General features: G+C 54.9%; 53 protein-coding genes and 2 tRNA genes (1 of these 55 only partly in view). 20 read left to right on the plus strand and 35 right to left on the minus strand.

Annotation, left to right across the window (positions count from 1 at the left end; translation table 11 throughout):
* Nucleotides 1-408 precede the first annotated feature (408 nt).
* A complete protein-coding gene (locus tag FBY02_RS14900; protein WP_256662523.1) occupies nt 409-2,103 on the minus strand; it encodes a DUF262 domain-containing protein in 1,695 nt (564 codons plus the stop codon).
* 669 nt (nt 2,104-2,772) lie between these two features.
* On the opposite strand from FBY02_RS14900, the gene FBY02_RS14910 reads away from it, so the two are divergent.
* Nucleotides 2,773-3,111: a hypothetical protein gene (locus FBY02_RS14910; protein WP_102059940.1), complete on the plus strand. Its 339-nt coding sequence runs from the start codon at nt 2,773-2,775 to the stop codon at nt 3,109-3,111.
* A gap of 675 nt (nt 3,112-3,786) precedes the next feature.
* A complete protein-coding gene (locus tag FBY02_RS14915; RefSeq protein WP_178115367.1) occupies nt 3,787-5,541 on the plus strand; it encodes an anti-phage dCTP deaminase in 1,755 nt (584 codons plus the stop codon).
* A gap of 510 nt (nt 5,542-6,051) precedes the next feature.
* On the opposite strand, the gene FBY02_RS14920 is transcribed toward FBY02_RS14915, so the two are convergent.
* Together FBY02_RS14920 and FBY02_RS14925 are read right to left on the minus strand one after the other, a co-directional pair.
* Nucleotides 6,052-7,161 carry an ImmA/IrrE family metallo-endopeptidase gene (locus FBY02_RS14920; RefSeq protein WP_123361094.1) on the minus strand — a complete coding sequence of 370 codons (1,110 nt, stop codon included), beginning with the start codon at nt 7,159-7,161 and terminating at the stop codon, nt 6,052-6,054.
* Nucleotides 7,158-7,814 (minus strand): hypothetical protein, encoded by a 657-nt coding sequence (locus FBY02_RS14925; protein ID WP_123361095.1) that lies wholly within the window; start codon nt 7,812-7,814, stop codon nt 7,158-7,160. Before FBY02_RS14925 ends, FBY02_RS14920 begins: the two co-directional genes overlap by 4 nt.
* A gap of 276 nt (nt 7,815-8,090) precedes the next feature.
* Between FBY02_RS14925 and FBY02_RS14930 the strand changes: the two genes are divergently transcribed.
* Together FBY02_RS14930 and FBY02_RS14935 are read left to right on the plus strand one after the other, a co-directional pair.
* Nucleotides 8,091-8,333, plus strand: coding sequence for a CopG family ribbon-helix-helix protein (locus FBY02_RS14930; protein WP_010453436.1), 243 nt, complete (start codon nt 8,091-8,093; stop codon nt 8,331-8,333).
* On the plus strand, nt 8,323-8,607 hold the full coding sequence (locus tag FBY02_RS14935; RefSeq protein WP_102059943.1) for a type II toxin-antitoxin system RelE/ParE family toxin: 285 nt from the start codon (nt 8,323-8,325) through the stop codon (nt 8,605-8,607). The genes FBY02_RS14930 and FBY02_RS14935 overlap by 11 nt, the downstream gene beginning before the upstream one ends.
* A gap of 55 nt (nt 8,608-8,662) precedes the next feature.
* On the opposite strand, the gene FBY02_RS14940 is transcribed toward FBY02_RS14935, so the two are convergent.
* The 9 genes from FBY02_RS14940 to FBY02_RS14985 all read right to left on the minus strand — a co-directional run bounded on the left by FBY02_RS14940 (nt 8,663) and on the right by FBY02_RS14985 (nt 17,042).
* Nucleotides 8,663-8,938, minus strand: a complete 276-nt coding sequence (locus FBY02_RS14940) for a hypothetical protein (RefSeq protein ID WP_102059944.1) — start codon at nt 8,936-8,938, stop codon at nt 8,663-8,665.
* Nucleotides 8,935-9,915 (minus strand): integrase domain-containing protein, encoded by a 981-nt coding sequence (locus FBY02_RS14945; RefSeq protein WP_144928781.1) that lies wholly within the window; start codon nt 9,913-9,915, stop codon nt 8,935-8,937. The genes FBY02_RS14940 and FBY02_RS14945 overlap by 4 nt, the downstream gene beginning before the upstream one ends.
* Before the next feature lie 904 nt (nt 9,916-10,819).
* Nucleotides 10,820-12,148, minus strand: a complete 1,329-nt coding sequence (locus FBY02_RS14955) for an integrase arm-type DNA-binding domain-containing protein (protein ID WP_144928785.1) — start codon at nt 12,146-12,148, stop codon at nt 10,820-10,822.
* 164 nt (nt 12,149-12,312) lie between these two features.
* Nucleotides 12,313-12,388: transfer RNA gene (locus FBY02_RS14960), tRNA-Thr, on the minus strand.
* Between the two features lie 417 nt (nt 12,389-12,805).
* Nucleotides 12,806-14,059, minus strand: a complete 1,254-nt coding sequence (locus FBY02_RS14965) for a methyltransferase (RefSeq protein WP_144928787.1) — start codon at nt 14,057-14,059, stop codon at nt 12,806-12,808.
* Nucleotides 14,040-14,729, minus strand: coding sequence for an ABC transporter permease (locus FBY02_RS14970; RefSeq protein WP_144928789.1), 690 nt, complete (start codon nt 14,727-14,729; stop codon nt 14,040-14,042). The genes FBY02_RS14965 and FBY02_RS14970 overlap by 20 nt, the downstream gene beginning before the upstream one ends.
* Complete coding sequence (locus FBY02_RS14975; RefSeq protein ID WP_144928791.1) at nt 14,726-15,421, minus strand: ABC transporter permease; 696 nt, start codon at nt 15,419-15,421, stop codon at nt 14,726-14,728. Before FBY02_RS14975 ends, FBY02_RS14970 begins: the two co-directional genes overlap by 4 nt.
* 78 nt (nt 15,422-15,499) lie before the next feature.
* Entirely contained in the window at nt 15,500-16,255 is a 756-nt protein-coding gene (locus FBY02_RS14980) for an ABC transporter substrate-binding protein (RefSeq protein ID WP_144928793.1), read from the minus strand.
* Nucleotides 16,256-16,268: 13 nt separating this feature from the next.
* Nucleotides 16,269-17,042 carry an ABC transporter ATP-binding protein gene (locus FBY02_RS14985; RefSeq protein WP_024778039.1) on the minus strand — a complete coding sequence of 258 codons (774 nt, stop codon included), beginning with the start codon at nt 17,040-17,042 and terminating at the stop codon, nt 16,269-16,271.
* 377 nt (nt 17,043-17,419) lie between these two features.
* On the opposite strand from FBY02_RS14985, the gene FBY02_RS14990 reads away from it, so the two are divergent.
* Entirely contained in the window at nt 17,420-17,857 is a 438-nt protein-coding gene (locus tag FBY02_RS14990; protein WP_144928795.1) for a carboxypeptidase regulatory-like domain-containing protein, read from the plus strand.
* Between the two features lie 9 nt (nt 17,858-17,866).
* Here FBY02_RS14990 and FBY02_RS14995 read toward each other — a convergent pair whose 3' ends face one another.
* From FBY02_RS14995 to FBY02_RS15010, 4 genes are all read right to left on the minus strand, one after another.
* Entirely contained in the window at nt 17,867-18,313 is a 447-nt protein-coding gene (locus FBY02_RS14995; protein WP_144928796.1) for a hypothetical protein, read from the minus strand.
* Between the two features lie 127 nt (nt 18,314-18,440).
* Entirely contained in the window at nt 18,441-19,499 is a 1,059-nt protein-coding gene (locus tag FBY02_RS15000) for a YhcG family protein (protein ID WP_144928798.1), read from the minus strand.
* Nucleotides 19,500-19,738: 239 nt separating this feature from the next.
* Nucleotides 19,739-20,146 carry a hypothetical protein gene (locus FBY02_RS15005; protein WP_144928800.1) on the minus strand — a complete coding sequence of 136 codons (408 nt, stop codon included), beginning with the start codon at nt 20,144-20,146 and terminating at the stop codon, nt 19,739-19,741.
* A 65-nt stretch (nt 20,147-20,211) separates the two neighbouring features.
* Nucleotides 20,212-20,541: a DHCW motif cupin fold protein gene (locus tag FBY02_RS15010; RefSeq protein WP_047699844.1), complete on the minus strand. Its 330-nt coding sequence runs from the start codon at nt 20,539-20,541 to the stop codon at nt 20,212-20,214.
* A gap of 191 nt (nt 20,542-20,732) precedes the next feature.
* On the opposite strand from FBY02_RS15010, the gene FBY02_RS15015 reads away from it, so the two are divergent.
* Entirely contained in the window at nt 20,733-21,713 is a 981-nt protein-coding gene (locus tag FBY02_RS15015; RefSeq protein ID WP_144928802.1) for an arsenic resistance protein, read from the plus strand.
* 516 nt (nt 21,714-22,229) lie between these two features.
* Here the strand turns inward: FBY02_RS15015 and FBY02_RS15020 are convergent.
* From FBY02_RS15020 to pilV, 5 genes are all read right to left on the minus strand, one after another.
* The gene (locus FBY02_RS15020; protein WP_144928804.1) at nt 22,230-23,249 is read right to left on the minus strand and encodes a hypothetical protein; all 1,020 of its coding nucleotides are present in this window, start codon (nt 23,247-23,249) and stop codon (nt 22,230-22,232) included.
* Nucleotides 23,246-24,970: a zinc ribbon domain-containing protein gene (locus FBY02_RS15025; protein WP_144928806.1), complete on the minus strand. Its 1,725-nt coding sequence runs from the start codon at nt 24,968-24,970 to the stop codon at nt 23,246-23,248. Before FBY02_RS15025 ends, FBY02_RS15020 begins: the two co-directional genes overlap by 4 nt.
* A 7-nt stretch (nt 24,971-24,977) precedes the next feature.
* The gene (locus FBY02_RS15030; RefSeq protein ID WP_144928808.1) at nt 24,978-26,192 is read right to left on the minus strand and encodes an N-6 DNA methylase; all 1,215 of its coding nucleotides are present in this window, start codon (nt 26,190-26,192) and stop codon (nt 24,978-24,980) included.
* A 226-nt stretch (nt 26,193-26,418) separates the two neighbouring features.
* On the minus strand, nt 26,419-27,465 hold the full coding sequence (locus tag FBY02_RS15035) for a hypothetical protein (RefSeq protein ID WP_144928810.1): 1,047 nt from the start codon (nt 27,463-27,465) through the stop codon (nt 26,419-26,421).
* 219 nt (nt 27,466-27,684) lie between these two features.
* Nucleotides 27,685-28,947, minus strand: a complete 1,263-nt coding sequence (pilV, locus tag FBY02_RS15040) for a shufflon system plasmid conjugative transfer pilus tip adhesin PilV (protein ID WP_144928812.1) — start codon at nt 28,945-28,947, stop codon at nt 27,685-27,687.
* A 41-nt stretch (nt 28,948-28,988) separates the two neighbouring features.
* Here pilV and FBY02_RS15045 point away from each other — a divergent pair, with 41 nt between their 5' ends.
* Complete coding sequence (locus FBY02_RS15045; RefSeq protein WP_144928814.1) at nt 28,989-29,327, plus strand: hypothetical protein; 339 nt, start codon at nt 28,989-28,991, stop codon at nt 29,325-29,327.
* Between the two features lie 26 nt (nt 29,328-29,353).
* Here FBY02_RS15045 and FBY02_RS15050 read toward each other — a convergent pair whose 3' ends face one another.
* Nucleotides 29,354-31,618 (minus strand): DotA/TraY family protein, encoded by a 2,265-nt coding sequence (locus FBY02_RS15050; RefSeq protein ID WP_144928816.1) that lies wholly within the window; start codon nt 31,616-31,618, stop codon nt 29,354-29,356.
* 1,111 nt (nt 31,619-32,729) lie between these two features.
* On the opposite strand from FBY02_RS15050, the gene FBY02_RS15055 reads away from it, so the two are divergent.
* Together FBY02_RS15055 and FBY02_RS15060 are read left to right on the plus strand one after the other, a co-directional pair.
* Nucleotides 32,730-32,960, plus strand: a complete 231-nt coding sequence (locus tag FBY02_RS15055; RefSeq protein WP_144928818.1) for a hypothetical protein — start codon at nt 32,730-32,732, stop codon at nt 32,958-32,960.
* A gap of 3 nt (nt 32,961-32,963) precedes the next feature.
* Entirely contained in the window at nt 32,964-33,389 is a 426-nt protein-coding gene (locus FBY02_RS15060) for a hypothetical protein (protein ID WP_144928820.1), read from the plus strand.
* Nucleotides 33,390-33,409: 20 nt separating this feature from the next.
* On the opposite strand, the gene FBY02_RS15065 is transcribed toward FBY02_RS15060, so the two are convergent.
* The 7 genes from FBY02_RS15065 to panM form a co-directional block, all read right to left on the minus strand.
* Entirely contained in the window at nt 33,410-34,681 is a 1,272-nt protein-coding gene (locus FBY02_RS15065) for a hypothetical protein (RefSeq protein WP_144928822.1), read from the minus strand.
* A gap of 56 nt (nt 34,682-34,737) precedes the next feature.
* The gene (locus tag FBY02_RS15070) at nt 34,738-35,910 is read right to left on the minus strand and encodes a site-specific integrase (protein ID WP_256667344.1); all 1,173 of its coding nucleotides are present in this window, start codon (nt 35,908-35,910) and stop codon (nt 34,738-34,740) included.
* Nucleotides 35,911-36,006: 96 nt separating this feature from the next.
* Nucleotides 36,007-36,082: transfer RNA gene (locus tag FBY02_RS15075), tRNA-Phe, on the minus strand.
* 102 nt (nt 36,083-36,184) lie between these two features.
* Nucleotides 36,185-36,457 (minus strand): oxidative damage protection protein, encoded by a 273-nt coding sequence (locus FBY02_RS15080; RefSeq protein WP_144928824.1) that lies wholly within the window; start codon nt 36,455-36,457, stop codon nt 36,185-36,187.
* Nucleotides 36,454-37,521, minus strand: coding sequence for an A/G-specific adenine glycosylase (gene mutY / locus FBY02_RS15085; protein WP_144928826.1), 1,068 nt, complete (start codon nt 37,519-37,521; stop codon nt 36,454-36,456). Before mutY ends, FBY02_RS15080 begins: the two co-directional genes overlap by 4 nt.
* Complete coding sequence (locus FBY02_RS15090; protein WP_144928828.1) at nt 37,518-39,743, minus strand: AsmA family protein; 2,226 nt, start codon at nt 39,741-39,743, stop codon at nt 37,518-37,520. The genes mutY and FBY02_RS15090 overlap by 4 nt, the downstream gene beginning before the upstream one ends.
* A gap of 92 nt (nt 39,744-39,835) precedes the next feature.
* On the minus strand, nt 39,836-40,234 hold the full coding sequence (gene panM / locus FBY02_RS15095; protein ID WP_144928830.1) for an aspartate 1-decarboxylase autocleavage activator PanM: 399 nt from the start codon (nt 40,232-40,234) through the stop codon (nt 39,836-39,838).
* A 261-nt stretch (nt 40,235-40,495) separates the two neighbouring features.
* Between panM and FBY02_RS15100 the strand changes: the two genes are divergently transcribed.
* The 6 genes from FBY02_RS15100 to hisF all read left to right on the plus strand — a co-directional run bounded on the left by FBY02_RS15100 (nt 40,496) and on the right by hisF (nt 45,613).
* Nucleotides 40,496-42,157, plus strand: a complete 1,662-nt coding sequence (locus FBY02_RS15100; protein WP_047699834.1) for an OFA family MFS transporter — start codon at nt 40,496-40,498, stop codon at nt 42,155-42,157.
* A 269-nt stretch (nt 42,158-42,426) separates the two neighbouring features.
* A complete protein-coding gene (hisB, locus tag FBY02_RS15105) occupies nt 42,427-43,020 on the plus strand; it encodes an imidazoleglycerol-phosphate dehydratase HisB (RefSeq protein WP_003186751.1) in 594 nt (197 codons plus the stop codon).
* A complete protein-coding gene (hisH, locus tag FBY02_RS15110; RefSeq protein ID WP_144928833.1) occupies nt 43,020-43,658 on the plus strand; it encodes an imidazole glycerol phosphate synthase subunit HisH in 639 nt (212 codons plus the stop codon). The genes hisB and hisH overlap by 1 nt, the downstream gene beginning before the upstream one ends.
* Nucleotides 43,658-43,915: a DUF2164 domain-containing protein gene (locus FBY02_RS15115; protein WP_047699830.1), complete on the plus strand. Its 258-nt coding sequence runs from the start codon at nt 43,658-43,660 to the stop codon at nt 43,913-43,915. Before hisH ends, FBY02_RS15115 begins: the two co-directional genes overlap by 1 nt.
* A gap of 93 nt (nt 43,916-44,008) precedes the next feature.
* The gene (gene hisA, locus FBY02_RS15120) at nt 44,009-44,758 is read left to right on the plus strand and encodes a 1-(5-phosphoribosyl)-5-[(5-phosphoribosylamino)methylideneamino]imidazole-4-carboxamide isomerase (RefSeq protein ID WP_144928835.1); all 750 of its coding nucleotides are present in this window, start codon (nt 44,009-44,011) and stop codon (nt 44,756-44,758) included.
* An 84-nt stretch (nt 44,759-44,842) separates the two neighbouring features.
* Complete coding sequence (hisF, locus tag FBY02_RS15125) at nt 44,843-45,613, plus strand: imidazole glycerol phosphate synthase subunit HisF (RefSeq protein ID WP_144928837.1); 771 nt, start codon at nt 44,843-44,845, stop codon at nt 45,611-45,613.
* Nucleotides 45,614-45,642: 29 nt separating this feature from the next.
* Here the strand turns inward: hisF and FBY02_RS15130 are convergent, their stop codons facing one another.
* On the minus strand, nt 45,643-47,154 hold the full coding sequence (locus FBY02_RS15130; RefSeq protein WP_144928839.1) for a serine protease: 1,512 nt from the start codon (nt 47,152-47,154) through the stop codon (nt 45,643-45,645).
* A gap of 216 nt (nt 47,155-47,370) precedes the next feature.
* On the opposite strand from FBY02_RS15130, the gene FBY02_RS15135 reads away from it, so the two are divergent.
* Nucleotides 47,371-48,117 carry an ABC transporter substrate-binding protein gene (locus FBY02_RS15135; protein ID WP_144928841.1) on the plus strand — a complete coding sequence of 249 codons (747 nt, stop codon included), beginning with the start codon at nt 47,371-47,373 and terminating at the stop codon, nt 48,115-48,117.
* A gap of 210 nt (nt 48,118-48,327) precedes the next feature.
* On the opposite strand, the gene FBY02_RS15140 is transcribed toward FBY02_RS15135, so the two are convergent.
* The 4 genes from FBY02_RS15140 to gpmI all read right to left on the minus strand — a co-directional run bounded on the left by FBY02_RS15140 (nt 48,328) and on the right by gpmI (nt 53,509).
* Nucleotides 48,328-49,110, minus strand: coding sequence for a divergent polysaccharide deacetylase family protein (locus FBY02_RS15140; protein ID WP_144928843.1), 783 nt, complete (start codon nt 49,108-49,110; stop codon nt 48,328-48,330).
* A 1-nt stretch (nt 49,111) separates the two neighbouring features.
* Nucleotides 49,112-50,428 (minus strand): S41 family peptidase, encoded by a 1,317-nt coding sequence (locus FBY02_RS15145; RefSeq protein WP_144928845.1) that lies wholly within the window; start codon nt 50,426-50,428, stop codon nt 49,112-49,114.
* 32 nt (nt 50,429-50,460) lie between these two features.
* Complete coding sequence (locus tag FBY02_RS15150) at nt 50,461-51,753, minus strand: murein hydrolase activator EnvC (protein WP_144928847.1); 1,293 nt, start codon at nt 51,751-51,753, stop codon at nt 50,461-50,463.
* Nucleotides 51,754-51,979: 226 nt separating this feature from the next.
* Entirely contained in the window at nt 51,980-53,509 is a 1,530-nt protein-coding gene (gpmI, locus tag FBY02_RS15155) for a 2,3-bisphosphoglycerate-independent phosphoglycerate mutase (RefSeq protein ID WP_144928849.1), read from the minus strand.
* Nucleotides 53,510-53,661: 152 nt separating this feature from the next.
* Here gpmI and FBY02_RS15160 point away from each other — a divergent pair, with 152 nt between their 5' ends.
* The 3 genes from FBY02_RS15160 to secB are packed head-to-tail and all read left to right on the plus strand — an operon-like array spanning nt 53,662 to nt 54,850.
* Nucleotides 53,662-54,075 (plus strand): rhodanese-like domain-containing protein, encoded by a 414-nt coding sequence (locus FBY02_RS15160; RefSeq protein WP_041024715.1) that lies wholly within the window; start codon nt 53,662-53,664, stop codon nt 54,073-54,075.
* Nucleotide 54,076: 1 nt separating this feature from the next.
* A complete protein-coding gene (gene grxC / locus FBY02_RS15165) occupies nt 54,077-54,331 on the plus strand; it encodes a glutaredoxin 3 (RefSeq protein WP_144928851.1) in 255 nt (84 codons plus the stop codon).
* A gap of 36 nt (nt 54,332-54,367) precedes the next feature.
* The gene (secB, locus tag FBY02_RS15170) at nt 54,368-54,850 is read left to right on the plus strand and encodes a protein-export chaperone SecB (RefSeq protein ID WP_047699815.1); all 483 of its coding nucleotides are present in this window, start codon (nt 54,368-54,370) and stop codon (nt 54,848-54,850) included.
* A 132-nt stretch (nt 54,851-54,982) separates the two neighbouring features.
* Here secB and trmL read toward each other — a convergent pair whose 3' ends face one another.
* Entirely contained in the window at nt 54,983-55,438 is a 456-nt protein-coding gene (gene trmL, locus FBY02_RS15175) for a tRNA (uridine(34)/cytosine(34)/5-carboxymethylaminomethyluridine(34)-2'-O)-methyltransferase TrmL (RefSeq protein ID WP_046064092.1), read from the minus strand.
* Here trmL and FBY02_RS15180 point away from each other — a divergent pair.
* Nucleotides 55,437-55,695, plus strand: partial view of a hypothetical protein gene (locus FBY02_RS15180; protein ID WP_144928853.1) — the 5' portion only. Its footprint extends 182 nt past the window's final position; only the first 259 of its 441 coding nucleotides appear in the window; the start codon lies at nt 55,437-55,439; the stop codon falls past the right edge of the window. The genes trmL and FBY02_RS15180 overlap by 2 nt on opposite strands.

The raw sequence follows: 55,695 nt of genomic DNA on the forward strand, positions 1-55,695 counted from the left end.
CTCCACAGCCATAACAACTACCTGCCGCCAATAGCCATGGAGCAGCAGGCAGCTTGATCACCGTAATCGGTGTCCGGAAAAACTTGACCAGAACAGGCTCGCTCCCACAGGTTTTTTCAGGGTGTGGAGGAAAAGTGAACACCCAGAAACAACAAAGCCCCCGCATTTCTGCGAGGGCTTCGTCTTGTATGGTGCCGGCACCAGACGAACGGTATGTTTCTGCGGGGCTAGGTTTTTCGGGCGTCTGGAGTTCGCTGGAAAATTCGGCGTACCCCAACTAGTAACTATAAATAAATCAGCTAGTTATGGCGCTTAGTGGAATCGAACTGGGGCTTCACTGGCGAGTACCAAATATTCACATTCAGCCTGACCTAGGGCCTGCTAGCGCATCCTAGGGTGAGCACCGCCTCATAGCTCAGTCATCAACGCTTCAATTATTTTGTCGTGTCTTAACTGAATCGCGTCCTTCCCCCAAATCTGCATGTTGGTGACGAACGTGGCTATTTCTCGCTGCTGTGCGTTGTGTGTGTAGGTAGCCAGCTTTCTGGAAAATACGATATTGCCCACGGCACAGTTATGGGATTTGGAAAGCAGTAGGTAATTGCCGAGGCAGTTCAGATATTCAGAGGTGAACGTTTCATCGTATTCATCGTATCCGTGGGGCATGCCTGTGGGTTCACTCCTAGGTGCAATGTGCTCGAGTTCTGGGCTCTGGATTGTGTCAAAACGCTTTGGCATGTAGCCCCGCTGGCCGCGACGCTCTAGGTGAATCTCATATTTCCAGAGCAGGTGCTTGGCTGTTGCATGGTTGATTTCCCCCTGCAGCGCCTCTTCCAATTTCTCGGTATTCCAATAGGCCCACCAGGATTGATCCGTGTTTTTCAACCAATCGATGTGCTCAAGTATCGGGGTGATACTACTGTCTTTAGTGGTGAAGGCTTCATAAACTCCGTTGATTCGAGCGGTAATGTCGGCACGCGTACCAATCAGTCGATGGCGCACGATCAAACCTTCAAAAGCGCTGCACAGTGCACCAATGTCAGTGATCGGCAAAGCGTAGCGATAGGCCTTGATGATAAACGGCAGAGTGATCGCAATCCCACTGAGCGTCACCAACGAATGGATCTGGAAATGTTCCTTCTCGTGCTTGCCAAAAAAATCGGACAGGTGGAGGAAACTAGCAGACAACGATCGGGTGAAAGACTGAATGAACTCGATGGGTTCCTTGCCAGCGAGCATTTTCCCTATTTTTTCTAGAGTATTGCTTTCCCATAGAGAATTGAAGTCAACACGAAGGGTGTATAGCAATACATCATCCTCGTTGATTCGGTATTCAATGGAGGAGATGGATTTGTAGATGTTCTCGAACCGCCCTTTGATTTCGGCGATTAACAGCGCCTTATGATCGTCGTCATGACCATGCAAGTGCACGGTATACATAAACTGCGCCTTGACGACTTCAAGGTTTGAGGGGCGTTTACCGCGGTTGTTCTGAAAGATGAACATCTGAATCGCTTCTGATTCATCTCGCACCGGGTGTGTGGTGCAAACCGCCTGGCAGACGATTGCTAACATTTCGGTCAAATAATCTTCCGATTTATCTCGAAGTTGCACCTTGAAGTAGTCGAATGCCCGAACGATTCGCTGGGCGGATGCGGTTTCAAGGCCATGGTGATCGGTTTTGGATTGGTCAATTACGTAGTCGACGAACAATTGATTGTCATAGTCGACTGTGTTGAAGCGGATTTCGCTGCGCCGCCTTATCATGTCTTCGAAACAAATATGCTCGGGGTCGGTCAATTCGCGAAGGGATTTGAGTCGGGTGAACAGCGCTGCTAGAAACAAGGTCAGGGTAGTCAGACGCTGCTGGCCGTCGATCACCCGAAAGAGTTGTCCGGCTTCCTCAAACAGAAAATGCCCGAAGTAGTACGGGCTTCGGGTATTGCTGGCTCGGTACTCTTCCAAGTCCGAAAGGAAGACGTCAGTCTGGGTGCTGCGGCTACTAGTATCGGTGGGTGTCTCCCAGGAATAGGCACGCTGGTATGCGGGAACCACGATGCGGTTGTTGGCCATCATTTTTTGGATGGTTGTTGAAGGTTCCACGGGTAATGTCCTTATAGGCTGCCAAAAATGATGGCCATGGGCCTCATGATCCCTGAATCCCTACTTTTCCACACCGTTTTTTGGCTGCGTGGCTCGCTAAGTTCTAAGAAAGGGGAATACCCATTTTTTGTTCGTGGAGGGAGATTTATACCCCCTCAAATTGAGGAAGTCTCCGCCTACCTTTGGTGGAGGGGGTAGCGTTTCACTACCCCCCGTAAACGCTACCTGAACTTCCTGGCAAACCTTCCTTTTACCACCCTGGTTAGGTAGCTATTGAGCCCGTGGCCAGATCGGGCGAGCCGCTGCAGCTCGGAAACCACGGCTGCGCCAGGTTGCGTGCCATCGTAGAGATATTTCCATCCATCGCTGAATGCGACGACTATTGATCCTGGTCCAATCTCGTACCCTGCGACGCCTGAATCACCACCTCTGTTTCCGTACCGTTCCATGCTTTCAATCCTTCTGCGATGGCTGACATTGGCGATAGTGGCATGAAGGTTTGGCGGGAGGCACGACAAGTTGGATAGGTAGATACGCGGCCCTGCAGTGATGTTTGTGGTGGGAGTGTTTGCGGCGCGTCTGGTAACGTCGGGTCCGCACCGCTTCAACGCGGTGATATCGTGTCGCCGTTACTGCTGACGCAATGGCACAACCTACAAGGAGGAATGAATGAGCGATGAACAGAAGGTCTTAGAGGCACTCCACAAAAATGGGAGCCTGGACAATGAAGAGGATAAGGTTAGGGGGATTGCTCAACGGGCCGTTGATAACGGTTACGACAATCTGAGTCCCCTTCAAAAGAATGTGCTTGCTCCTTTGCTGACTAGAGCCTGCGATGGGGTGACCAATCCGGGCGACCACCACAATGACTGCCAGGCCGTATTAGAAGGCGCAGCTTTGGTTGCAGCTTTGGAGAGCGAGGCTTACTACGAGGCAGTTCTGTGCGAAGACTGCGTCAATGAAACTGAGCAATATGCGCGGGAATGGGAACGTATCCAAGCGGAGTAGTGTTACTCACCAGTCAGACACATTTTAAGACTTGGCGGTCGTTACTCAGCCGCCAAGTCTCCGCATTTACCCATTCCTGTTCACCCTTTTTTCTGAATAGCCAAAATAGGGCCGTATTGGTGGTGCGAGCCTGCTCATTGAGGTGGTGTGATTTTTGGGGAAAAGAGGGGGGCTGTTTACTGCTAGCCCGGTGCTAGCCCGAGGAAGCAACAAAAAAGGCCTGCATCGCTGCAAGCATTTATTTGTATGGTGACACCAGGAGTCGAGCCGTACTAAAAATAATAATAATATTAATATGTTGCACTCATATTCAGCTCTCATTTACCTCTATTTCTATCCTTAAAAGCTTGGTGCTCACCTTACGTTTTCCGTCTAAGCCCTCGGCGAAGCTGCGTGGCCGGTTATCCTTTGACTAGAGAGCGAGAGCTCCTATGAGATTTCAGCTGCGATGGGTCATCGAGTAAACAGTCAGTTATTGCTGTCAATTTAAAATAGGCAAGCCAGAAACCCTAGGTCTTCAACCGACAAAGATAGAGACAGTTTGCTCAATCACTCACACCCGTAGCCCGATACCTAGCCAACGAAAGATTTCGGGGCTATCTTGATGGAATTGCGCCCAACGCTGCGCCAGTTTCACATGTTTAATTACAAAAAAATCGGTTGAAGGGAATGAGCATGCGATTCGATGGAAGTTTAGAGGAGCTCAAGAAAAAACTTGAACCACTCGCCTCTGCCGGCGAGTGGCGAGAAATAAATAATAACCAACACCAATTTAAAACAAAAAGCAAAGGAATATTAAATTGGTACCCATCAACTGGTGGGATTCTGTTTCAAGGTAAAGCTCATTTTGCTCAAAAACTTAGAGCATCGGTAGAACCGCTCTTGAATACTGAAGCTCATAATGAAGCTGATGCCAGAGAAGTGTCGGGAAGTGCTGAAGAAATAGTTGCGGAGCTATCTGTAGAGGATACCTCAGAAAATACATACTTTATAGACGATACATATTCTGATTCCGAACTTATCATAGGGCTCGTTGGGACAATCGGAACAGATCTTCCCGAAGTATCAAAATTAATAACTGATCGGCTGAAAATATTCAAATACGAAACTAGAAATATAAAAATATCTGCTGATATAATTGCAAACATCGGGAACCCTTCGCAAAGTACACATGAGTTCGACCGAATAAGCTCTTACATGGAAGAAGGTAATAGGCTGCGCAAAGAAAGTCGAGATAATTCGATATTGGCTTTAGGGGCAGCGGCACAAATAAATAAGTCCAGGGGGAAACAAGAACCACTTCGGCGCAACGCTTTTATTATAAATTCATTAAAAAGCCCAGCCGAAGTCCAAAAGCTCAGAAAAATATATTCAGATGGCTTTTTTCTCATTGGCGTACATGCGGATCACACACGAAGGTATGAGTTTTTAACAAAAGACAAATCAATGACAAAAGAGCAAGCCTCTAGACTAATAGAAAGAGACGCAGACGAAAGAGAAGAGTACGGTCAACACACTCGCGATACCTACCATCTTTCAGATTTTTTCATTGATTATAATGGCAATTCTGACTCTCTAAAAAAACAAATATGGAGAATTCTAGATCTGCTTTTTGGAAAGCCATATATAACACCAACATTTGATGAGTATGCTATGTTTATGGCCTTCTCAGCTTCTTTAAGGTCCGCAGATCTTTCCCGGCAAGTTGGTGCCGTACTTACAAAAAACCGCTGCATAATCTCGACGGGGGCAAATGACGTCCCCAAAGCCCATGGCGGGCTGTATTGGCCAGACAAAGATGAAACGACTCAAGAAATCACTGATGTCGCCGATGGCCGAGACTACATGAAAGGAGAAGATTCGAACGCGATCCAAAAGCGGTTAATAATTGAAGGCATAATAGAAGCAGTGCCTGAAAAATATCGAGAGGAGCTGGCACCGCTTATCAAAAACAGTAAAATTAAAGACATTACTGAATATGGGCGTGTTGTTCATGCTGAAATGGAGGCGCTACTTTCCAGTGCGAGATCTGGTGTCAGCACTGCAGAAAGCGATTTGTACTGCACAACATTTCCCTGCCACAACTGCGCTAAACATATAGTTGCGGCTGGAATTAAACGAGTTGTATATGTCGAGCCTTACCCAAAAAGCAAAGCCTTAGAGTTTCATTCAGACTCAATTTCGCTAGACAAACGCAGTAAAAATGTCGTTTTCGAACCATTTATTGGCGTTGGACCTAGAAGCTTTTTTAACCTATTCTCCACAAATCTCGGTAGCGGGTATCCAGTCGCCCGCAAAACTGAGCATGGCCAAACGATTGACTGGAAAGAGACTGATGCTAAATTGCGCACCCAGATGTTGCCTTGTTCGTACATGGAACGTGAAACCATAGCTGCAGCTCTGCTATCAAGGTACATAGAGGAAAACTAATATGAGCAGCAACAAGCAAGATTTTATCAATTACCTCAATGAGTCTCGCCGGGTCGTAGAGCAGTGGCCCACCTGGAAGCAAGAGTCTTTGAAGGCTGCGCAGGGAAGCCCACGCTCGCCATCTCCTCCTCGAGAACGCGAAAAAAGCTGACTCCAATTAAAATTTAGGCCGAATCTGCTATCCGATTGACATAGCCTTGGGCATAAATTATCAGCGTATATCCCCTAGCGTTACAATGCATGGGGATGTACTGATATTAGTATCGGCAAATAGTGCCTGCGCCTCAGCACGTCCTAACCGCCGCTTGACGGGCTCCTCTCAAGATCGAGGTCGAACCTCGACATGCTGCGGCAGCGGAGCTGTTTTGGTCTCGGGGCAGTAATGGTAAATATCAGAAACTGATTTGCCACTACACCAGGTATTACAATCAACTGGGCTATATGGCATGTATGGCCATGCTCAAAAGCAGTACATACGCTTAACACTATAAGGATTATGGCACGAAAGTATCACGTGACTAGACGGAGCACTGGTTTTTTTCCAACGACACTATGCTCCGTTGTATTGAGGTTCCCCTCTATAACCACTGGCGCCAATCCAAAGAGAATTTGGTTCAAATCATTAGCCGTGACATTTAGTTCGTGCGCAATAGATTTAACTGATAATCCTTTGTCGCGCGCATAACTTAGAACTTTTTGTAATACTTGTGAAGTTTCATGAGGCCCAGGATTAATCTCTTTAGTTCTTGCTCCCATACTGGATAGCTCTATACAAATGCTCCGATAAAGCCACTCAGTCAATATTCCAACTCGGTGCAACCTGAAAGCCAGAGCCATTGCTGAAACGTTCCAAAATTTCTTTAAGCGAATTACATCAGCAGTTGTTCTACACTGCCAACCATACGCTAGAGCACTATCTTTAGGCATTAGCAATGCGGAGGCAAACGCATTAGCCTCATGCTCAACTTCTTTTCCTTTGTTTTCCCCATGCTGATGAAGAACCAGATGGCCAAGCTCATGCGCAGCATCAAAGCGGCTGGCCTCTGCTGATTTCATGGTATTTAAAAAAACAAAAGGAGTAGAACCCCTGCGCCAACAAGAAAAAGCGTTTACTTGGCTAGTTTCTTCCGCAAGACAAAAAACTCGGACTCCCCTGGACTCCAAGAGATGAACCATATTTTTTATGGGCGAATGTCCCAACCCCCATGCAGCGCGAACAGACTCAGCTGCCATTTCAGGATCCATGCCAGACAGATCCGGCACCGACACTTTAGGTAAATCAAATCGTTGATCGATCCAATCACTTAAAAGGTAGGCGATCCCACCTGCCGCCAAGGCAGCATTCTTCTGCGCAGCCGTCATGCGAGAGAAAGATCTAAAGCTGGCATTCTCGTCTGATGGAGCTTGAATGTCAGGCCCGAAAAAAAACTCGACCGGGAAGTCGAGCTTCGAAGCTAAAGCAAGAATACTCTGCTCTGTCGGTGGAGAATCTCCATTTTCAAAGTTTGAAATGCTCTTTGTGCTTAGCTCCACCAAATCAGCAAGCGATTTTTTTGTCCATCCTCGCCGCTGGCGTGCAAGTACCAAGCGGCTAGGGTTGAAATCGCTTATATCTCTCATAATTTTGGAATAACCGGAATATCGAGGTTCTGTTCAGGATCTGGCGCACCAAAAGGATCAGGTGTCCCCAGACGGATCGCCGGCATGATAATCCGAGCAGACCAACCGTCAACCTTTCCGTTATCCCCGATTGCAATAGGGCAGGAAAGCTCATACCGAATCTCTTCACCAGCAAGGTCTACGTAATACAGAAGAATCCATAGCATCTGCTCATCATCACGAGACGGGAGCTCCACTGTCGAAGACGCCTCAGAGCGAAACAGATCTCCCTGCCTTGAATTGAACGCTACACTTTTTGAGGTTTGCGCACCTTTAGCATTCTTCGTCTGTGGTGTCTGGTTAGGGTTCCCAGTATTCACATCACCACTACTAACCGTGATTGCGTAACGTCCGCCAGGAGAAACAACTCTTGGCTGGCCCTTGGGGTTAGTCGGCTTCCAGCTTTTCGGGAGAAGAATTGCTCTGATTGCCTGAGTGCCATCAGCCCAGCCGCTCGTCCCAGAGTAGCCTTTTGGATGAAGTGGACTCACCGAAGCAAAAGCTCGATAACACTGCAGAACGACAGAGTTGAGCTCGGCCTCTGACACCCCAATGGCTTCGAGCAACTCTTGATTGGAGGAGGTTTGCAGATTAAAAATTTGCTTCGGCGTCACAGGGATGCCTCCATCAGATTATTTCCGCTTTTATAACATCATTTGATGTTGAAAAATAGGAAGCCCGATGAGATCGGATAGGTGGCAATTTTTTCCTTGGCTTTCCTCGCTTTCGTGACGCCAATGCCTGCTTATGCCGCAATTCTCAAGCAAACGCAGCAAAGCAGATCAGCCTGAAAACGAAAAACATCGTGAAGTTCCTCGCGACGACCTGCTAATTTATGTGGGCGCTTGACGGTGTAAAATTCCCAACAAACGTTCACTAGCGAGGCTGCCATGACCGGGATATCCCTGAACCTGCCGGAAGACCTTTCGAACTCTCTCGCCGATCTGGCCAAGACGAATGGCCAAAGTGTGAGCTACTTGGCGATGGACGTTCTTCGCGACTACATCGAGCACGAGAGGACACTGACTGCACAGATCGAACTTGCGGTAGAGGAAGCCGATCAAGGTAAATTCGCCACCGATGAGCAGGTAGCAGCTATGCGAGCCCGGCGCTGGAGCAGGAATGCGCGTTGAGTGGCTGGAAAAAGCCCTCAAAAACCTGGAAGACGAAGCTAGTTACATAGCCCTTGAAAACCCCAAGGCTGCTGACGACTTCTCCGATGCGATCTTTGCCAGCGTGGACAAGCTGGCCCAATTTCCAGCCATGGGCCGTGAAGGTCGAGTCAAAAATACGCGCGAATGGGCAGTGCCGAACTGGTCCTATCTCATTCCCTATCGAGTACGTGGTGATCGCCTCCAAATCCTCGGTGTGTTTCACACACGGCAACGCCCTCGCACCAAGTGGTGAAGGCGCGTAAAAACGCTCTGGATAGAATGAAATGCCTCTTCCTGCAGTCCGATGCCTAGTGGCCGAATTGCCAAGACTTCCCTAACCGTTTCGTAAGTAACCGCATCGTCAGCACAAAGTAATAGCGTGTCGATTCCGCATGCCTATTCAGGCAGTGATTTAAAAACCACACGAGATGCTTTTGCTGCCACGTCCAGGGATTGTCTCGATGCCAGCGGTCGGCAATTGCAGTCTGAATGGCCGTGGCCTGCCGAATGTGGCGCAAGCAGGTGGCATGCGACCCACTCAGAGCTCCCGCCAGAAACAACTCCATATCAAATACTTTGTTCATACTCGGCCTCCGATGTATGCCGACGCTATATCAATACGTCGATGACCCAGTTCATAGCTGATTTGCACCCGAGCCTCACGATCCAAACGTGGGTCTAGCTGAAAGCAATGACCGCAATTAACGGGCGCAGAATGCTGAGTGATTTGCTCATAGCGTTCACACGCATAGGCCGCCCGCAATTCGTGAAAGCCTTTGAGGTTATGGGTATGCAGGATGTCCCGTGCGGGACGGAGGACTGCCAGTTGGAGGTCTCGGTAGCTTTCATTAGGTGCCAGCAGGTTACGACTACCTTCGGGCGATACATGCTCGGCGTAGTTCAATGCCTCCCGAACATATTCATCTGCAACTATCCAGCGAGGTGCGAACGCTCCCGAGCGACCGCCTTTGGTGCCATCCTGGATGTTGATCTTGCCGAGTTGTTCCGCTTCTCGTTTCAATCGCACGAGGTCCGCCAGGATAGCTTCACGCAAGCGCATGCCGGTCGCTCTTGCCAGCTGCACAATAGCGGTGGCACGTGGCAGATGGTGCTCGCCGAGGGCATTGATGATGCCTTCAAGCTGCTCACGATCCTGGCCTTGCGGCGCGGAGGTGCGAACAGCCGTGCGCTGAATGCCCAGCGCTTTGCTCGGACTCGGCACTTTCACATACTGATCACCGCGAAGTGCCGCCAGGGTGCGGTTGATGCTGGATAACCGATTTTGCGCAGTCGCGATTGCAATCTCACCATGTTCAACTTGTTGCCGCAAATGCCCGGCGTAATCCAGCAAAGTCTGCCGATCAATCTGCCGCGCATCGTTAAACCCTGGCCCATCCTCTGACCGACACCACCGAACAAACGCCTGCCACCGATCACTGTGCGCTTTGACCGTGCCGTAATGTCCGCCGCCAAACAGATCTTTCAGCGCTTGCGGCCCGGCGTAGCTCAGTTGCCGGCCATAACCGAAATTCCGCCCATCCCGTCTATCGACCAATGCCATGATCAAACTCCTCTCGAAGCCAAACCCTTGAAGCTTTCCCCACGTCATCCCGCCAAGAATGTTGAGTGTTATCAGGGATCAAGGCCCCTGCGACCTGTGAGGGTTGTCCACTAACGCGGGACTGACGGCTCTTTACGACCGGGAGCTTGGGCATCTCATGATCTGGCCTCCTGAACACTTCGGTGGAAGTGGGCGGGTGGAGGCTGCACTGGCTGACGAGACCGGCGCCGCGAGATCCTGAGTCGGGTGAAGGCAGTGAAGCGATGACCGGGGCATGCCTGACTGTCAGTCAGGTGCAGTCCGTTCCTTGGGCTGCGGCACCATCATCTGCATCGCTGTTGCTGGTGATTTCGGTGTTTGTCACGCCGATTGTCACGAGGGGAAATGCCGCAAAGCCTTGTACGAGTTGGGCTGCAGCAGCGGTAGGAGCGCCCGTCTCTTTCCGGGAGAAAGAGACGGGCGCAGGTTGGCGCAGTGAAATGGCCAAGCGGATAAGTTGCTGCAGGGCAGCTAGGAAGGGGTATGAGTTGCCGCAATGGGCACTCTGGTAGAAGTAGGCATCCATCACATCGCTGTGACCGCGCGAGCCGCCGGACGCTAATCGCACTTTGGGAGAACCACCACGGTGTGGCGTAGCCTCAAAGGTTCTGGCTACCTGGGTTGCTGTCAACGACAGCGCTTTGCCCGATCTTTTCTACGCCTGTGGATAATTCGGGTCAAGGCTCGAATTTTTGGGGGTTCTGCGGCTGTGGATGAAATTATCCACCGGTGGAAATCTGTGGTTTTCCACAGACAGTTGCGTGGGCTTTAGATTTTTTAAGTGAGGTCCATCCAAACAGGGCGGCTTTGCAGCCCTGCTTGGATGGACCCGCGTGTAAGGGCGGACTGCGGTGATCTCATTGGCTTACCCACGTTTGGATGCGCCACGGCTATTTTGTAGGGCGGTGATGTTGTCGCCGACCGGGTGAGCGAATTCGTGGGGCGTTACATGCCCATGGCGGTTGGCGTCGATGTAGTTGCTCCACCACGCCATGATCAGCCTGCGCTGTTCGAGGAATTCGGCCTTGTGGATATACGCGGCACGCACACGGTTGCGTTCCTTGTGGCTCATTTGTCTTTCGATGGCAGCGTCGGTCCATAACCCGGACTCTAGTAGGGCGCTACAGGCCATGGTCCTGAAGCCGTGGCCGCACACGTCCTTGCTGGTGTCATAGCCGACGTTGCGGAGCATGGTGTTCACCGTATTCTCGGACATGGGCTTCCAGTACTTGTGGTCGCCCGGTAGCACCAACTCTGAAAAGCGACTGAGGCTGCGCAGGCGCCCAAGTATTTCGATGACCTGCGGCGATAGCGGAACCATTTGAATGTCGCCGTTCATCTTGGTCCCACGTGTGGAGTTGCGTACCCCTTCAATCGGTGCGCGCGTATCGGGGATTTCCCACATGGCGCGTTGAAGGTCGAACTCACTCCATCGAGCGAAGCGCAGTTCGCTGGAGCGAACGAATACATGCAAAGTCAGCAGCACAGCAAGGCGCGTTAGCTCGCGGCCGTTGTAGTTATCGATACGGTGTAGCAGTTCGGGTAGGCGGTTGAGGGATAGGGCCGGGCGATGGACTGTGCGCGGCGCGTGAATTGAGCCTGCCAGATCCAGTGCAGGATTCATGGTGATCTGCCGAGCCCTTTTGGCCCCGCGCATGATGGTGGATAAGTAGTTCTGTACCCTTAACGCCACATCCATGGTGCCGCGTTCCTTGATGCGCTGGGTGATTTCTAGCAGGTCATGGGTATCGAGTTCAGCGATGGGTCGTTGGCCGATCAGCGGGAAGACGTGGGTACGCAGTCGGCTCATCACGGTTTTTGCGTGTCCTTCGGTCCAGCGACGGGACATGTCGGCGTGCCACTCCAGAGCAACGGTTTCGAAAAGCAGTGCCGCCCGCTGGGCTACGATCTTGGCCTTCTTCTTTTCTTCCATTGGGTCGAGGTTGTCGAGCAGCAGCGCCTTTGCTTCGTCTCGCTTACGTCGTGCGACGGAAAGGGTAACGATGGGGTAATTGCCGATGATGAGCGTACCTTCCTTGCCGTTGGGCTTGGTGTACTTCAAGCGCCAGGTCTTCACGCCATTGGGTTTGACGAAAAGGTACATGCCGCCACCGTCGAACAGTTTGTAGGCGCGCTCGCGGGTTTTGGCCGTGCGGCATTGCAGGTCGCTGAGAGGGATCGCTAGACGTGGCATAGGGGTACGCGCTCCTGACCGGAAAATCGCAGTACCCCTAACATACCCTCGGGGAAGGGGGATTTTGTTGGATCCCGACAGAGGGTCCTGGAACGAAAAAACCCGCCAAATGGCGGGTTTTCGGGGCTTCCAGAGCATTCGGTGGAATGCAATGGAGCCTAATGTGGTGCCGGCACCAGGAATCGAACCCGGGACCTACTGATTACAAGTCAGTTGCTCTACCATCTGAGCTATACCGGCGTGTGGGCGACGATTATAGCGATTGAGTGATTTCTGTAAACCCCTGAATTCTGACTATTTTTGCCCGGACCTTAGGTCGGCTGAGAACCGGAAGCTTTCCTGGTTTGTCCTCGGCTTGGCAGGCACGGTTGTTCAGGGGGACCTGGAGCACGCCTTGACCTGTTTGGCGCAGGTAGGGATGTGATGGCTGGTGCTTTCCACTCCTGATTTTTCGACCGTTATGCCGATTTGCTTGGGCGCTTATGCACAACGGACACGACTGGACGAATGGCGTCTTGCGATTTTGTGACAGCCTTCTCGTTTGCTTGCAAATGCCTGTTTTAATGGTTTTTTCTGTTGATGAGCAAAAAATGATCAGTTGTAATTTGCTTAACAAAACGCGGATTTATTGGATCCAGGCATATTCCATCAACAGAGTTATCCACAGGCTGTTTCACCTCGGCAACGCTCTGCCAGCAGCATCAGATTTCGCGGTGTAATGGGTGTTTCGCAGAAAGTGCCAAGGCGAACGTCGTAGCCTTTTCCAGTGAGGAAAAGAGCTCGATCCAGTGCCAGCCAAAGTTCCAGTGGCCGTCGGAAAAGGCCACGCACCAGTTCCAAGTTACGCACCTCGACCAAACGTCGATGACCTGCGGCTTCTAGGGCGACCCAATCCGGCGAGCCAACGATGGACAGGTTTTTCAGGGCTGCCAGATCGATGCAGTATTGATCGAAGGATTTATCCAGCCACGCAGTGGGTAATGAGGGGGTGGGTAGGTAGTCGTTGTGGCCTCGGATCTGTCGTTGCAGTAGGTCGAAACCCAGGCGCCGGGCCATGGACTGATCTCGTTGTCTGCGCACACGGGCCCCGGCGGTAACGGTTTCGGTCAGTGGCAGGCCGAGATCGTCGATGGACAACTGCAGGGCTGAGTCCCGTGCGGCGTCGGACAGTGGCTGATAACGGTCAGCGCTAATGCGGTTATAGCAGCAGGGTGCAATCGCCAGCTGGGTGCAACCAGCGGCGGAGGCCAGTTGCATCAGACGGACATGCAAGTCACCGCAGGCGTGCAGGGCGACCGGTGTGTGCTCGGCATGGATCGCCTGGGCTGCCTCCGGTGCCAGTACATCTTGCTGCAGGTGCGTGGCGGCCAAATGGTGACGCTGGCTGAGTTGTTGGCCGTTGATGACCAATGCTGGATCGTATTCCAGACAGGTCAGTCGTTGGTCACTGTGCAGCAAACGTCTGCCGAGGTGGCCCTTGCCGGCGCACCAGTCGAGCCAGTGGGTCGGTTCGGTGGAGAATTGCAGGCGGCTGGCGAAGGCTTCGATCTGCTGCCACTTGCGCCCGGGTACGTCGACGTTGAGGCGCTGGGTTGGCGCTTCGAGTCGTCTGCCGGGCAGTTCCGCGACAGTGCTCAATGCATGGGAGCGCATCGCCAACTGCGGAAACGGCGCTGGCGCGTGCTCGATCAGCCAGGGCTGGTGATGGTCGTTCTCCGCATCTTCCAGCGAACGCCGGCGTAGCCACTGGGCGAGTTCCGGATACGATGTTTCCCAGGGCAGTTGCAAGTGGGTAAACGGGCGGGGTTCCCACAGCGCCTGGTGTGTCGTGAGAAATTCATCCAGTTCGACGAAGCGGGCGAGCAACGCTGCGCCCGTCAGCACGTCGGCTTCAGCGCCCCTGGCAGGCATCGACGCGTAACCAGCGTTCTAGCTGCTTGAAACCTTGCACCAGCAGGAACGCTATCACCAGATAGAACAAGCCCGCCGCGAAAAAGATCTCCACGGGCAGGTAGGTCCGGGCGATGATGGTGCGGGCCATGCCGGTGAGTTCCAGCAGGGTCACAGTGCTCGCCAGGGCGCTGGCCTTGAGCATCAGGATCACTTCGTTGCTGTAGGCCGGCAGCCCGATTCGCGCGGCCCGCGGCAGCATGATGTAGAACAGCGCCTTGGGTCGCGACATGCCCAGGGCCCGGGCGGCTTCGATCTCGCCTTTGGGGATGGCCTGGATCGCGCCCCGCAGGATCTCGGCGATGTAGGCGGCAGTGTGCAAGGTCATGGTGGCGGTGGCGCACCAGAACGGATCCCGCAGGTATGGCCACAATGCGCTGCTGCGTACGGCGTCGAATTGCGCCAGGCCGTAATAGACCAGAAACAGCTGGACCAACAACGGTGTGCCGCGGAAAAAGAAGATGTAGGCGTAGGGCAGTGCCCGCACGTACCAGAGGCGCGAGGAGCGGGCGATGCCCAGCGGAACCGCCAGCAACAAGCCGGCGATCACGGCGATGGCAACCAGTTCCAGGGTCAATGTCGCGCCTTGGGCCAGTTTTGGCAGCCATTTGATGATGACTTCCCAGTTCATTGGGTGCTCCTGGCAAAGCCGCGGGCGGCGCGTCGTTCCAGCATATGCATGCCAGCCATGGCCAGGACCGTCAGGCCCAGGTACATGAACGCGGCCACCATGTAGAAGGTGAAGGGTTGCTTGGATACGGTCACGCCGATCTGTGCGTGGCGCATGATTTCTTCCAGGCCTATCACCGAAACCAGTGCGGTATCCTTCATCAGGATCATGAACAGGTTGCCCAGGCCGGGCAGGGCAATGCGCCACATCTGCGGCATGATCAACTTGGTGAAGATCCGCCATTTCGACAGGCCCAGGGCCACGCCGGCTTCACGGTGACCTTTGGGGATCGCCAGGATCGCGCCACGAAACACTTCCGTGGCGTAGGCACCAAAACACAGCCCCAAGGCGATGACGCCGGCGGAGAAAGGATTGAGGGCCAGGTCCGGGTTGCCGAAGTACTTGCCCAGGGCTCCCATCAGATTGATGGTGCCAAAGTAGATCAGCAGCACCCAGAGCAATTCCGGGACGCCGCGGACCAGTGTCGAATAGGTGCCACCAAGCCATTGCAGCGGCTTGTAGGCAGAGGTCTTGGCCAGGGCGCCGAGCAGGCCGAGCACCAGTCCCAGGCACAAGGCCGAGAGCGCCAGTTTGACGGTCATCAGTGCGCCAGCGGCAAGCGCCGGGCCGAATCCGTAGAGGTCGATCATCATGGGTATGTGTTCATATCGCGGCAGGCTTTGCTAAGGGCCGGCGCTGCGGTACAGCAGCGCCGACCAGGCACGTCCGCATCAGTAGATGCTGAACGGGAAGTACTTGTCGTTGATCTTTTTATAGGTGTCGTCGGCAAGGATTTCTTTCAGCGCGGCATTCAGTTTGTTGCGCAGGTCGTCGTCACCCTTGCGCACGGCGATGCCGATCTTGTCGCTTTCCACCACCGGGTCGCCCTTGAATTCATAAGCGCGGCCGGCGTCGGTTTTCAGCCAGTCGTAGTTTACGTATTTGTCCGCCAGGATCGCGTCGACGCGGCCGGAGGTCAGGTCCAGGTAGGCGTTTTCCTGGGTGTCGTAGAGCTTGGCCGTGATGTCGCTGCCCAGTTCGTCTTCCAGCCAGGTACCGGCGAGGGTCGCGCGTTGAGCACCGATGACCTTGCCTTTGAGTGAAGCCTTGTCGGTCTTGAACTCGACATTCTTCGGCGCGATGAATTGCAGTTTGTTGGAGTAGTACGGATCGGTGAAGTCCACGGCCTGCTTACGCTCTTCGGTAATCGACAGAGAGGAAATCAGGAAGTCGAACTTCTTGGCGTTCAGGGCCGGGATGATGCCGTCCCAATCGGAGGTGACCACTTCGCATTCGACTTTCATCTTGGCACACAGGGCATCACCGATGTCCTTGTCGAAGCCCACGACCTGACCACTGGCGTCCTTGTTGTTGAACGGCGGGTAGGCGGCTTCGATGCCCATTTTCAATTTTGAGGTCTCCGCGGCATTGGCCGAGAGCACCAGGCTGGCGACAGCGGCCAGGAGGATTTTCTTGTAAGTCTGCATATGCACTGCTCCGTTAGCGGTTGCTGGACATGAATTGCTTGCAGCGCGCCGAAAGCGGGTTTTCAAAGACCTGCTGTGGCGATCCTTGCTCTTCGACCAGGCCCTGATGGAGGAACACCACTTCGCTGGAAACCTGACGGGCGAACCCCATTTCGTGGGTCACCAGCAGCATGGTGCGACCTTCTTCGGCCAGGGCGCGGATCACATTAAGTACTTCCTGGACCATTTCCGGGTCAAGGGCGGAAGTGGGCTCGTCGAACAGGATAACCTTGGGTTGCATCGCCAGGGTTCGGGCGATGGCGGCTCGTTGCTGCTGGCCGCCGGACAGCTCGGCGGGATAGGCGTGACGTTTGTCGGCGATGCCGACCTTGGCCAGCAAAGCTTCGGCGACTTCAACCGCTTCGGCCTTACTCTGGCCAAGCACCCGGCGTGGGGCTTCGGTGATGTTGTCGAGCACGCTCATATGTGGCCAGAGGTTAAAGTTTTGAAACACAAAACCAATCTCGCTGCGCATGCGATTGATCTGTTTGCCGTCGGCGGCCACCAGTTCACCGTTTTTCGCGGCCTTGAGCTTGAGCGCTTCACCGGCCACCAGGATCTCGCCCTGGTTGGGGTTCTCCAACAGATTGATGCAGCGCAGGAACGTGGACTTGCCGGAACCGGAGGAGCCCAGGATCGAGATCACATCGCCGTCGCGGGCGGTCAGCGAGACGCCTTTGAGCACCTCCAGCTGCCCGTAGCGTTTGTGCAGGTTGCGGATTTCAAGCGCGGGCGTGGCCTGGGCCATGTGCGGTCCTCATGATAAGTGCTCCCTTGCTGTTGGCAGCCTTCCTGGCGAGGCGGCCAAGCTAGCATGCGTCCGAACGGCAGCCAACAGCGCTACGGGTGGTAAACCGGTGATGTGCGGCAGCTTGTCGCATCGGCACAGCAGACTGTCGCGCCATCAACAACCGAACGGCTGTTTGAACCGTGTTTGCCGGTGAAGATCCGGGGGAGTCGCGTAAAAAAAGGCGCGATGGTGCCAGCTTTGGGCGGGGGTTGGAAGGGTTAACCGGATGAGCGTTTCATTCCAAACTGCATTCGAGCCAACTTCCAATTGATCTAAACCCGAACGTTGGTTAACCAATCAAATGAGATGGCTTTCCAGAATCAGGAGTTGCCATCATGAAAACCCTCCATTGCCTTATCGCAATTGGTGCACTGCTGTTTCCCATCATGCTCAACGCCACCAACCTCGCTCCAATAGACAACGCCGGCGTGCAGGTTCAGCCGCTACAGCAAAACGGCATCACCTACCTGTCCGGTGGTATTGGCGAGGACGAGGCCCGGGCCATCAGGCAGGCGCAGGGGTACAACCTGCACATGACTTTTGCGGTCGGGCCTGAAAACAAATACATCCCTGATGTGCAGGTCACGATCCACAACGCATCGGGGCAAACACTGCTGACGCTGGATGACGCGGGACCGTTGGTTTATGTGCAACTGCCGCCGGGCAAGTACGCCGTGATGGCGACACGTAATGGCGAAGAGCGCCGCGACACCGCCGACATAGGCAACGGGGCCGCACGCAATCTGGTGTTCCATTGGAACGGTGACGAATAGCCAATCGGCTTACTCGCCGGCGGGCTCTTCCATCGATTGGCGATAACGGTCCAGCGCTTCGCTGAAGTCCTTGATGAATTCGGGGGTGCTGAGCCAGCGCCGTGCCGTTTCGCGGTCCATATCGTCGGCCCACATGCGGTAATCCACCAGCATGTCGGCGGCCAGGTTGGTTGCCGCCATGCTTTCGTTCTCGGCGTTCTTCAGATCCAGCAGGCCCGGGCGTTCGCTGATCATCACGCTCAGGGAGGAAAGCAGCGTATCGAGCAATTCGCTTCGACCGACGGCTTCGGCTTCGCGCAGTTTGGCGAACAACTCCAGTACGTAGACGGGTGGCTGAGCGGTAGCGTGGGCCGGATCGCCATACATTGGAATGGATTTGCGCCCGGTCATGCGGATCTGCTTGGCTTTGTCTTTGGCGCGCCTGGCGCGTTTCTGCTGCTTATTCAATGAGGCCATCGGGCTTCGGTTTCCAATTCGTCAGGTGGCAATGTCCGCCTCAAGCCATTTTGGCAGGGTCGGTGGTCTGTTAGACGGGTAGTTTACCGCTTCGGACTCGGATAATGCCCAGATCAGCGTGAGGGGGTCAGTTGCCTTCAGCCGCTGTGCCCGATGCTCGTTCCTCAAGTCGCGCCCGCTCACGATCCAGTTCATTGCGTAGCTCTTCTTCTGTAGGGAGTACAAGCTGGTACTGGCTGGCGAAAAGTTGTTCGTTGCCTTGCAATACGGAGTAGCGCACTACCGACTCGTCCTTTTGCGCGCAGAGGATAATTCCGACGGTGGGCTTGTCGTCCGGGCCGCGCCTCTGGTCATCGTAGAGGCGGACGTACATGTCCATCTGGCCGATGTCCTGATGGCTGAGTTCGCCACGCTTGAGGTCGACAATCACAAAGCACTTGAGCAGATAGTTGTAGAAGACGAGATCGATGTAGAAGTCCCTGCTCTCGGTGCTGATGCGTTGCTGACGGGCAACGAAGGCGAAGCCCTTGCCCAGTTCGAGGAGGAAACCCTGTAGCTGGTCGAGCAAGGCCTGTTCCAGATCGGTTTCCAGCAGGAGGCCGGCATTGGGCAGCCCGAGGAACTCCAGGACGACCGGATCCCTGACGATATCCCTTGGGCCGAGTTCGAAGGCTTTCAGGTTGTCCGAGGCCTCCTGCTTCACCTTGGGCCGGTCGCGGCTTGCCAGCAGGCGCTCGTAGTAGAAGGTTCCGATCTGGTGTTCCAGAGCGCGGGTGGACCAGTTTTGCGTGGCGGTTTCGTTCATGTACCAGTGCCGGGCGTTATCGTTTTCCACCCGTAGAAGCGAGCGGTAATGGGTCCAGCTCAATTCGTGACGCAGTGCGTCACACTTTGGGAATGCCTGATAAAAAAGCCGCATATAGCGCAGATTCGAGGCATCGAAGCCTTTACCAAACTTCGCCGTAAGTGTTTTCGCCAGAATTGGCAGCAGCCGTTTTCCATAAGCTGCACGCTCTGCTCCTCTCTGCTCGAATTCAACGATATGCCGTCCAATCTGCCAGCAGGTATGTACTTGAAGCGTATCAACGGCGCGCAGCACTTTACGGCGTGCCTGCTGGATCAGCTCACCGAGTTCGTTGATCAGTGGCGCAAGCTTTGGATCGTCTTGGGGTAAAAGTGGACTCATCGAGTATCAGCCGAAGTGGTGGGCGGTCCAAAAAAGAATGCTCCAATCGGTATGTTGATGATGCCGGACGAGGCTGTTTGGCCTGGGTGAAAAGCGACGGATTCATGCGGGATCGGTTTGAGGCGGGGCTATGTCAGTTGCGTCAGGACCTGTAGGCACTGTCCGAATAAAATGTCGGTGTGCGGAAAATTCTGACGCAGGCTACCCGGTTCGACCGGGCAGCTTCGTGGGCAGCGAAGTTAATCGGACGCTTGCGTCAGTTCCCGGGACGCCGCGACGTAATCGGCCTGGAATTGGGGGCTTTCGACCCAGTCCAGCGCGGTTTGCTCGTCGACACCCATGGTCAGGCGACGATATTCGATCAAGGCGGTAAAGATGAAGTCCGTGGCTTCTTCTTCACCTTCCTGCTCCAGCACCAGCGCCAGCAGTGGATGGCCGAGGAAGGCCGCGCACATGGCCTGCTGGCTGACTTTTTCGGCGATGCGCATCTGGTTGAACAGATCGGACAGATCCACCGTTTCCAGATCGATGCGCTCATCGTTCGGGTCCAGGAAGTCATTCGGCGCAGCTGCACGTTGAACGCGGTTCTGCTTGGCTTTCGCCTTGGCGCGCTGGTTACGTTTCTGCTGTTTGTTCGCCGATGCCATGGGCCGGATTCCTGACGTGAGATAAGGCTGTATATCCTACAGCCTCAAGGCCAATGCTTCGAACCTCAATCCACCACGAACAGGGTGGCACCCTGGGATGTCGAAGAACGGTGGGGCTCGGCCTGGTCAGCCACCTGATAGCTCATGCCAGGCTTGAGCACGAAGTGCCGTCCATCCTCCAGCTCGGTGTTCAGCTCACCTTTCAGACAAAGCAGGATGTGCCCCTTGGTGCACCAGTGGTCAGCCAGATACCCCGCCGTATATTCCACCATTCGCACCCGGATGTTCCCGAATTGTCGTGTCCGCCAATACGCCGTGCCGGTGATGCCTTTGTGTTCGGTGGGTTCGATGGTTGACCAGTCGGTGGTGCCAAAGGGAAGGTCTGTGATGTCCATGTCGGCTCGTTTGTCGGGAGGGCAAGTGGGAGTCGAATGTAGCCGAGTCGCAGACGCGGCGAAAGAGCCGGGACCTCGCGCCAGTTGTGTGATGCAACGTGGGAACGGGTCGGGGTGAGGTAAGATGCGGGTACTTTAAATCTGGGTTCAGGTTGCCATCCGAAGAAACTCGCGAGTCATAAGGACATAGTTTGAACAAAGAGCGGTTGGAGCAGCACCAGATTTCGATCTACTTCGGTGCTGTCATCGTCGCGGCCATCGCCGGCCTTGCTGCGCCTGCTGCCTCCCAGGCCCTGAGTGTGCTGGTGACTCCCGTCATCGCGGTGCTCATGTACGCCATGTTTCTCCAGATCCCGTTTCTCGATCTTCGCGAAGGGCTCGGCAACAGGCGCTTCATGCTGGCCCTTCTCATGGCAAACTTCATCGTCATTCCGTTGTTGGTCTGGGCCTTGACCAGGGGGCTCACTCATCACCCGGCGATCCTTGTAGGCGCCTTATTGGTTTTGCTCACCCCGTGTATCGATTACGTCGTGGTATTCACTCATATCGGCAAGGGTGATTCCAGACTGACTCTGGCAGCCACACCGGTACTGCTACTTCTGCAACTTGTGCTGTTACCCCTGTACCTGGCCTTTATGCTCAGTGGCGATTCAGCTGTTGTGATCTCTATCGGCCCATTCGTCGAGGCCTTTGTGGTGCTGATTGTTTTGCCGATGGTGCTGGCGATAGCCACCGCTGCCGGGATAAAGAAATCACCCTTCATAAAAAGGTGGCACAACGCCTGGGCCTGGATGCCCGTTCCGGCCATGGCCGCTGTCTTGGTCGTGGTAATCGCTTCGCAGATTGGGTGGGTTGTCAGGGACGTGGATAAGTTATTGCCGGTCGTCCCTGTTTATGTTGCCTTCATGTTCCTGGCACCGCTGCTGGGGGCCTGGGTAGCCCGGCTCTTCAAGTTGCCCGCGACAACGGCCAGATCGGTGGCGTTCAGCAGTGCTACGCGTAATTCATTGGTGGTGCTCCCACTGGCGCTGGCCCTACCGGAAGAGATCAGAGGGCTTGCAGCGGCTGCGGTCATCACTCAGACCCTGGTGGAACTGGTCAGTGAGTTGATTTACATCCGCGCGATTCCCGCCTTGGTTCGGTCCGGGAAGCAGTTTTCTTCGGGTCGTTGATCCGCCACCCTGTCGAGCGCCAAGGGTTTGGGAAGGACACTGGTCAGATGGGGCAGCCCTGAAGAGGCGAACGTGCAACAACGCTCTGAGCGACCATGCATGAAACCTTGTGTCGCTCACATGGCCAAGGTCCTGTCATCAGAATGGTCCGCTGATAAAACAACAGGCAATAAAAAACCCCGATCAATTTCTTGATCGGGGTTTTCGGTATTTTGGTGCCCAGAGACGGAATCGAACCGCCGACACGGGGATTTTCAATTCGCCAGTGTCGTTGCAACGCTAGATTACACTGGCGTTCGCTTGAGTAAGGTACAGCACGGTAAAGTACTTATCAAACAGTGCTTTAGCGTACGGTACGTTACATTCGAGCTCGTTCGTACTGTACTGCTGGTGTACCTGAAAAGCCATGGTGCGGAGTATGTCTTGGAAGCAGTGTCTCATCACCCGGCTCAGGATCTGAGTACCAACCCTCGACAGGCGGCGGCAGCGGAGCTGCCTTGGTCTCGGGTTTATTGATCATTCAGCTCCTGCTCCAGGTTCTGGCGCGGGAGGCTCAACATTCTCAGCTACGATAGGCTGATGTGCTGGAATCGGCTGAGGATTAGGCACTGCAGGCTTTTTTGAGCCTTTAGCCAGCTTCAACAATGCAGCTTCTTTCTCTGAAATAAAACGGTTGTACATTTCTTTGACTGGAGGCGATTTTTCTAACTTAGTAGAAAAGAGTCTGTAATATTTTCCGAATAGTATTTTATCTGTTTCATAACTCCTACTCCACAGTGCTTTGGGCAGCTGTTTATCACTTCCTTTACCAACTGGCGTAGTCGGGAATGTCCGATCCAGAATTGAGCGATATACAGAGTTGTTTATCGTTTTCATTATGATTCGTAACGTTAAAGCGATTTGCCCAAGAGCCGGCTTATCAAGAATCAACGGTTTCTCAAAAAGAGAACTATGGGACTCCAATCCTAGTGCTATAGCATTTTTTGCGCCTAATTTCCCAAATCTATGGACGCAGCAGTGCCGTAGCTGACATATTTTGTCGAATTCTTGGGTAGTGGTGTCATCAAGGATTAAGTCAATGTCTAAAAGATTTTTAAATGTGTTAACTATATTTTCGCATGATATGAACGATGCGTTGTCCATCAGCGCTTCTGGCATCAGTGGCTTGCTATGATGGAGCGCGGCGCCGAAAGTGATAGGTTTGTTTTCGGCATTTTTTAGCGATATAACATCGACCTGAATGATGGAGCGTATTAACGCTCTAACATAGCTTTCAACTGCTGAAATATATCCAAGAAATACAATGCTTAAAAATTCCTTTGATACGTTTTCCTGATTTGACCATAAAAGATTAAGGGTGTTTGAGTTTGCGATAAACTGATCAAGGGGGGATGAAGTGCTTTCTTTAGCAGTCTTGTCAAAAAGTTTTTGAGTATCAATCGTGTTAGTTATCGCTCCAGCTTGAACAATAGCTGAGTAGTCTGCGGATGTAGTTATTACTTTCGCTGGGGTCAGGGCTTGCGTTGGGGTAGTCATTGAAGAAACTCGTCAACAAAGCTGGTTACTACCTTAATCATCTTTTCGGCTCTGGCTTGGCCCACGCGATGTATCCTTCGGAGTTCCGTGCCTGGATCTTGTACCGAGAGAAGGTCTCCAATTGTTTTAAACTTTGGCAAGTCTTCTTTAAGTCGGGATATCTGCCATTTGGTGAGGCCGGGTATCTCGTGAAGGGGAAGAGACATACATTTTTCAAATGTCGAGCTAGAAAGAAGTTCTGTTCCGCAGTTGTGACAGAACTTCTGACTGGAATTTATCCTGTCATGACCACAGTTGCCACAGGGCGGCAAGTCAAAGCGGAGTGATGCAAGTTCTTTTGTAGTGAAAATGTTCGTGACAGAACGTCGCAGTGGTTGCCTAGTAGATTTTTTACTTAGTTTTTCCACTACGGATTTTGCTGACCATCCACGCGCATTTGCAGAAAATGCCCGTTCTCTAAAAAGAGCTGCAATATGAGGTATATATCGGTCATACGTTCTTTCTTCTCCGTGAGATACGGCTTCGGCTACTGGATATAGCAGGCCGGCTTCAACAAGGAGATTGAACATTCTTTGTACCATAGGTAGATCGTTGGCTCCTGAAATGCCTATGAGTAATTGTTTTGATCCGCGCTCAACAAGCTTGTCGTTAAACTCTTTTAATGACGTTACGAGTTTATTGAAAAGTTGTTCTCCGTGTTCGATGAGGGTCTTTAATTTTGGAGCTTTAATAATAAGAGATCGAAATTCTTCCTGTCGGGCTTCAATGTGCGACTGGACGATTCTATTCAGGCCTTGTTGAGTGGTCTTGAACTGTTTCTTTTGAAACTCTTGAAGCATGTGTAGGTAAGCACGTGGTATTCCAAATGCGGCGTATTCTAAGTACTGTCTAACGTCTTCTGGAATTTCTTCAAAGCCGGGAATGCGACGTGCGGCGATTGTCGACATCGTTTGGCTATAAAATGCGTCAGTAACACTCAACCAAACAGGCTCGAAGCTACCCTCTTGGGTGGGGTGGAAGCGCGATCCATACTCTGTTGTTCCAGGGTAGACGGAAGCTTTTGGCGAAATTTCAGAGGTTTTTATTGTCCTGAATATTTCAAAAAATTCGGCCATATATTCTGGCGTTAGTGTAAGGGCCGCATCGTCCAGGAGTAACACTGCACGAGTGCGCCCTGCTAGAGCTACATGGTTGTCTATGATTCTTTTGGTGTTATGTAGGGTCAGAAGATTGGTTAGATCTAGTTCGGACTGGGAGAGTGGTAGACTTTTTTCTAGTTTGGAAATCAAGTTTTGAAGTGCTTGAATGTCAATATATTCAAGCGATTCTTCAATTTCCTCTAAAGAAAACTCTTCATCAAGATCCATGATTGTTTCATGCGCAGCTAGAATGATTCTCGCCAATACCCATGCATGAAATAAGTTTATCGCGTTTGCTCGACTGATAAGCATCGGCTCTAGGCGATAGTACCGATTAAAGGATATGTAAATGGCTAATGGTTTTCTGATATCTTCTTTGCAAATTATAGAAGCATAACGCATCATGTGCGTTTTTCCGCATCCGCGGGGGCCTACAATAAGGGTTGTTTGTTTTTTTATTAAGTTCGCAATGATGTCGTCAAAAAAATCGCTAGTTGCAGTGCCTTCTCGAAGTTCTTCGTTAGTAATGAAGTCAGCGCGTTGTTCTAATGCGATATCAAATTCTATGCTTTCATTTTCCATGAAAATTTCAATCCTTTTGAATTGGGAGGTCGAGCAAGTACTTGAGCGGAAGATGTCTTGCGCTGACCCCATGCGCTCTAGAGGTAAGAAAAGCTTTGCCTGCCTTACTGGTAAGCTGTTTTAGAATCAATCGACGCCACTTTTTTGGAGCTTGTATTCTGTATATGCAGTCTGTTATCGGTAATGTGCCTTTCGATACGATGCAAACGCGCTCCTCTAAATCCCTGCCGACACGCGCTATCAAAATATCCCCAGTTGTTGCAAATACTGCATCCTCTGGCGAATTCAGATTCGAACCGATAGTAGTAAGGTCTAACGAGGTGCTGCCAGGTCGTAGATCTGATGTATGTAAAACATCAAACTGCGCTTCTCGGGCTTGACGTGAGTTTAATTTGCCCCTAGAAATTGAGCAGCCGATACTGGATAGAGTCACTGTAGATGATCTAAGCGTCTGAAGAGATTTCGCAGAGTAGTAGCTATAGTCTAGAGTGTGCACCGCCTCTTTTGCGCTTATAAGCATTGTGTCACTGTCTGAATCTAAATGTTGTAACTTTATAGGTGAAGAGCTGTCGCCATTTTTTGTGATGATTAAAATATGTGCTTGTGCTTCAGTTCCCACAAATACATTTCGCGGCAGCTTTATTACTGAGTCTATAGAGTGTTCTTGTAGAATTAACTCTCTAAGTTTTTTATTCTTTTCGCCGGATACAAAACCGTCGGGAACTATTAGCCCTAATTGGCCGCCTTGTTTTAGGGACAGCAAATTTTGAGCGATGAAAATAAATTCGGCAGAGGCGTATTTGATCGCTTGCAATTGTGTGGCAAAACCGGCTTGTTCAAGAATGCTTTTATATTCGTCGCGCCACTTTGGCTTGATAAATGGAGGGTTGCACAACGCAATATCTACAGACTCTGGTGAAATTCCAATGTCCTTTATTAAACTTGGAGAAAGTGCATCTTTCAAATAGTGAAAGTGTCTGATTTCAGAGTTGTTGGCGCTGTCGCTTCCCATGAGCGGATGGCGATCGATGTCAACGGTGATGTAAAGAGCCTGCGCCCAACGATTATATGCAGCCCGTGAAAGAGCTCCGTCGCCGCTTCCCAGATCCAATATCAACTCTGGATTATTGACAGATAGGGCTGAAATCAGCGCTGCGCTAATTCTCTCCTTCGTATAATACCTACCCAGTGGGTCTGTAATTGATCCAGAAAGGATTGGCATTCTTCTCTATCCGCGTATGGTTTACGATTATTGTACCGGGTTCCATAGGTAGGCAGTAGGTACACGGTGGGGCATTTTCTATAGCTTTTGCGCTGAGCTATACCGTGCGTGAGCTCTGATGAGGGCTGTACGTCATGATGCATAACCCGAGACCAAGGCAGCTCAGCTGCCGCAGCAGGTCGAGGGTTGGTGGCACAGTCTCGGATTGTACTTCGGCGGCATCGGATCACGAGCCTTGATCCTTCGGTGCTTGCATGCCCGGAATATTGCTTCGCGTCTGTAGGATCGGTCGCGCAGCTTGTACTGACAACGGTCTAACCCCTTCACTTCCCGATTTTCCGATTTGGAACTGGCCATAATAGCTCGCTGTTTTGTTCACGCAGTGCCCAATAGCCGCTGACACGTCGTCTTGGCTCAATCTCTGCACCCGTTTGAGGTCGCTGGCAAAGGCGTGACGCAGGCAATAAGGGGTCACCCTTGGGCCGTTCGGCCAAAGTTTTTTCCCTGCTTCGGCCATGGCTGATCTGAAATTTGTTTGTTTCTCGATAGAAATGACAGCCGACCCGCTTTTGGCTTGGTGCTTGCCTTGGAGGGTCTCAATGAGGCTACGTATCAGTGGATGATCGTGATCCTTTAGTGAATACCGAATCTCCCTCCACGGTTGTCCCTTATTCTCGGAGACCTTGATTCCGCTATCGATGCGTACCAGCAGGTCGCTATCAGAAAAGGTGACTTTTATGCCTTTTTCGAGCTCACCTGGCCGACACCCGCTAATCGCGCTTACAAGGTAGGGGATCTTGTATTTGCCATGCTCGGTTTTGTCCGCCATCAGATCGCGCCAGTTGGACGGCAATCTATGAAGATCTTGACGCTTGGATCTTCGTCTTCTGGTCGTTTCTAGCGGCCTGGCATTAGGGCTTTTGGTGATCGTATCGAGCAATTTCAAGGCCCCGCTAATGACCTCGATGTGCCGATGGAATTCCTCGATGTTCTGATCTCGTTGCGCCTTATCCTGAAGACGCAATTGTTTTTCAAGTATCTGCATCAGAACGTACCTAATCGCGGCTTTGCGTCTGTGGTAGGTCGATTTACTTTCTGTATCGCGGATGGCGGGAAGGATTTTATTGATGTCCGAATCGCTTTTGGCGAACAGTCGTTGTGCCTCGCTCTCATATCCTTTTATGGTTTGCTCAGATAGAGAGTTCGGTTTCTGATTTTTTAAATGTTGCCTTGCTTCTACAACGAGAGCGAATGCTTCTGACTGTGTCCTCATATCTATTCCTTTTCGTGACCTGAGACTTTTCTGTGGCTGACGGAAAGGGCGCTTTTCACTACGTGAATCGACTACGTCGACCAGCGCCCACATTCACGCAGGTGCGTGAATGTGTTTTATCTTTAGGTCACATGTGGCGTAACTTTTTTAGGTCACTGATGACTATCGTATTTAGGTCACGAGTGGTCCTATTTACATGTCCTGAGATTTGGACTTTTGCTATGGCAGGACGCACGAGTACATAAAGCAAGGTTGGCAACTACCGTTAACTTGCCCACCTGTGAGGACCGGGATTAATCCCGCAGGGCAATTAAATCCACCTGTCATTTGGTTTACGTAAGTCCCGGCTCCACCAGTCATGAATCCGCTGCCAATGCCGCGGATGCTACCCGCCCCTTTCCATGCGCCGGATTGGCAAGATAGTGTTAGGCCTGCCGCGTTTCGACCGACTAGGCCATTGGGGGAGCACGCTGCACCTTCAGTCGCAACACCGTTGAGCTGTAGATACTCACCTACGGTGGTTCTGCCGTTAGACTGCAAAGTCCCACCCGCAATCGCCCCGCCGGTGTAAACGCCCTTGTCACCATAGGAGCGAACCCAGCTAGGATCGGTCATGTACCAACCGCCGTTCCACTTTTCGTTGTACCAGCCAGTGTCGCCGCGAGTCCTGAACCAGCCGCCGGTATAGGTTTCACCGGTGGTGTCCGTTGTACCCGCTTTAACTGTGCCGGTAACCGCAGCGTTGCTGGCGTTTACTGTCGTTGCATTGACATTAGTGGCGTTCACATTTGCAGCGTTGTTGAGGTTGTTTCCCTTCATATCGATCGAGGTGTTCATTTCATTGACTTCCGGATGGCCCGGCACGGCGTTCCGATAGAGGTAGTCGTTGGTGAGGGCTCCATCATCAAAAAACAGCGCGGTCGCAAGATGGCCTTCACCTGGTGAAATGCCATAGGGCGCCAAAGAAACATTCCACCCTCCATATGTACCTTCAACGACACTGGTATCGATGTTCGAAATGTACCCGCCTCTTGCGCCCACCTGCTTGGAGATTCGACGGATGCTGGTTTCCGGAATTGTTTCCCCTCCGGTAGTGATGACCAAGGTTTGAAGCTTGTTTGCTGTTGACTTAATAGCAAGCACCGAATAGCTTTGGCCAAAGTTATTTATGTCAGTCACGCTGGGTGGTAGATAACCGGTGTTTTTAAGCATACCCACGGTAATGTTGGCCGGCTGCGTCGGTGTTGCGACATTGAGAACGGCGGCGTAGTTGTCTTTAATGTATGCACTTGCTGCATCCGAAATGATTTTTTGATGATCAGCCGCGGATTGTCCCGCCATGTTATCTGCATGGTCGAACATCGCTTGAGAGCCAATCCCCAATGCTGCTACCACCAGTATCAGTACAACGATCATTTCGATTGCGGCAAAGCCTGATTGTCCACTGGATTTTAAGTTGATTTGCTGCTTGAATCTCCGCATGATTTCTCTCTTTGAGTTTTAGTCTGCTTTGGAGGTTTTGAATGAGTAACTCTGATTATCAAGGTGGTCTTGGTGCTGGTTTTGCTCGCGCACGATCCATCCAGAATGAATATGAATCTAAGATTGCTGAGTGGCGTGCTCACTCAAATAAATTAAAGACTCAAGTTTCCGCACTGAATGAGCGTGTGGTAATCATGCAAGCCGATTTCGACGCAAATAATCATTTACTACGCTTGCTCATGGATGAGTTAAGAGCTGTAAAGCCAAACTCTCATCTGTTAATCAAGCAAAATCGTGATGCAATTCGCCAAGAGGTTTTTGAGGAATGCATGATTGAAAGTGGCTATGAAGTCTCAAGCCCGAAAGGCTTTTCCCGGTAATAACCTCTTTCCTCAAGACTGAGTTTTCAGTCACCTGGTCTCGGGCCACTTCCAAGAAGATCTTTATTGCTTGGTGAGTTTGAGCCGCTTGGCCCCAGGGTGCCGCTTCCCTCCGGCCCAAGTGACTTATGCCCACCCCCGCCCAAGCCTCCAGACGCCCCATGCTTGGCCTCTCTGACACCACCGATGAAAACATCGTGACCGCTGTCGCCAGTGCTCTGGGCGTCTCCGATGCCGCCGGCAGCGTGACCAATCCACCGAATGATGTTGTCTGGCACCCAATGGATCAGGCTAAAAACGATGTGCACGACAGTGGTCATCACGATTACATAGATGGCCACGTAAGCTACGAAGGAGACTATCCCAGTCATGGAGTCAGCCTGAATGCCTGCCACAACGGACATGAAGCCAACGTTGATGAAGCCCACAATCGGCTGCGTCAGTAGCATTCCGCCTATCAGTCCAAACAGCATGAGCGCTGGGCGCATTACCAGCGAGAGGATCATCATGTAACCCTGGCCGGCCTTGCCGACTGCATCGTCGCCGTCCGGGTGAACGTGCGCAACGGCGAACAGGGGTGCGGCAATCACTGACTCAAGCACCAGGACGAACCAGTTCACTACAGAGGTAATCCAGGTGATGAAGGGGATCATTGGCACATAGGTGCTTAACGTAGCGCCGAAGAAAAATAAACTGATCAGTAAGACTGTGATCAATGAAGAAAGAAATTGGAAAACAGCTCCGGCGTCGAAGCCCACCTTCACCGTCGCCTGAGCTGCCCAAGAGTTTGAGACACCCACTGCACTTGCCATTGCAGCCATCATCACCTCACCGGTCGTGACGATCACATCTCCGAAGGATTTCATCTGGCTCATGTGGTTCAAATTCGAGCCGGCAATGCTTTGAGTCATCTGGTTGATAGCACCCATGAAAGGCGCCGAAAGCATTTTTTTGACGTACTCCCATGCCCCTTCGCCGTCCCTTGGTGCGCGAATGTTCGTATCGGTGTAGTAAACGTTTCTGATGGACTCAACCCGATTCTTTGCGTATTCATCGGCTGTCGTGATGACGTCCTGATACGTTTGCAGTGACTCCTTCGTTTCCTTGTCGACGATGTCGATGGGCTCGGCTGCCGGTAGAGCATTCAAGGTCGACTGCATGACGTCGTTCATTTTGACGATGTGGTTGTACCAGGTTCCGGCAAATAGCCACCCGCCGTCTTTCGCGCCTGAGAGGAAGTCAGCCCGGGCTCGATCGCTAGTCTGCGAAACGGCTGTCTTGGCTGCCGTCCGAAGTGAGTTTTCATACTTGTTTGCCGCAGAGTCGAGCGCACCAGCTTCAGGCTTCTGCCCTGCAACGATCTGCTGAGCCGTCGGACGAATATCGAGGATCATCTGCTGAACGGCTTTTGCATGGGCTGCGAGGATCGGCCCCTTGATGATCTTGGTGTTGCTGTTGCCTTCCGAGGCCTCCCAGCTTTGTTTCCAGGTCAGTGCGCCGCAAACATCAGGATTCATGTAAGAGCTGTCGTTGGCTTTCCATTTGTAGTCGATGACTGTGTACGAGGCATTGGCGTACTTCTGGATCATATTCGCCGCACCATAAACGGGGATGGCGTCCGGAAGACCCACATTGAGCTCTCCGGTATTTACCACTTTGCGTGGTGAGGAAACCACCTGAATCTTGGTTGAGCGCCCTGAGGCCGCAAACTGTTTGTTCATGGCTGCGGCGCACACCTCAAACTTCAGAATACTGGCCGCCAATGGTCGCGAATCAGGGATCATCGGGCGGGTGAGCATCCCGTCTTTCCCCATCTGGTCCACAGCCTGGCTCCAGATCGCGTCACCGATGCCGACGCCTTGAATCGCGAGCCAGAGCACGATGATTTGGATCAGCGAGTAGCCATGCCCGAGGGGGAGCAGCAGGGCGGTACCGCCAACAGTACGAAGCGGAATCCAGATAGAGCTCATTTTCTTGCCAAGCACCTCTCCGTCATGCGCGGAGTCGATCGTGCCTTTGATCGTGGTGTAGCCCACGAAAAGCATGCCCAGGAAGAGCACTGCGCCACCGAAGACTCCCATCATGGAGCCCATAACGTCCTCGGCTTCCCCTGTTTGGACATTGCCTCCTGAATGGATGGTGCCGACGATGGATCCGAATACTTCCTCTAGAAAGTCGATCGACGTATCACCTGGGGGTGGAGTGAACTGCTGAAAGGGGCCGCCTGCGGCTAGGACTGGTCCGCAGGAAAGAGCCGCAAGCAGCGTCAGCAAATGGAAGGTTAATTTCATTTCTCAGCACTCGGACTATTGGCTGAAACTGCGGTTACTGCCAAGGCATCGTGCACGTACAGCAACGCGTAGGGCACCCCGGCCAGCTTCCAATACGAGCCGTGACCATTGAGATAGAGTTGCATCGATATGTAGGTTGCGGCCGCGGTCAAAGGAAATATCCACCATCGGCGGAGACCTCCCCATACTCTATGTTGCCCTGCGGGTAACAAAATATTGGACAGCAGAAGAAATAGATAAAAAATCCGATTTGTTAAAGTTGTTAATTGGGGCGAAGAAAGAAGTGACCTTATGCGCGGCATGATAGAAGCTCCGCAACTTCAATGGTTCGGTAGAAGATCCTCCGACCGACCTGAACTTTGCAGTTTGAGAGCCCTACAGCAAGCTTTGATCGTTGAAGTAAAAAAGCTCTGAGGCCACCTGGAGTTTTTTCCAGAAGATTGGCCATCTGGTCTTGGGATAGAAGCGGTCCATAGCGATGTAAAAATTCGGATTCGAATGTGGGCTTAAGATTAGTAGCTGCGTTCATTGACGGGCTCTCGAGTCAGGAAGAGTGCGCCCAGATCATTTGGAGTTTGTTTGTTTTTTGTCAAATGTATTGTTGCGTATTATTTTTTATGCACTTCTTGGCTTTATTGGTGTTTGAGCTGAATTTTCGAAAAAACCCTATAACGAGCTAGTATAAAAGTTTAGTTGTTATAGGGTTTGTGTGGCTAAGTGTGCTGTAGATCCCCAAATTTAAAATTTTTCGTAAGAGGGCTTTCGGTTGGATGGTGATGCCCCATATCCATTCACCTTGCTCCCCATAGACATTCACTTTACGCTCCCCATAAGCTTTCACCTTACAAGAAGCTGCTCCCCATAAACGTTCACCATACGCCCCATATCCTTTCACCTTCGCCCCATAAGTATTCACCTAACTAGTACTGTGGGCCACGTAGATCAAGGTGTGGAGTGTGTCTAAAGCTTTGTTTTGTATTGGCTAAAAGAAAAACATACAAACAGCACTGGACGGGAGGGGGGTTATTACCGAAACTAAAAGAAGTCAGCGCTTGCCCGGGGCGGCAACCCCAGGCAGCGCCTAACCACCAAGACCGCAGGAGGTCCTGAAATGGCTATGTCGATTGTATCTGAAAATCTTGTTGAAGATCTTCTCTACGAAGTCTGTCCAGAGGCTGATGCTCCAGGTTTCGATCCTCAGATGAAACTCCTAGGTTCATTGCTCCAGCCCGCTTTGCATTTGGTTGTTACGGCATACCAATCCGCGGCAGTTACTGAATCGACTGAACGTGCGTTTCGGCTATTTCTTTACAATTTGCTATCTGCTGTTGAGGATGAATAGAAGGTGAACGTGCCGATTCGGCATCACCCACTTTATCGTCTTGCGAGTGTCCCGCTAACGTCTGCTACGGTTGAAGCTTTAACGGAGTTCGCGCTACTCATCTGGTACTCGGACGAGCTGAGGGCTCAAGATGTGTTGGATGAGTTAATAGGATGCGAGATCGCTCAACGAAGAGCTCTGTATTTAATTGACCGATTTCGACGTTATCCATGTCTGACGGATGCGAGGGCAGCGAAATTAAAGTCCTTTGTTTCTGAGTGGGTTAAGCTTAAGCCAACACAAGTGACGGAGGCGGCTCCGAATTTAGACAGGGTGGCACGTGACTGGGGGCTTGATGAAGATGTTGTGGCTAAAATTAAACCAGTGTTGATTTATCAAACACGCCACTATGCTAATAGCATAGCGGCGCAATCTGGATATAAGGAGTGACTCTTAAATTCTGGGTGCACCTAAGCTATTTCGTGTTCAGGTGTTTTCTTCATAAAGGTTATTAGCTCACTTTCCAATTGTCTTACAAGGCCTGATATGTTTCTGTCGAGGATGTCTCTTCTCGTATTTCTTGCCGACTTGGACTCCTGGGAGTAAAAGCGGCTTAGTAATTCATTTTGTACGTTTTCGTCATCTGAGATGAGTTCAAACCAATTGCCATTGTAGAAAGGCATAGGTCGGTTTTGCCCTTCTACGTATGCACATGCTTTGAGAGGGTATGCATTCAGCACGTCGATAAAGGCTTTATCGAAGGTAAGGAGAGCTGGAAAAAAATACCTGGCATCTGAGTTCGGCCTGACGGTTATCGATTCTTCCATCTGTCTCAAGTGCCAAAGATCCCATGCCATTCCATCGAGCACATCAAGGGTGTCAGTTTTGTTTTTTTGGATTTTTCCAAAAAAAGGTAAATTAGTCCCGAGATCAAAGTATCTTTTCGCCAAGGCTATTTCTCTGGCGGGAAGTGTTGCAATGTCCATGTCGCAGAATTCAATAAATTCTATTACTTTTTTATAAGTTGAAGTTTTCGGCTGTTTGAATTGTATTAGGACCATTTTCAATAAGCAACAATATACGAATTGCTGTCTGAAGGTTAGCGCCTTCATAAAGACCTCGTCGCATAATTTCATATGCATTCTAGCTATGTGTTCTTGTGCTTTTTTGTTGAGTTCCGCCTCAGATAAGGTAGATTGAACTGTTTCTTCTTTTTCTAATGCCTCGACATCCAGCGATCTCAATACCTCATAGGCTTTTAATTTTTCGTATATTTTATCGCCTTTGTCTGTAAGGTTATGCAGGTTCTCATAGGTGTATGGTATTGGATCTACAAAAACTTCATCTCGAGATATAAATCGAAATACTTCAACAAAATCCTTTGGAAGTCTAGATAGGTTGCCTTTTAAATATGGTTCGAGATAGCTTAGTGCCTGTGAATCTAAAGAAATTGAGTAGTCGATTTGAAAGGTGGAGCGTCCACTTTTCATTTCGGTAGCTGTTTCTCTATCAAGAACCCATACCTTGGGTGTATTGAATAGGCTGTGTACTACTGCGCCATTAGAGAAGCTTCGATTCACGGCGAAACCTGGAGTCGTTCCATTCGCAGATGCAAAAATAAATTTGCAATCTGGAAGTATAGGTTCGTAATTTCTATAGAGCTTTGTCGATTCTTCTACCGAATCACAGGAGCATATTTCTGAAATAATAAATTCTATATCTTCTTCGCTTAACTCGTACATGGAGTTCCTTTCCTACGTTTTGATAGTTGGTGTCGTGATTTTATCTAAATTCGTGTTCATTGCAGCTTCACGCTGATTTCATTGCCAGCTGCGGCGTCTTCCCGGCGGGGTTCGTTGAGTGTTGAGCCCGCTAGGGTTTCGAAGTTATGGGCTTGATCCAGCAGCTCTACGAGCCCGTCTGATCGCAGGTGCGTGTACCTCTTCAGCATTTGCATTGATTTATGCCCGCTTATTGCTGCTACCTGCTGGTCTGAGAACCTACCGGTCTCCACAAGTCGACTTACCGCTTCGTGGCGTAGGTCATGAAAGCGGAAGTCTGCCATACCTAGTTTCTTCTTCATGTCGTTCCAAACCTTGGAGAACACGTAGGGGCGTCGCTTGTCATCCTTGCCCGGCTCACCAAAGAAAACTAAGTCCGTGTCGATCGGCCGCGTTGGGTTATCCAGCGCCTCGGTAATCGCAGCTGTCGCCAGCAGGCTGAGGGGTACGGAGCGGAAGTCACCGTTTTTGGTGTCTGAGAGCGTTACTACGCGCTTTTTTAGGTTGACCTGATGGCAGCGCAGCGTTGTGATCTCTGAAGAGCGCATACCGGTTTCTATGGCGACTCTGACAATCCAGCCGAGCATGGGGTTGTGATAAGCGTTTACGGCTTTGAGAAGGCGTATTTTTTCTTCAGGAGAGAGGCGTCTATTCCGCCCCGGTCCAGGACTAGGCTTGCGGATGTTTGCTACGGGATTTTGCGGAAGGCCAATGCGCCATTCTTGAATGGCTACAGTGAACAGATTGCTGAGTAACGCGAGCTCAAGGCGCACTGTGTTAGCGCTGACGCTCCCGGGGATGACCAGGCTATCTTTCTTGAGCTTCGTGCGTACAGGCTCGTTTAATCGCTTGTCGCGGTAGCCGGCGACGATATCTGGAGTTAATGCGGCGAGTGAGTATTTTCCCAGGAGACGGATTAGCGGTTCGGCCTTGGTCTTCTCGGCTTTTTGAGTGGAAGCTTTTTTGGAGGGAGTGACTTCGAGGAGATAGCGACGCAGGGCTGCTTCCAAAGTCATTTTTTCTGAAAGCGTTCGACGGACATACATCCCTCGGACCATTTCATCCTCGGTGCCACGAGCCCAGTCTTCGGCATCACGTTTGGTTCGGAAGGTCTTGGAAGCTGTAGGCCATCCTTGCTTGCGGATGACTGCTTTCCATGTTGCGGAGGGGGTCTTTACTATTGTCGCCATCGCTGTCTCCAGAGCTTACGTATCGGCACTGTACCGAAACTGTACCTCTGGAGCGAGGGACTAAGGCTTAGTGTTGCGCTAAGCCTTTGAAATTAGTGGTGCCCAGAGACGGAATCGAACCGCCGACACGGGGATTTTCAATCCCCTGCTCTACCGACTGAGCTATCTGGGCAACGGGGCGCATTAAACGGGTTTTTCAGGGGGGCGTCAAGCAAGTTCTCAAAAAATATTTAATTATTACCGTCGCTTACGATTCGCCCCGAGTCCGGACAGCTTATTCGGACGGCGGCACGTAGCCTTCGGCCTTGGCATATTCTTCGCCGGAAAAGAACTTCGCCATTTCGCCCTGAAGGTATTTGCGGTCGTCGGCGTTCATCATGTTCAGGCGTTTTTCGTTGATCAGTAGCGTCTGGTGTTTCTGCCAGTCGCCCCAGGCCTTGGCCGAGACGTTGTCGTAGATATCCTGGCCGATGGGACCCGGGAAGGGGGCTCGTTCCAGGGCGGGCAGTTCTTCTTTGTATTTACGGCACATGATGGTGCGGGTCATGACAGCTCTCCTGCGTTCAATACGGCGGCCGCGCGCTCGAGCAAGGTTTTGACCGGGGCGGCCAGGCCCAGGCGCGGTGGGGTGGCGAGGTTATACCAGAGCCAGTCGGCCTCGGCCACGTGATGGCCGTTTTCCCGAACCTGGACCAACCAGGGTTCGATTGCCAACTGGAAGTGGCTGAAGGTATGTACCAGGCCGGGCATCTCCTGCTGCTGGCCCAGCTCCAGGGCATGTTGCAGGGCCAGGTGCTGAAGGTCGTCGAGGTCGTCGAGTTCCGGCAGGCTCCACAATCCGCCCCACAGGCCGGTGGAAGGGCGACGATAAAGCAGGATGGCGCCTTCACGGTTGGCCAGCATTGGCATCAGCGTGCGTTTCTTGGGGACCTCCTTGCGCGGCTTGGGGATCGGGTAGCGGGTTTCCAGGCCCAGCATGTGGGCTTCGCAACCTGACTTGAGAGGGCAGAGCAGGCAGCTGGGCTTGCTGCGGGTGCAGAGCGTGGCGCCCAGGTCCATCATCGCCTGGGTATAGGCGTTGACCCTGTCCTGTGGGGTGAAGCGCTCGGCGGTGGCCCACAGTTGCTTGGCGACCTTGGGTTCGCCCGGGTAGCCTTCCTGGGCCGTAAAGCGCGCCAGCACCCGCTTGACGTTGCCATCGAGGATTGGCGCCCGCAGGCCCATACTGATGCTGGCGATGGCGCCGGCGGTAGACAGGCCGATCCCCGGTAGTTCGGTGAGTTTTTCCACATCCCGGGGGAATTCACCGCCGTACTGGTCGACGACGATCTTTGCGGTCTTTTGCAGGTTGCGCGCGCGGGTGTAATAGCCCAGGCCGGTCCACAGGTGCAGTACTTCGTCTTCCGGCGCGGCGGCCAGGGCTTCGACGGTCGGCAGTGAGGCCATGAAGCGGTCGAAGTAATTGAGCACGGTGCTGACCTGGGTCTGCTGCAGCATGATTTCTGAGACCCACACCCGGTACGGAGTGATGCCTTGTTGCCAAGGCAGGTCGTGACGCCCGTGGCGGTCGAACCAGTCCAGGACAGCGGAGGAAAACTGCTCGGCTCTCATCGTTTGAACAGCCCCTTGAGCGCGTCCTTCAGCTCGGGACTGACCTTATCGCCCAGCTTCTCGTCGATCTTGTCGCCGAGACGGTCGCCGGCCAGTTTTGCCGCCACCTTGCCCAGCCCGTCGTTGTCCAGACGGCACGCCTTGGCGCCGAGTTCCAGCGGGCCACGGCAGCGCAGCGGCCATTCGACGTCGACGTAGCGTTCGTTGACCTGGCAGGCCGGGTCGGGCATATCGCTCTTGTCACCTTCGACGATGACGCCGACGCGGTAATCCATGCCGAGCACGCGCAGGTCGATGTCACCGTTGCCGTTGACGGCCATGCCGGGGATGCGGACTTTCAGGTCCGGGTTGTTGGCCACGCCGTTGTGGAAGGTCAGGTTGCCGTCGAGTTGCTGGAACGACGTGTCCTTGCCCCGAGGTTCGCCGCTGAGGCTCTTGCGGTTCAGTAGGGCGATGCCCTTGCACAGTTGTTGTTCGAGGTTGGCGTTGAGCAGCACACCGTCGTTGATGACGAATCCGGCGTTGCCGTTCAGGCTTTCGATCAAGGCTTTCTGGCTGTTGCCGCTGGCGGTGACGGCGCTGTTGAGTGTCACCAGTCCCTTGACCGGCGGATTCTTGCCCTGGCTCTCGATGATTTTCTCGGCGGGCACCCGGTTGATCCGGGTTTGCAGGCTCAACTGCGGCGTGGGCTGGCGTACATCCAGCGTGCCCTTGGCTTCGAAGTTGCCGTTGAACAGATCGCCCCGCAGGTTCTCCAGGGTCAACAGGCCGCCCTGGCCGGTGGCCTTGAGGGCCGCATCCTGGATCGGCAGCTTGTCGAGGGTCAACAGGCCGAAAGTCAGGTCGGCATCGAGGTCCAGCTTGCTCAGACGCTCCACCGGAAAGAGCCGGTCGTTGCTCCAGGCGCCCTGGGTCGGGGCGTTCGGCAACGGCGTGGTGCCGGCGCCGGCCATGGCGCTGGCCTCGGTGTTGCTGACTTCCTCCTCGCGGGCGGCCTTGGCGCTGTTGGTCTCGGCGGACTTTGGCGGCAGGTAGCGATCAACGTTGAACGTGTCGGCCTTGAGTTGCGCGCGTAGGGACTGCTTGGCGAAGTCTTCCACGGCGATACGGCCGCTGAAGCTGCTGTCGTCGACCTTCAGATTGATATTGTTGAATTCGACGCTGCTGGGTGTACCGGCGATGCGGCTGACCAGTTCGACCTTGGTCAGGCTGCCTTCGCCCATGGCCGGCAGTTTCTGGCCGATGCTGTCGACGAAGTTCGCCAGGTCGAACTGGGCGATCGATACGCCGCCGTTCAACTGCGGGGTCTTGTCGAGGTCGTTGACCTTCAGCTCGCCCAGGGCACGCAACTGGTTCAGGGACAGCTTGATACCGGTCCATTCGGCAACGTTCGCGGCCCTGTCCAGGAACAGCTGGCCCTGGGCGTTGAAATTCAGGATCTTGCCCTGTAGCGGATCGCCGGTGACTTCGCCGGACAGTTTCAGGTCTTCGAACTTGTAGCGCTGCAAGGCGCGTTCGAAGCGCAGTTCGCCGGTGACCTCGGTTCGCACGCGTACGGCTGGCTGGCTGCTGGACAGGAAGGCGGTCAATTTGACCGGGATGTTGGTGGAGTCGTGGACCGCGCCGGTGCTCAGTTGGATACTTTCGGCGCTGAACTGCTTGCCGGTCTGCTCGTCGGTGTATTCGACCCGGGCGTTGTTCACGGTCAGGCTGTCGATGTCCAGGCGGGTCGGCTGGGTTGGTTTTTCCGCCGGGGTACTGGCCGGCGGAGCAGGCTGCTCGGCCGGTGCCGGCGTGCCTGCTGTGGTTGAGGATGCGGGGGGCTTGCCAATATCTTCCCAGTTGCCGTGGCCGTTCTTGTCACGGTTGAGGCGCAGGTTCAGGCCTTCGACCCGCACGTCGCTCATCTGTACTTCCCGGCGTAACAGCGGCATTACCCGTACGGAAAGACCGAGCATCTGCAGGTCGGCAAAAGGTTGTGTCGGGTTGGCCAGCGTAGCGACGCTGGCTTCGTGCAGTTCCAGGCCCAACCATGGGAACAGGCTCCAGCCGATGTCGCCATTGAGGGTCAGCTCAATGTGGGCCTTGTCGCGGGCTATCTGGCGGATCTCTTCCTTATAGTCGTTGGGATCGAAGAGGTGGGTCAGGGCGAAGCCCAAGGCCACAATGATCAGCAACAGCCCGAGAAGTACCAGACCCAGGATTTTGCCGAACGCTTTCATGGGCGAGTCCTTATAGGTTGAGTTCAGAATTGGCCTGCGAGTATAACGCCGTGGATTGCTGGTGCGTTGGGGTGATCGTTTTTCCGTGGCGCTCAACCTTCGTCCAGCGTCAACTTCAACTTGGCTGCCAGGGCCTGGGCCATCAGATGCCCGGCAGGGGCCAGCAGCCGCAGTTCGGCACCCTCTTGCCGGGCCATCCGCTGTGCTTCGCCGACCAGTCGCTCTGCTACGCCACGACGACGGGTCAAGCTTCGTACGCACATCTGAGACAAGTGCCAGACGTTCTGGTGCCGTTGCAGGCGTGCGGCGCCGAGCAGTCGATCGTTGAAGCGCGCCGCGATCAAAGAGCCATCCTGCAGGTAATTCTGAATCAACCGAGTGGCGTCGCGGAACGGCTCGAGCAGCCAGGGCGGGGCGTCCAGGTAGATTTTATGCAGGTCCTGCCGATCCTGGCCGGTGGCTTCAATCAGCTGCTCGACGACAATGGGCATGGAAGCTCCTGAAAAATAAATGACTTTTGCCCTATAGAAAGCAAACAGGGGTGCGATAAGACAGATGACGTGAAAAAGGTGATGTCACTTTGGTTTTTCTGTCACGAGCAAATGGTAACCTTTACCCGTTCGCCCGTCCTTCTGCGACTTGATGTCACACCGACGGGGAGCTTCACCAGAAAATACAGTCGCGCCTGCGTGCAAATAAGGCTGAGGGTGATGCGTGGCTGGCGGACCATTCTAACAATTGGGGGATACACAATGAGCACGAGCATCACGGCCGGCGGCGTTGCCGACCAGCCTGCGTTCCTTTCCAAGGAACGTATCATCGCCAAGTCCGGTTTCAACCGGTGGCTGGTTCCACCGGCGGCGCTGGCCATTCACCTGTGCATCGGCATGGCCTACGGCTTCTCGGTGTTCTGGTTGCCGCTGTCCAAGGCCTTGGGTATCACCAAACCGGTGGCTTGCGCACCCGACATGAGCTTCATCTCACAAGTCTTTTCATCCCAGTGCGACTGGCCGATCTCGATGCTCGGCTGGATCTACACCCTGTTCTTCATCTTCCTGGGGTGCTCGGCAGCCATCTGGGGTGGCTGGCTGGAACACGCCGGGCCACGCAAGGCTGGTGTCGTGTCGGCCTTGTGCTGGTGCGGTGGCCTGCTGATTTCCGCGTTGGGTATTTATACCCATCAGATCTGGCTGATGTGGGTCGGTTCCGGCGTGATCGGCGGTATCGGCCTGGGGTTGGGCTACATCTCCCCGGTGTCCACCTTGATCAAATGGTTCCCGGATAAGCGCGGCATGGCGACTGGCATGGCGATCATGGGCTTCGGCGGCGGTGCGATGGTCGGTGCTCCGCTGGCTGCAGCGCTGATGAACCATTTCGCTTCGCCGACCGGCGTGGGCGTCTGGCAGAGCTTCCTGGTCATGGCCGCGATCTATTTCGTGTTCATGATCGGTGGTGCCTTGTCGTACCGCGTGCCACCGACCGGCTGGAAGCCTGAAGGTTGGACTCCGGCGCCGAAGAAAGCCGCGAACGCGATGATCACCCATCGCCACGTTCACGTGAACGTCGCCTGGAAAACCCCGCAGTTCCGCCTGGTATGGCTGGTACTGTGCCTGAACGTATCCGCCGGTATCGGCATCCTGGGCATGGCTTCGCCACTGCTGCAGGAAGTGTTCGGCGGTAAATTGCTCGGCAACGACCTGCCTTTCGGTCAACTGGATGCCACGCAACTGGCCCAGATCGCCGCCATCGCCGCCGGCTTCACCGGTCTGCTGAGCCTGTTCAACATCGGCGGGCGGTTCTTCTGGGCATCCTTCTCGGATTACCTGGGCCGCAAGAACACCTACTTCGTGTTCTTCGCCCTGGGTGTTGCCCTGTACTCGCTGATTCCGAACCTCGGTCACCTGGGCAGCATCGCGCTGTTCGTGGCGGCGTTCTGCATCATTCTGTCGATGTACGGCGGCGGTTTCGCCACTGTACCGGCCTACCTGGCGGACCTGTTCGGTACGCAAATGGTCGGCGCGATCCACGGTCGCCTGCTGACCGCCTGGGCTGCGGCCGGCGTGCTGGGTCCGGTGCTGGTGAACTACCTGCGTGAATATCAGCTGAGCATTGGCGTTGAACGCGCCGCGGCCTATGACATCACCCTGTACATCCTCGCCGGTCTGCTGGTGCTGGGCTTCTTGTGCAACCTGATGGTTCGTCCGGTCGCGGACAAATACTTCATGACCGACGCTGAACTGGCCGCCGAACAGGCGTTGGGCCATGACAAAGGCGCCGACAGCACCACTTCCCTGGAGTGGAAAGCCGCACCGGGCACCAAGCTCCTGGCGGTCGCCGCCTGGCTGGTGGTGGGCATTCCGTTGGCGTGGGGTGTGTGGGTGACCCTGCAGAAAACGGCGGTGTTGTTCCACTAATAGTTGAACAAACGCTGCGTTCCTTGTGGGAGCGAGCCTGCTCGCGATGAGGCAGTGTCAGTCGACATCTTAGTCGGCTGACCCACCGCTATCGCGAGCAGGCTCGCTCCCACATTGTTTTTGGGTCTGTCCATTTGCTTGTATGGACATGTCTATCCCCGATAACTCGGCATCCAGCCCGTCAGTCATATCACCGTTCATGTTTCTGTTTGTCGCTCGCGCCCCTATAATGGATGCCTTTTTCGCCCAATGATTTTGCGGAGCTGGTGATGGCCGAACGTAAGGCGTCTGTCGAGCGTGACACTCTGGAAACCCAGATCAAAGCCTCGATCAACCTGGATGGCACCGGAAAGGCCCGGTTTGATATCGGCGTGCCTTTTCTTGAGCACATGCTGGACCAGATCGCCCGTCATGGGCTGATCGACCTGGACATCGTCAGCAAGGGTGACCTGCATATCGACGACCACCATACGGTGGAAGATGTTGGCATCACCTTGGGCCAGGCCTTTACCAAAGCCATCGGCGACAAGAAGGGCATCCGTCGCTACGGTCATGCCTATGTGCCGCTCGATGAAGCACTGTCGCGGGTGGTCATCGATTTCTCCGGTCGTCCGGGCCTGCAGATGCACGTGCCGTACACCCGCGCCACCGTCGGCGGCTTCGATGTCGACCTGTTCCAGGAGTTCTTCCAGGGCTTCGTCAACCACGCCAACGTGACCCTGCACATCGACAACCTGCGCGGGCACAACACCCATCACCAGATCGAAACCGTGTTCAAGGCTTTCGGCCGCGCCTTGCGCATGGCCGTCGAGCTCGATGACCGCATGGCCGGGCAGATGCCCTCCACCAAGGGCGTCCTGTAATGCAGACGGTTGCGGTTATCGACTACGGTATGGGCAATCTGCACTCGGTGGCCAAGGCCCTTGAGCATGTGGGCGCTGGCAAGGTCCTGATCACCAGCGATGCCGACGTGATTCGCGAAGCCGACCGGGTGGTATTCCCCGGTGTCGGTGCGATTCGCGACTGCATGGCCGAGATCCGCCGCCTGGGCTTCGACGCGCTGGTCCACGAAATCAGCCAGGATCGTCCGTTCCTGGGCATCTGCGTGGGCATGCAGGCTCTGCTCGAGCGCAGCGAAGAGAACAGCGGTGTCGATTGCATCGGCATGTTCCCGGGCCAGGTGAAGTTCTTCGGCAAGGACCTGCATGAAGACGCCGAACACCTGAAAGTCCCGCACATGGGCTGGAACGAAGTGAAGCAGGCGGTGGACCACCCGCTGTGGCACAACATCCCGGACCTGGCGCGCTTCTACTTCGTGCACAGCTACTACATCGCGGCCGGCAATGCGCGGCAGGTGGTGGGCAGCGGTCACTATGGCGTCGATTTCGCCGCAGCCCTGGCCGACGGGTCGCGATTCGCCGTGCAGTTCCACCCGGAGAAGAGCCACACCCATGGCCTGCAACTGCTGCAGAATTTCGTCGCGTGGGACGGCCGCTGGTAATGGCACGCAAGAAGCCGCCCATCCTCAGCCTCACGCCCGAGCAGGAGAGTGAGGCCAACCGCAAGATCCAGCGGTTCATGGAGGAGCGTTTCGAATTGGACCTGGGTTCGTTCGAGGCGGCGGAAATTCTTGACCTGTTTACCCGCGAAATTGCTCCGCACTATTACAACAGGGCGATTTTCGACGTGCAGGCGCACCTTAAGGAAAGGTTCGAAAGCATCGAAAGCGACCTGTGGGCACTCGAAAAAAGCAGTTGAGAGCTTCAAGCTTCAAGCTGCAAGAGAGAAACATAAACGCATGCTTGCAGCTTGTGGCTCGCAGCTTGTGGCTCTTTTGACGAAGGAAAAAGCATGCTGATTATCCCCGCTATCGATCTCAAGGACGGCGCTTGCGTACGTCTGCGTCAAGGCCGGATGGAAGATTCCACGGTATTTTCCGATGATCCGGTGAGCATGGCCGCCAAGTGGGTGGAAGGTGGCTGCCGCCGCCTGCATCTGGTCGACCTGAACGGCGCCTTCGAAGGGCAGCCGGTGAACGGTGAAGTGGTTACCGCCATCGCCAGGCGCTACCCGAACCTGCCAATCCAGATCGGCGGCGGTATTCGCTCGCTGGAAACCATCGAGCACTACGTCAAGGCCGGCGTCAGCTATGTGATCATCGGCACCAAGGCCGTCAAGGAGCCTGAGTTCGTCGCCGAAGCCTGCCGCGCCTTCCCGGGCAAGGTCATCGTCGGCCTGGACGCCAAGGACGGTTTCGTCGCCACTGACGGCTGGGCCGAAGTCAGCACCGTGCAGGTGATCGACCTGGCCAAGCGCTTCGAGGCTGACGGCGTGTCTGCCATCGTCTACACCGACATCGCCAAAGACGGCATGATGCAGGGCTGCAACGTCCCGTTCACCGCCGCCCTGGCCGCCGCCACGAAGATCCCGGTCATCGCCTCCGGCGGTATCCACAACCTGGGCGACATCAAGACACTGCTCGACGCCAAGGCGCCCGGCATCATTGGTGCGATCACGGGCCGCGCTATTTATGAGGGCACGCTGGATGTGGCAGAAGCTCAAGCTTTTTGTGATGGCTATGCGGCCAGCTCCAAGCGGTAAGCTGCAAGCTGCAAGCTAAGGCGCGATCGCAATCCGCTCTTTCTTGCCGCTTGAAGCTTGAAGCTTGCAACTCGAGGACTAACCATGGCACTAGCAAAGCGCATCATTCCCTGCCTGGACGTGGATAACGGCCGGGTGGTCAAGGGCGTCAAGTTCGAGAACATCCGTGACGCCGGCGACCCGGTGGAAATCGCCCGGCGCTACGACGAACAGGGCGCGGACGAGATTACCTTCCTGGACATCACCGCCAGCGTCGATGGCCGCGATACCACGTTGCATACCGTCGAGCGCATGGCCAGCCAGGTGTTCATCCCGCTGACCGTGGGCGGTGGCGTACGCACCGTGCAGGACATCCGCAACCTGCTCAACGCCGGTGCGGACAAGGTGTCGATCAACACTGCGGCCGTGTTCAATCCTGAATTCGTCGGCGAGGCCGCCGAGCGTTTCGGCTCGCAGTGCATTGTCGTGGCGATCGATGCGAAGAAAGTGTCCGGCCCGGGCGAATCTCCGCGCTGGGAAATCTTCACCCACGGCGGCCGCAAGCCCACCGGCCTCGACGCCGTTGAGTGGGCGAAGAAGATGGAAGGCCTGGGCGCCGGTGAGATCCTGCTGACCAGCATGGACCAGGACGGCATGAAGAGTGGTTTCGACCTGGGCGTCACCCGGGCCATCAGTGATGCCCTGGGCATTCCGGTGATTGCCTCCGGTGGTGTCGGCAACCTGCAACATCTGGCCGACGGTATCCTCGAAGGCCACGCCAGCGCGGTGCTGGCGGCAAGCATTTTCCACTTTGGCGAATACACCGTGCCGGAGGCCAAGGCCTACATGGCGCAGCGCGGGATCGTCATTCGCTGAGCCGGTGCCGATAGAACCGATGCCCTGAATCAGGGAGTTGCCGGATCGGCATCTCGCGAGCCTGTCGTGGGCTTCAAGATGTCGATCCTCGGCTCGGATGCCTGTCCTGATTTGTCGTAGGCGATCGTGCAGAGCTTCACCGGCAGTTTTGTATCGTCAAACCGGAGCTCCAGGTAGGTGTGGGTTGCGTATCCGGCATCCTTCGAGCAATCCGTGGTTTCTACCGGACCGAACTTGGCGGCGTAGCTCTGATGTTTTTCGGTGCGTGCCAATTCTACGATGACGCCGGTAGTGATCGATAAATCGGGTTGTGCCGTGGGAAGGTCATCCAGGAGTTCTACTGGCAGAGACAGGCTATTCCTGATGAGTCCGAATTCAGCGCCTTGAGCTGCGGAGTCGACACCGAGGATGCATAGGAAATAGAAACCGGGCTGGCTACCGATCTCTGAGTTTATGAAGCTGTCGTTGGCACTGATCGCGTCACTGTAATGGTGACCACTTTCGCAATCCTTTGCTGTGCGAACGGTTTTATAGCGATAAAAAGCCGTGCTGATGGAAAAGCGGTAATCCCACGTTGGAGTGTGCAGCGTGCCATCGTCTCTTTTCTTCAGCTTCCTGTACCTCGCCGGAGCGTTTGAGTCGGCGCTCACGGTAAAGGCCGGATAGAGCGAGCACGAGGACGACGCATCGCTGGCCAGATGGCCCTGTATGAAGCAACCATTGAGAAGAACCGTCGGATTCCCGTATATATTTTCCGCAATCGCCTTGTAGCTATCGCCTATTCGCGTGCAGGGTGCATCTTCGTCGCAGGGGGTCAGGCCGGCAGCCAGGTTGCCGGTGCCTACCACGCCGATGATCTCGTTCGAATGACGATCAAGAATGGGCCCTCCCGAACTGCCTCCCGCTATGTCCTGACAGCGAGTCATCAAGTTATTTCGCCATACCCATGGGCCTTCAATGATTTCCTGGGCGGGCTGCAAGGTGCAGGCGGCCATGCGCAACGTGGCATTCTCGAAACCGAGTGGGGCGCTCACAATTAAGACATCAGTGTCGTAGGCTGGTTTTTGCTGGGCCAGCTCCAGTGGCTGTATTCCTTCATTGATGAGTTCCTGAAGACTGGTATCCAATTCGACGATGGCCAGATCGACACCTTGCATGCTGCGCCACGCGACTTTTTTCAGTGAATAGGTTTTGAATTGGGGCGTATCGGCAAAGTAATCGAACTGCATGATTCCGCTCACCGGCTTATCCGTCACGATGTTGCCATTGCCTGTTTCGATACAGTGTCCTGAGGTGAGTACATAGGCAGGGGTTGGCCCGGTCAATGAAGGTTCACGTGTGTCGAGAAGCGTTGCGGTACAAGAACCCTTGATGTACAGACGCCCGATACCTCGCCAGTGGTTGTACGATCCATCGGCATTTTCAAGGACCTTCGAGGCCGTGAAGTTCTGCATGTTTTCGCCGTAATCCAAGGGGTGTGCAATTGCGTTTGGAGCCAGCGAGTAAAGCGCGCCAACCAGCAGGAAAAAGAGTGTTTTCATCGAATGATGTCTCTGATTAATTGAACGTAACCGGCAACGGCCGGTGGTTCCAATTAATCAGTTGCAGGCATACGGATGGCGGTAATTAATTACCTCAGCTGCGACATCACGAACACCTATTCTGAGGGGTTGAAAGTGTCACGAAAGTAACGGGCGGTGGACATGTCTGCAGGCCCAAGGCACTCTTGGGCACACCATGGATTGCGGTAGCCCGACATGCTCAAACGTCTCGTTCTTGCCTTTGCCGGTGCCACGCTGATACTCGCAGGCACCGCCAGCGCCGCCGATACGTCACTGGTATTGCTGACGGAGAACTTCCCGCCTTACAACATGGCCAAGAACGGCAAGAACTTCGCCCAGGACGAGAACATCCATGGCATAGCCGTGGATATAGTTCGCGAGATTTTCAAGCGCGCCGATATCAGCTATAGCCTGACGCTGCGTTTTCCCTGGGAACGCATTTACAAACTCGCCCTGGAAAATCCCGGCTACGGTGTGTTTGTCATGGCGCGGTTGCCGGAGCGTGAAGCACTCTTCAAATGGGTTGGCCCCATCGGTCCGGATGACTGGATCATGCTTGCCAGGGCGGACAGCAAGATTGCCCTCGACTCGTTGGCGCAGGCGCGCCAATACAGGATCGGCGCCTACAAGGGCGATGCAATCGCCGAGACGTTGGCCAAGCAGGGATTGAAGCCGATTGTCGTGTTGCGCGATCAGGACAACGCCAGGAAACTGGTCAACGGCCAGATCGACCTGTGGGCCACCGGGGACCCGGCCGGGCGTTACCTGGCACGTCAGGAAGGGGTGAATGATCTCAAGACCGTGCTGCGATTCAACAGTGCCGAGCTGTACCTGGCCTTGAACAAGGACGTGCCAGACGATGTGGTCGCCCGGCTTCAGGCTGCCTTGGATGAGCTGCGCAAGGAAGGGGCGGTGGACGCGATCATGGCGCGGTATCTCTAGACCGTGTCGCCTCCATCGCGAGCAGGCTCCCACAGGCTATTCAGGGCGGACATAAGATTTGAGTTCGCTGAAGATCCAGTGTGGGAGCGGGCTTGCTCGCGAAAGCGGTGGATCAGCTTGCACTGATGTTGAATGTGAGGGCGCCTTCGCGAGCAAGCCCGCTCCCACATTTGGACGGAGTTCACAGGTCCATGTGGGAGCGAGCCGCGGTTACCGATACATTCCATCTTTCCCATGCCCCGCCATCGCCCGATTGCTGCGCAGGCTGATCATCGACTTGATATCGATCCACTCGATGTCCTGGGCCTTGAGCTTGGGTAGTTCGCGTTCGAGCACCGTCAGGGTCTGCGGGTAGGGATGACCGATCATCACGGCCGAGCCCTGGCGGCGGGCCAGGTCGATGGCGGTCTGTAGCTGGTGAGCGATGGCGGCTTCGGTGCGCTCGTCGTCGAGGAATACGTCTCGCGACACACTGGCGAGGCCAATCTTCTGGGCTTCGGCGGCGGCGACGGTCTGGGCGCTGGTGCGGCTGTCGACGAAGAACTTGTGCCGCTGTTGCAATTCCGCCATCAGCCACGCCATGGCCTGGGGCTGGGCGGTCATGCGGCTGCCCATATGGTTGTTGATCCCACTGGTATAGGGCACAGCGGCGAATGCGGCGTCGAGGCGTTTGCCGAGCTCTTCAATCGGTAGCTCAGGATGCCAGGCGAACGGCCCGGTCGCCGGATCCATAGGCATGTGCAGCATGACGATCTTGCCGGCGCGGTGAGCCTCGCGGGCGAACTCGGCGGCGTGGGGCGTGTCGGGCATGATCGCGGTGGCGACCGGGCCGGGAAGCATCAACACCCGGCGATCCCGGGGCAGGTTTTGCCCCAGGTCGTCGATGATCAGGCTCAGGTAGGCTTTGTGCGGTGACACCTCAGGCGTGCCGGGCGCCGCAAAAGCTACGCTCGCCAGGCAGCACAACAGGCCGAGGATGAAACGCCGGCCCATCTCAGCGGCCGGAAGTGATGTTCAGTCCTTTGAGCAGGCTCAGGGCCTGGGCCAGTTGGTAGTCGTCATCCTGCGGCATCGGCTTGCTCTTGCCGCCGGAGCCGCTCGGCTTGTCGGCACCGCCGTTGCCATTGCCCAGGTGACCTTGCAGGTCGGCTTCCTTGAAGTACTCGCTGTCCTGCTCGTTGGTGATCTTGGCCTTGCGCACCTCGATGTCCGGAACGATGCCCTGGGCCTGGATGGAGCGGCCGTTGGGCGTGAAGTACAGCGCAGTGGTGATCTTGAGCGCACGGTCATTGTTCAGCGGCAGCACGGTCTGCACCGAACCCTTGCCGAAACTGGTGGTGCCCATGACCACGCCGCGTTTCTGGTCCTGCAGGGCGCCGGCGACGATTTCCGAGGCCGAGGCACTGCCCCCGTTGATCAACACCACCAGTGGCACGGCTTCGCTGAGGTCGTTGCCGGTGGCCGAGAAGCGCAGCTCGGAGTTGGCGATACGGCCTTTGGTATAGACGATAAGGCCCTTGGTGATGAAGTGATCGACCACTTCCACCGCCGATTGCAGCACGCCGCCGGGGTTGTTGCGCAGGTCCAGGACCAGGCCGTTGAGTTTCTTGCCATTGTCCTTGCGCAGCTTGGCCAGGGCCTTGGCGACTTCTTCGCCGGTCTTGACCTGGAACTGGGTGATGCGGATGTAGCCGTAGCCCGACTCCAGCAACTGGCTCTTCACGCTCTTGACCTGGATCACCGCCCGGGTGAGGGTCACGTCGAACGGCGTGCCGCCATCGCGCACCAGGGTCAGGGTGATCTTCTGGCCGATCTTGCCGCGCATCTTGTCCACGGCTTCGGTCATGCTCTGGCCGCGGGTCGGCTGGCCGTTGATCTTGACGATGAAGTCGCCGGCCTGGATTCCGGCCTTGGAGGCCGGGGTGTCGTCGATCGGCGAGACCACCTTGATGAAGCCGTCTTCGCTGCCGACCTCGATGCCCAGGCCGCCGAACTCGCCACTGGTGCTTTCCTGCAATTCGGCAAAGTCTTCCGGCCCCAGGTAGGCCGAGTGCGGGTCGAGGTTGCTGAGCATGCCCTTGATGGCGTTCTCCAGCAGCATTTTGTCATCCACCGGTTCGACGTAGGCGGCCTTGATCCGGTCCATGACTTCGGCGAAAGTGCGCAGTTCATCCAGCGGCAGCGGGGCCTTGGTGGTCGCGGCCGTGGCGGCAGGCGCGGATGGGGCCGGTCCGGCGGCAAAAGCCAGGGGCGCACCGATCACGAGAGCGATCGTCAGGGCCAGCGAGGTGAGGCGGGACAAATGCAGCATGTCGAACGAACTCCTTAATTGGATGGGCGCGCTTATCCTTGCGCACGACACCATTGGGCCGGGTCACTGGGGCGACCCTGCTGACGAATTGCGAAATACAGTGCGGGCGTATCCTGCCCGCCACTGTTGCCGACCGTGGAGATGGACTCACCGGCCTTGACCACGTCTCCCGCCGACTTGAGCAGCGTCTGGTTATGGCCATACAGACTCAGGTAACCGTTGCCGTGGTCGAGGATCACCAGCAGGCCGGCGCCGCGCAGCCAGTCGGCGAACACCACGCGCCCGCCATGTACGGCATGCACCTGGCTGCCGGCGGATGCACTGATCATCACGCCGTCCCACTTGGTACGGGTGTCGTCGCCGCGGGTTTCACCAAAGCGCGCAAGTAATCGACCATTGACCGGCCATGGAAGTTTGCCCCGGGCGGAAGCAAAGGCGCCGCCGAAGGTTTCGCCATCGCTGGAAACCAGCGCGCCGGGGCTGGATTTCGTCGTTTTGCGCGGGGCGTCGTCCGCGTCCGCATCGGCCTGGGCTTCACGTAAACGCTTTTTTTCCGCTTCCTGCTGGGCGATCAGCGCTTTCTGCCGCGCTTCCTCTGCCTCTCGCGCCTGACGGGCCAGGGTTTCCTCGATGGTTTTCAAAACGTTTGCCAATTCGGCCTGGTCTTGCTCGCGAGCCTTGAGCTTGCTGTCCCGCGCCTTCATGTCGTCATTGAGTTTGGCCAGGGCCACCGCGCGTTCCTTGCGTACTTTCTCGAGCTCTTCGCGCTGGGTGTCGAGGCTGCTTTTCTGCACCAGCAACTGGGCCTGCTGCAGTTCGATGTCCTTTTCGACGTTGGCCAGTTGGCGCAGGGTTTCGTTGAATTTCTTGAGTTGCTCCAGGCGTGCCTGGCTCAGGTAGTCGTAATAGGTGAGGGTGCGGGCGAATTTCTCGGGGTTCTGCTGGTTGAGCAACAGCTTGAGGTACTCCTGACGGCCGCTCTGATAGGCCGCACGGGCCTGGATGGCGATCAGGTGTTGCTGTTCAGTGCGCGCGCTCTGGAGTTTTTTTTTCTCTGCATCGAGCCGCTGCAGCTCGGATTCGCTTTTCTTCAACTCTTTTTGCAGGGCATCGACCTGTTTCTCCAGGTTGCCCATTTCGGTCTCGGTGCCACGCAGCTCTTTCTGTACGCCGGCTTTCTCTTCCTGCAGCTTGCCCAGCAGCTTCTTCAGCTCTGCAATGTCCTGGCGCGTGGCTTCCAACTGTTGTTGGGTTTGCGCGCGCTCGTCAGCGAAGGCCGGTTGGAGCAGGCAGGTCAGAGCGAGGGCTATCAGGACGCGAAGCATAGAGGCGGGCGATACCAGGGAAAGGGACGGCCTAGTATGCCCGCCCCACGCCGCAAAAAAAACGCCCATTTGGGGCTGTGTGATAACTGGCCGGAAAAACACCTCAAAACCAATGTGGGAGCGGGCTTGCTCGCGAAAGCGGTGTGCCAGCCACAGTGATGCAGACTGTCACGGCGTCTTCGCGAGCAAGCCCGCTCCCACCGTCGATTTGCGGTGTTCCAACCAATCAAACCAGAATCGAAGTCCCGGTCATTTCCGCCGGTTTCTCCATCCCCAGCAGCATCAGCATGGTCGGCGCCACGTCAGCCAGCACACCCCCCTCACGGACCTTGAAGTCGCGCTTGCCGACATAGATGAACGGCACCGGCTCGGTGGTGTGGGCGGTGTGGGCCTGTCCGGTGGATTCGTCGGACATCTGCTCGACGTTGCCGTGGTCGGCCGTGATCAGTGCTTCGCCACCGACCTTTTCCAATGCGTCAACGATGCGGCCAACGCAGGTGTCCAGGCATTCCACGGCCTTGACCGCCGCTTCGAACACGCCGCTGTGACCGACCATGTCGCCGTTGGCGTAGTTGACCACGATGACGTCGTAACGCTGGTTTTCAATGGCGTCGACAATCCGGTCGGTGACTTCCGGAGCGCTCATCTCGGGTTGCAGGTCGTAGGTGGCGACTTTCGGCGAGGGGATCAGGATGCGTTCTTCGCCCGGGAACGGTTCTTCGCGCCCGCCCGAGAAAAAGAACGTCACGTGGGCGTACTTCTCGGTCTCGGCGATGCGCAGCTGGGTCTTGCCGTTCTTCGCCAAGTAGTCGCCAAGCACGTTTTCCAGGCTGCCGGCGGCGAAAGCCGAGGGTGCGGGGATGCTGGCGGCGTACTGGGTCAGCATCACGAAACCAGCCAGTTTTGGCTGGCGAGGGCGTTCGAACTCCTTGAAATCGTCTTCGACGAAGACCCGGGTCAGCTCGCGGGCACGGTCGGCGCGGAAGTTCATGAATACCACGGCGTCGCCATCCTCGACCCTGACCGGCTCGCCGATAGTGGTGGCTTTGACGAACTCGTCGCTTTCGCCGCGCTCGTAGGCGGCTTCGAGGCCTTCCTGGGCGGTGGCGGCGTTGAATTCGGCGTTGCCATCGATGATCAGGTTGTAGGCCTGGGCGACACGATCCCAACGGTTGTCGCGGTCCATGGCGTAGTAACGGCCGACGATGCTGGCGATGCGACCCTTGCCGAGCGCCTGGAAGGTGGCGTCCAGCAGCTCGATCGAAGAGGCGGCGCTTTTCGGCGGGGTATCGCGGCCATCGAGGAAGGCGTGCAGGTAGATCTTCTCGGCGCCGCGTTTGAAGGCCAGTTCGGCCATGGCGATCAGGTGGTCTTGGTGGCTGTGCACGCCACCGTCGGACAGCAGGCCCATGAAATGCACGGCTTTGCCGGCGGCCACGGCTTTGTCCACGGCGGCGCAGATGGTCGGGTTCTCGAAGAACTCGCCGTCGCGGATCGCTTTGGTGACGCGAGTGAAGTCCTGATAAACCACGCGGCCCGCGCCGAGGTTCATATGGCCGACTTCGGAGTTACCCATCTGCCCGTCCGGCAGGCCGACGTCCATACCGCTGCCGGAGATCAGGCCGTTCGGCACGGTGGCCCACAGGCGGTCCAGTACAGGCTTGTTGGCCGAATACACAGCGTTGGATTCGTGGCTGTCACTGTGACCGAAGCCGTCGAGAATCATCAGGACCAAAGGTTTAGGCGTGGTAGTCATGGAATCCACTCGTGGCTGGTTAAAAGAAGACGATGGAAAAGGGACGGGCAGTTTAAAGGTAAGTTCCGGTGCCGTCACCGCCGGGCGGGGTTTGGCCGACCCTGAGTGCTGTGTATACTGGCCGACATTTTAACGCCCTGGAACCTCCTTCGATGGTTGCTCACCTGATTGAATTTGCCACTAACCACTACATTCTCGTCGGTATCTTCGTCGTACTGCTGGCATTGCTGGTCGCCCATACGATGCAGGGCGGCGGCCGCAGCCTGAGCACCGCCGAACTGACCGCGCTGGTCAACAAGGATGCCGGCGTGGTGGTGGACATTCGTCCGGGCAAGGAATTCGCCGCAGGTCACATTGTCGGCGCGTTGAACATTCCCCAGGACAAACTGGCCGCGCGTATCGGCGAACTGGAAAAGCACAAGGCCAAGACCATCATCCTGGTCGATGCCATGGGCCAGACGGCCGGTACCCATGCCCGCGAGCTGATGAAATCCGGTTTCACCGCCGCCAAGCTGTCCGGTGGCGTGGCGACCTGGAAAGCCGACAACCTGCCCCTGGTGAAGTGAGATGACCCACGTCGTTGTCTATTCCAGCGATTACTGCCCCTATTGCTCCAGAGCCAAGTTCCTGCTCCAGAACAAGGGCGTGGCTTTCGAAGAGATCAAGGTCGACGGCAAGCCACAGCTGCGCGCCGAGATGACCCGGAAGGCCGGACGCACCTCCGTGCCGCAGATCTGGATCGGCAACACCCACGTGGGCGGTTGCGACGACCTGTATGCCCTGGAGCGCGCCGGCAAGCTCGACGCGTTGCTCCAGGCCTGAATCCCCTGAAGAACCTTAAAGTAAGAAGGATCTGCGATGACTGACCAACAGAACACAGCTGCCAGCGAAGAAGAAGCCGCACCGCAATTCTCCTTGCAGCGCATTTATGTGCGTGACCTATCCTTCGAAGCCCCGAAAAGCCCGGCGATCTTTCGCCAGCAGTGGGAGCCGAGCGTAGGCCTGGACCTGAACACCCGCCAGAAAGCCCTGGAAGAAGACTTCCACGAAGTGGTGCTGACCCTGTCGGTTACCGTGAAGAACGGTGAAGAAGTGGCGTTCATCGCTGAAGTCCAGCAGGCCGGGATCTTCCTGATCAAGAACCTCGATGCCGCTTCGATGAGCCACACCCTGGGCGCGTTCTGCCCGAACATCCTGTTCCCGTACGCCCGTGAAGCGCTGGACAGTCTGGTGACCCGCGGCTCGTTCCCGGCCCTGATGCTGGCCCCGGTGAACTTCGACGCCCTGTACGCCCAAGAGCTGCAGCGCATGCAGGAAGAAGGCGGCGCGACGGTTCAGTAAGCGCGACAGCCGGCTACAAAACCTGTGGGAGCGAGCCTGCTCGCGATAGCGGTGTGTCAGTCAACAGCGATGTTGCTGATCGATCGCCATCGCGAGCAGGCTCGCTCCCACAGAGTTTCTGGCGTTATGAATTCAGGCGAAACCGTTCTGCCGCCACGCCTCGTAGACAGCCACCGCTACCGTGTTGGACAGATTCAGGCTGCGACAGCCTTCGCGCATTGGTAGCCGCAAGCGCTGGTCTGCCGGTAGCGCGTCCAGCACGTCGGCCGGCAGGCCGCGGCTTTCCGGTCCGAACAGGAACGCATCGCCGGCGACGAAACTGGCGTCATGGAAGGGCCGCGAACCCTTGGTGGTGAAGGCAAACAGGCGCGGGTGACCGAGGCTTTCCAGACAACTGGCGAGGTCGGCATGACGTTGCAAGGTGGCATACTCGTGGTAGTCGAGACCGGCTCGGCGCAGGCGCTTGTCGTCCATCTCGAAGCCCAGCGGCTCGATCAAATGCAGGTGGCAGCCGCTGTTGGCGCACAGCCTGATGACATTGCCGGTATTCGGCGGAATTTCCGGTTGAAAAAGGATGACGTGAAACATGCACGGCTCCGATAACAAAGATGATGCGCATTCTACGCTGCAAACCGATGAGCGTTCGAAGCTATTCCCGCGGGTCATGGGCTCGCTGGCAATCTTCGGGATGATGATTGGCCTGATGATCGGCCGCTTGACCAATCCCGAACCGAGCGTGTTGCAGCGGATCGAGGTGGGCGATGGGGTGCTGGTGGCCTGGTTCAACGATGAGCCCAAGCTGCACGGGGAAATCGTCGATGGCTCCGTGGCGCTGTTGTTCGAAG

Origin of the sequence: Pseudomonas sp. SJZ078, from assembly GCF_007828255.1 — a bacterium.
Lineage (GTDB): Bacteria > Pseudomonadota > Gammaproteobacteria > Pseudomonadales > Pseudomonadaceae > Aquipseudomonas.

Excerpts from the sequence above, each read along its gene's own strand:
- FBY02_RS14910 (WP_102059940.1), top strand. The coding sequence starts at position 2,773 with ATGAGCGATGAACAGAAGGTCTTAGAGGCACTCCACAAAAATGGGAGC.
- FBY02_RS14915 (WP_178115367.1), top strand. The coding sequence starts at position 3,787 with ATGCGATTCGATGGAAGTTTAGAGGAGCTCAAGAAAAAACTTGAACCA.
- FBY02_RS14920 (WP_123361094.1), bottom strand. The coding sequence starts at position 7,161 with ATGAGAGATATAAGCGATTTCAACCCTAGCCGCTTGGTACTTGCACGC.
- FBY02_RS14930 (WP_010453436.1), top strand. The coding sequence starts at position 8,091 with ATGACCGGGATATCCCTGAACCTGCCGGAAGACCTTTCGAACTCTCTC.
- FBY02_RS14935 (WP_102059943.1), top strand. The coding sequence starts at position 8,323 with ATGCGCGTTGAGTGGCTGGAAAAAGCCCTCAAAAACCTGGAAGACGAA.
- FBY02_RS14940 (WP_102059944.1), bottom strand. The coding sequence starts at position 8,938 with ATGAACAAAGTATTTGATATGGAGTTGTTTCTGGCGGGAGCTCTGAGT.
- FBY02_RS14945 (WP_144928781.1), bottom strand. The coding sequence starts at position 9,915 with ATGGCATTGGTCGATAGACGGGATGGGCGGAATTTCGGTTATGGCCGG.
- FBY02_RS14955 (WP_144928785.1), bottom strand. The coding sequence starts at position 12,148 with ATGCCACGTCTAGCGATCCCTCTCAGCGACCTGCAATGCCGCACGGCC.
- FBY02_RS14965 (WP_144928787.1), bottom strand. The coding sequence starts at position 14,059 with ATGCCTGCCAGGGGCGCTGAAGCCGACGTGCTGACGGGCGCAGCGTTG.
- FBY02_RS14970 (WP_144928789.1), bottom strand. The coding sequence starts at position 14,729 with ATGAACTGGGAAGTCATCATCAAATGGCTGCCAAAACTGGCCCAAGGC.
- FBY02_RS14975 (WP_144928791.1), bottom strand. The coding sequence starts at position 15,421 with ATGATGATCGACCTCTACGGATTCGGCCCGGCGCTTGCCGCTGGCGCA.
- FBY02_RS14980 (WP_144928793.1), bottom strand. The coding sequence starts at position 16,255 with ATGCAGACTTACAAGAAAATCCTCCTGGCCGCTGTCGCCAGCCTGGTG.
- FBY02_RS14985 (WP_024778039.1), bottom strand. The coding sequence starts at position 17,042 with ATGGCCCAGGCCACGCCCGCGCTTGAAATCCGCAACCTGCACAAACGC.
- FBY02_RS14990 (WP_144928795.1), top strand. The coding sequence starts at position 17,420 with ATGAAAACCCTCCATTGCCTTATCGCAATTGGTGCACTGCTGTTTCCC.
- FBY02_RS14995 (WP_144928796.1), bottom strand. The coding sequence starts at position 18,313 with ATGGCCTCATTGAATAAGCAGCAGAAACGCGCCAGGCGCGCCAAAGAC.
- FBY02_RS15000 (WP_144928798.1), bottom strand. The coding sequence starts at position 19,499 with ATGAGTCCACTTTTACCCCAAGACGATCCAAAGCTTGCGCCACTGATC.
- FBY02_RS15005 (WP_144928800.1), bottom strand. The coding sequence starts at position 20,146 with ATGGCATCGGCGAACAAACAGCAGAAACGTAACCAGCGCGCCAAGGCG.
- FBY02_RS15010 (WP_047699844.1), bottom strand. The coding sequence starts at position 20,541 with ATGGACATCACAGACCTTCCCTTTGGCACCACCGACTGGTCAACCATC.
- FBY02_RS15020 (WP_144928804.1), bottom strand. The coding sequence starts at position 23,249 with ATGACTACCCCAACGCAAGCCCTGACCCCAGCGAAAGTAATAACTACA.
- FBY02_RS15025 (WP_144928806.1), bottom strand. The coding sequence starts at position 24,970 with ATGGAAAATGAAAGCATAGAATTTGATATCGCATTAGAACAACGCGCT.
- FBY02_RS15030 (WP_144928808.1), bottom strand. The coding sequence starts at position 26,192 with ATGCCAATCCTTTCTGGATCAATTACAGACCCACTGGGTAGGTATTAT.
- FBY02_RS15035 (WP_144928810.1), bottom strand. The coding sequence starts at position 27,465 with ATGAGGACACAGTCAGAAGCATTCGCTCTCGTTGTAGAAGCAAGGCAA.
- pilV (WP_144928812.1), bottom strand. The coding sequence starts at position 28,947 with ATGCGGAGATTCAAGCAGCAAATCAACTTAAAATCCAGTGGACAATCA.
- FBY02_RS15045 (WP_144928814.1), top strand. The coding sequence starts at position 28,989 with ATGAGTAACTCTGATTATCAAGGTGGTCTTGGTGCTGGTTTTGCTCGC.
- FBY02_RS15050 (WP_144928816.1), bottom strand. The coding sequence starts at position 31,618 with ATGAAATTAACCTTCCATTTGCTGACGCTGCTTGCGGCTCTTTCCTGC.
- FBY02_RS15055 (WP_144928818.1), top strand. The coding sequence starts at position 32,730 with ATGGCTATGTCGATTGTATCTGAAAATCTTGTTGAAGATCTTCTCTAC.
- FBY02_RS15065 (WP_144928822.1), bottom strand. The coding sequence starts at position 34,681 with ATGTACGAGTTAAGCGAAGAAGATATAGAATTTATTATTTCAGAAATA.
- FBY02_RS15070 (WP_256667344.1), bottom strand. The coding sequence starts at position 35,910 with ATGGCGACAATAGTAAAGACCCCCTCCGCAACATGGAAAGCAGTCATC.
- FBY02_RS15080 (WP_144928824.1), bottom strand. The coding sequence starts at position 36,457 with ATGACCCGCACCATCATGTGCCGTAAATACAAAGAAGAACTGCCCGCC.
- mutY (WP_144928826.1), bottom strand. The coding sequence starts at position 37,521 with ATGAGAGCCGAGCAGTTTTCCTCCGCTGTCCTGGACTGGTTCGACCGC.
- FBY02_RS15090 (WP_144928828.1), bottom strand. The coding sequence starts at position 39,743 with ATGAAAGCGTTCGGCAAAATCCTGGGTCTGGTACTTCTCGGGCTGTTG.
- panM (WP_144928830.1), bottom strand. The coding sequence starts at position 40,234 with ATGCCCATTGTCGTCGAGCAGCTGATTGAAGCCACCGGCCAGGATCGG.
- FBY02_RS15100 (WP_047699834.1), top strand. The coding sequence starts at position 40,496 with ATGAGCACGAGCATCACGGCCGGCGGCGTTGCCGACCAGCCTGCGTTC.
- hisB (WP_003186751.1), top strand. The coding sequence starts at position 42,427 with ATGGCCGAACGTAAGGCGTCTGTCGAGCGTGACACTCTGGAAACCCAG.
- hisH (WP_144928833.1), top strand. The coding sequence starts at position 43,020 with ATGCAGACGGTTGCGGTTATCGACTACGGTATGGGCAATCTGCACTCG.
- FBY02_RS15115 (WP_047699830.1), top strand. The coding sequence starts at position 43,658 with ATGGCACGCAAGAAGCCGCCCATCCTCAGCCTCACGCCCGAGCAGGAG.
- hisA (WP_144928835.1), top strand. The coding sequence starts at position 44,009 with ATGCTGATTATCCCCGCTATCGATCTCAAGGACGGCGCTTGCGTACGT.
- hisF (WP_144928837.1), top strand. The coding sequence starts at position 44,843 with ATGGCACTAGCAAAGCGCATCATTCCCTGCCTGGACGTGGATAACGGC.
- FBY02_RS15130 (WP_144928839.1), bottom strand. The coding sequence starts at position 47,154 with ATGAAAACACTCTTTTTCCTGCTGGTTGGCGCGCTTTACTCGCTGGCT.
- FBY02_RS15135 (WP_144928841.1), top strand. The coding sequence starts at position 47,371 with ATGCTCAAACGTCTCGTTCTTGCCTTTGCCGGTGCCACGCTGATACTC.
- FBY02_RS15140 (WP_144928843.1), bottom strand. The coding sequence starts at position 49,110 with ATGGGCCGGCGTTTCATCCTCGGCCTGTTGTGCTGCCTGGCGAGCGTA.
- FBY02_RS15145 (WP_144928845.1), bottom strand. The coding sequence starts at position 50,428 with ATGCTGCATTTGTCCCGCCTCACCTCGCTGGCCCTGACGATCGCTCTC.
- FBY02_RS15150 (WP_144928847.1), bottom strand. The coding sequence starts at position 51,753 with ATGCTTCGCGTCCTGATAGCCCTCGCTCTGACCTGCCTGCTCCAACCG.
- gpmI (WP_144928849.1), bottom strand. The coding sequence starts at position 53,509 with ATGACTACCACGCCTAAACCTTTGGTCCTGATGATTCTCGACGGCTTC.
- FBY02_RS15160 (WP_041024715.1), top strand. The coding sequence starts at position 53,662 with ATGGTTGCTCACCTGATTGAATTTGCCACTAACCACTACATTCTCGTC.
- grxC (WP_144928851.1), top strand. The coding sequence starts at position 54,077 with ATGACCCACGTCGTTGTCTATTCCAGCGATTACTGCCCCTATTGCTCC.
- secB (WP_047699815.1), top strand. The coding sequence starts at position 54,368 with ATGACTGACCAACAGAACACAGCTGCCAGCGAAGAAGAAGCCGCACCG.
- trmL (WP_046064092.1), bottom strand. The coding sequence starts at position 55,438 with ATGTTTCACGTCATCCTTTTTCAACCGGAAATTCCGCCGAATACCGGC.